Here is a 57,671-nt window from a genome sequence, read left to right as displayed (position 1 = left end):
GTTCCGGCGGATTTCATGAACTGGTGAGTCGGTGAATTGGTCAAGTTGAGCCGTTGTATCTCCCGCTTGAGACACAGCGAGCTCACTGATATCCCCTCGCCCCTTCCAGGCGCATTATCATCCGAAAGACTCAGTGACGCCGGGTTAAAGGTTCACTGCATCGCCTGGTGCTTGCATGACTTGGTGTCTGAGCGTCTTTGCGAAGCCAAAATTAGGCGCGGGGTTCGTGTGATCGTGGCGGGCGGAAGTGGTCGAAGCCGGAGACGGGGAGGGGCTGGGGGCCGGCGGGAGTGAGCAAGCGCAGTTCGCCCGGATGGTCGGCGACGATGCGGCCCACGCGGCGCAGCGGCGGCAGACCAGCCGCCCGGGTGTAGGCGTTGAGGAAGGTCGCCTCGCGGGACGGATCCACGGTGAAGAGCAGCTCGTAATCTTCGCCGCCGCCCAGCGCGTCCGCTACGGTGACGAGCGCCCCGTCGGCGCAGGCACGGACGAACACCGCATCGATTTCGGTACCCACGCCGCTCATCACGGCGATCTGGCGGAGGTCCTTGGCGATGCCGTCGCTGGTGTCGATGCAGGCGGTGACGGCGCCGGACTCGCGCAGGAACAGGCCCGCGGCCAGGCGCGGCTCCGGCCGGAGGTGTCTGGTCAGGCATCGGCGCGCCGGTGCCTGGGGCGGCACCGGCGCACCGGCGGCGTCGCGGACGCCGCCACGCGCGCCCACCCGCCAGCCTGCCTCCAGTAGCCGCAGCCCGGCGGCCGAGTAACCCGGCTCGCCGGTGATGTAGACGATGTCACCGGGCCGGGCGCCGGAGCGAAGCAGAGCGCCGCCGGCGGGCGCCTCGCCGATCACCGTGGCGCAAAACAGGAAGCGGTCGGCCGCCGACAGGTCGCCCCCCGCGAGCGGCGCCGCCGCCCACTGGAGGATCGCCCGCAGGCCGCCCATGATGGCCTTGAATTCCGCCTGACGATCCGGAGGGAAGGCTGCCGCCAGGAAGAAGGCGACCGGCCGGGCGCCCATGGCGGCGATATCGCTGAGGTTGGCGGCGCCCACCTTCCAGCCGAGGTCGGCCAGGGGGGAGGTGGTCAGGCGGAAGTGCCGGTTCTCCACCAGCAGATCGGTGGTGACCACCAGCTCGGTGCCGGGCGCCGGGCGGCAGACGGCGCAGTCGTCGCCGATGCCGCGGCGCAGGAAGGCCGGGGCGTCTTCGCCGCCGGCGGCGATCCAGTGAATGAGCTCCTCCTCAGAGAGCCGCTTCACGGGTGCTTCCCGCCGGGCTTGGTTTTGGGCGCGGCTTGCTTCGTTGCGTTCTGCAGGGCGTGCTTGAGGACGTCGCGCACCCCGTCGACGTAGATGAACTTCATCCCGGCGCGGGCGAACTCCGGCAGGTCTTCCACGTCTTTGCGGTTGGGGGCGGGGAGGATCACCTTGAAGATGTCCGCCCGCCGCGCGGCCAGGATTTTTTCCTTGACGCCGCCGATGGGGAGCACGTCGCCCCGGAGGGTGATCTCGCCGGTCATGGCCAGGTCGCGGCGCACCGGGTTGCCGGTGCAGACCGACACCAGGGCGGTGGCCATGGCCACGCCGGCAGACGGCCCGTCCTTGGGGATGGCCCCTTCGGGCACGTGAATGTGAATGTCCCGCTCCTCGAAAAAGGAATCGGCGATGCCGAACTGGCTGGCGTAGGCGCGGGCGAAGCTGTGGGCGGCCTTGGCCGACTCCTGCATCACCTCGCCCAGCATGCCGGTGAGCATCAGGGTGCCCTTCCCCTTCATGGAGATGGCCTCCACGAACAGGACATCGCCGCCGGTGGGCGTCCAGGCCAGACCGGTGACGATGCCCGTGCGGTTCTCCTTGAGAAGCTTTTCGCGCGGGATCCGCTCCGGTCCGAGGTAGGTCGCCAGCATCCGCGGCGTGATGCGCACCTCCTTCCGTTTTCCCTCGGCCACCCGCCGGGCCACCTTGCGGCAGATCCGGGCGATCTCCCGTTCCAGGTTGCGCAGGCCCGCCTCGCGGGTGTAACCGTTGATGATGGCGAGCAAGGCGCCGTCGGTGAACGCCAGATCCGTCTTGTTCAGCCCGTGCTCCTTGAGCTGTTTCGGGATGAGGAAGCGGCGGGCGATATGGAGTTTTTCCTGCTCGGAGTACCCGCTGAGATGGATAACCTCCATCCGGTCGAGGAAGGCGGGCTGGACCGTGTCCAGGATGTTGGCGGTGGTGATGAAAAGCACGTTGGACAGGTCGAACGCGACCCCTAGATAATTGTCACGAAACGAGAAGTTCTGCTCGGGGTCCAGCACTTCGAGAAGCGCCGACGACGGGTCGCCGCGGAAGTCGGCGCCGATCTTATCCACCTCGTCCATCATGAACACCGGGTTGTTGGTGCCAGCCTGGTGGATCCCTTGGATGATCCGGCCCGGCATGGCGCCGACGTAGGTGCGCCGGTGTCCGCGGATCTCGGCTTCGTCATGGACGCCGCCCAGCGACAGCCGGACGAACTGCCGGCCCAGCGCCCGGGCGATGGAGCGTCCCAGCGACGTCTTGCCCACGCCCGGCGGCCCGACGAAGCACAGGATCGGGCCGCGGTTGCTCTCGGAGATCTTCCGCACGGCCAGGTGCTCGACGATGCGCTCCTTGATCTTCTCCAGGTCGTAGTGGTCCTGGTCCAGGATCTTCTGCGCCTTGGCCAGGTTCAGGTTGTCGCGGGTGTGCTTGCTCCACGGCAGGTTGACCACCCAGTCGAGCCAGGTGCGCATGGTGGCGGCCTCAGCGGACTCGGGGTGCATCTTCTCGAGCCGGCTGATCTGGCGATCCACCTCCTCGAAGGCGTCGACGGGCATCTTGGCCGCGGCGGCCTTCTCGCGGTACTGCTTGATCTCCTGGGCGAATTCGTTCCCCTCGTTCAGCTCGTCCTGGATCGCCTTAAGCTGCTGACGAAGGAAGTACTCCTTCTGGGATTTGTCGATCTCGTCCTTGGCCTGGGAGTTGATCTGCTGCTGAACCTCCAGCAGTTCGATCTCCCGCTTGAGCAGCTCGTGCACCCGCTGCAGCCGCCGCACCGTGTGGATCTGCGACAGCACGTCCTGGGCGACCTTCACCTTCAGGTCCAGATTGGCGGCGACGATGTCGGCCAGCCGGCCCGGGTCATCCAGGTTGGAGATGATCACCATGATCTCGGCGGCGATGTTCTTGCCGAGCTGGTTGGCCTGCTCCATGGCACTCTTGATATTGCGCACCAGCGCCTCGGCCTTGATGGTGGTGGCCTGCGCCTCGGGCTCCCGCAAGGCCTGGACCGATGCGGCGATGAACGGCCCGCTGAAGTCCATGCTCTCGATCTTGGCCCGCATGACCCCCTGGACGAGGATGCGCAGCCGGCCGTCGGGGAGCTTGAGCATCCGCATGATGATGCCCACGGTCCCCATCCGGTAGATGTCGTCGGCGCCGGGATCCTCGTCTTGGGCGTTCTTCTGGGCCACGAGCAGAATCATTCGGTTCTTGGACAGGGCGTAGTCCACCGCCGCGACGGAGTTGGGCCGGCTGACATACAGCGGGACGATCATGAAAGGGAACACCACGATGTCCCGGAGCGGCAGCACCGGCAGCACCTCGGGGATCTGGATCTGGCCGTCCGCCGGCCGTTCCTCGAGGTCGACTGGGATGTCCTGGATGTCCGGATTGTCCTGGTCCATGACTCGGTGTTCTCCTTGGTGGGATGGGACCTACGCCTCGGTTCGGGCGTGGACGGGAATCTCGTACACAGTGCCCCGCTGTTCCGGGCGTTTGGCCAAGGTGATGGTCAGGACACCGCTCTCCAGCACCGCTTCGGATTGCTTCGGATCGATCACCCACTGCAACTCCACTGTTTTCTGGAACGGGCCGTAGCCACGCTCCAGGCAGAGGAAGCGGATCTTCTCCTCGTCGGTGAATTGGGGTTCCCGCTTCAGCCCGCTCACGGTAAGGATGTCATCACGGAGGGTGACGCGGAGATCGCCGGCGGCGACCCCGGCAACCTCCAGTCGCACGATGACGTGGGTGTCGGTCTCGCCCAGGTCCAGGGGCGGGAACCACTGCTCGGCGCCGAGTGCCCCCGGACAACCGGGCAAGAACAGGTCGTTCATGCTCAGGCCGGGATGCTTGCCGCGTTTTGGTTTGTTGCCCATACCCGCCTCGCTAACCCTTGGCGTCGAACAGCTCGCTGATTTCCTGTAGAAACTCCGACACATCCTTGAACTCCCGGTAGACGGAGGCGAACCGGACGTAAGCCACCTTGTCCAGCCGATGGATCTTGCGCATGAGCATCTGGCCGATCTCGGCGGTGGTGACTTCCTTCTCCGGGTTTTCCTGGACGTATGTCTCGATCTCGTCGGTGATCCGCTCCAGGTCCGTCAGCGCCACCGGGCGCTTTTGGAAGGCCTTGAGCAGGCCGGCCATGATCTTGTTCCGATCGAACTCCTCGCGCCGTCCGTCCTTCTTGACGACCAGCAGAGGGCTTTCCATGATGCGCTCGTAGGTGGTGAAGCGCTTGCCGCAGAACAGGCACTCGCGGCGGCGGCGGATGCTGGTCGCCTCCTTGCTTTCGCGCGAGTCCACCACTTTATCGCCGCTCTGGTTGCAGTAGGGACACTTCATGCCGGTGCTCTGCTCCTGTGGGGCCGGCCGGAGGCTACTGGACGCCCAGCCGGAGGACGCCGATATAGGGCAGGTTGCGGTATCGCTCCGCGTAGTCCAGCCCATAGCCGATCACGAACTCGTCGGGGATGTCGAAGCCCAGGTAATCGACGGTCACGTCAATGAGCCGCCGGGCCGGCTTGCTGAGCAGCGCGCAGATCCGGATGTCGGCCGGTTCCCGGTTGGCCAGCATGTTCTTCAGGTAGTTGAGGGTGAGGCCGGTGTCCACGATGTCTTCGACAATGACCACGTGTTGGCCCGTCACCGACTTGTCGAGGTCCTTGATCAGCTTGACCTCGCCGGTGGACTTGGTGGAGTCGCCGTAACTGGCCACTGCGATGAAGTCCACTGCCAGCGGGATGTCCATGCGCCGGATCAAATCGGAGTGGAAGGGTGTGGCGCCCTTGAGGATGCAGACCAGCAGCGGGTTCTTTCCGGCGTAGTCGCGGCTGAGCTGGGCGGCCAGTTCGGCGATCCGCTTCTGAATGGCGTCCGCATCGAGCAGAATCTCCGCCAGGTATTCGCCGGGGTAGTCGGGGTAGATGGAATTCACGGGACCCTCCGGAGGCATATCGAATCGATTCATTGTATCAGAGCGCACCGGGCGTTGAATAGTCCGACCGGTTCAGTCGGCCGGCGCGGTGAAACCGTCGCGGAAGCGGCGCATTTCGGCCAACAGGGCGTCCGCCGGTGCGGGCAGGACCCGGCCCGGCGGCAGACTCGCCAGGAAGATCCGGCCATAGGGCTTGGTCAGCAGGCGGCGGTCGCACACCACCACCAGTCCCCAGTCCGCGTGCGACCGGATCAGCCGGCCGAACCCCTGCTTCAGCTTGATGACGGCCTGAGGGACGGTGTAGTCGAGAAAGGGCTGGCCGCCGGCGGCCCGGATCTGCTCGAGCCGCGCCTCGATGATGGGTTCGGTGGGAACGTGGAATGGCAGCTTGGTGATGATGACGCACTGGAGCGCCTCGCCGCGCACGTCGACGCCCTCCCAGAAACTGTCGGTGGCGAAGAGCACGGCGCGGGGCTGGGATTTGAACGCCTCCAGGAGCTGGTGCCGGTTGAGCTGGCCCTGCCGCAGGCAGGTGCAGCCGGCCTGGAGGAGGGGGAGTTCTAGCTGCTGGTGCACCCGGCGGAGCAGGGAGTAGGAGGTGAACAGCACGAACGCGCGTCCGCCCGTCAGCGTCACGGTCTCCCGGACCAGCCAGGCCAGCCGATCGGCGAAGGCGCCGGCCGCCGGGTCGGGCAGGTCCATGGGGATGCCCATGAGCACGCGGCGGGCGAAATCGAACGGCGAGTCGAGCACGGCGTCGATCAGCCGTTCGGGCGCCACGCCGTCCAGGCCGGTGCGCCGCTTGATGAAGTCGAAAGTGCGGTCAATCGACAGCGTGGCCGAAGTCAGCAGCACGGAGTCGTAGGTGTCGAACACCAGCTCCTTGAGCCGGGAGGCGACGTCGAGGGGCGCCTGACAGAAGGCGACCAGGCAGTGGTCGCGCCGGCGCCGGAGCTCCAGCCAGCGGCAGGTGTCCGGCTGGCCCTCACAGAAGGCGGCCAGGACCAGCTGCAGCTCCTTGAGGCGCAGCAGCAGCGCCTCAATGTCGAGCAGCGGGCTCTGGATCTTGTCCAGTGTGTCGGCGTCCAGGGCGTAGATTCGCTTGAGCAGTTCCTGGGCGGCTTCCTGGAACTGCTCGCCGGCCGCCAGCATCTCGGCCACCGCCGGCAGAACGACCTCCTGCCAGAGCGGCGAAGCCTCCACCGCGGGGGCGATCCGCTTCTTGAACTCCTCGCCCGGCGCCAAGGACAGCGCCTCGCTGGAGGTGATGTTGTGGGCCATCGTCTCGAATGCCGCGGCCAGCCGTTCGCGGTACGCCCGCCGGGCGTCGGTGAACGGTCCCGCAATCTGGGCATGGACGCGCGCCACCGGCTGCTGGTTCTCCGGGTTCATGAGCGCGTAGAGCCGGCGGCTGATGGACGGGACCAGGCCCCGGTCATCGGCCCGGTGGCTCTGCAGCCGGCCGAGGCTGCGGTAGAACGAGAACGGCGTCACGGTGGCGCCGAGGTAGGCAGTGGCCACGTTCTCCAGGTGGTGCGCTTCGTCCACGATGAGCTTGTGGAACACGGGCAGCACGCCGTTTCGGCCGCCGGTGCCCTTGATGGCCAGGTCGGCCATGAGCAGGTGGTGGTTGGTGACGATGAGTTGGGCCCGAGCGGCGTCGCGGCGGGCCTGGTAGAAGAAGCAGCGTGAGAAAAACGGGCAACGGGCGCGGTTACAGCTGTCCGCCTCGCACTGGACGCTCTCCCAGACCTCCTCCGAAGGTTCGAACGCGAGATCGCTGAGCGAGCCGTCGGCCGTCCGCTCCATCCACTCGAGGAGGAGCCGGAGTTCGGCGGCGGTGTCCTCACGGGCCAGTACGGCCGGCTCGCGCCGGGCATCCTCGGCCCGCCGCCGGCACAGGTAGTTGCCCCGTCCCTTCATGAGCACCGCGGCGAACTCCAAGCCCAGCCCGGTCTGGAGGAACGGAATGTCTTTGTGAATGAGTTGCTCCTGGAGGTTGATCGTGTTCGTGGACACCACGATCCGCTGGTGGTTGGCCAGGGCCCAGTGGACCGCCGGAATTAGGTAGGCCAGCGACTTGCCCACGCCCGTTCCCGCCTCGATGAGTCCGATCTTGTTCTCGTTGAGGACGCGGATCACCTCGCGCACCATCCGCACCTGCTGCGGCCGCACCTCGAAGCCGGGGAGCCGTCCGGCCAGCCGTCCCGCCGCCCCGAACTGGTCCAGCAACGGGTCGGCCTCGATGGCGTGAACCTCGCGGGCGGCCATGGGCTCCACGAGCACGTGGAGGCGGCCGACGGCGTTGTCGACGATGTAGGAAGCGACGCCCGCAGCGCCCAGGTCGCCGGCCAGGGTGATGTCGTTGGCCGACGGCGTCAGGTCGCCGGACGGATGATTGTGGATCGCCACCATCCCGGGCGCCGCCGCCTCGAGGACCGCCGGGACGCTGTTGGCGTTGCCCCGGGCCACCACGCGCAGCGTGGCCACCCGGTTGGCGCCGTCGAGCGTGGCGACACAGAAAATCTCGTGGCCGCCGTTCTCCTGGATCATCCGGCGGAGCGTGGCGGCGCTGTCAGGGGTGAAGTACGGCTCGATCGGCTGCATGGGTCGAATTCCTCGCGGCGGCCGGTCCGCCGGGGGCGCTGGTGCCAGGCGGTTCCGCGCTATTGTATCACCGCTGAGGCGGCGGTGGCAGGTGTGTCGGGCTGAATGCGGGGCGGGGGATCGTTGACAAGCGCAGACATTCGGGTATACTCAACCCCAAGCCCGCCCGCGGGCCATCTTCCCGCCAGTCCGACGAGTGAACGCATGGGCGCCGCCGATTGTCAGCCCCGCGACTATGTGCCCCGCCATCATCAGGCGTTGATGACCGACCTGTACCAGCTCACCATGGCCGCCGGCTACTTTGTCCACGGTCTCAACCGGCCGGCCAGCTTCGAACTCTTTGCCCGGCGGCTGGCGCCGTGCCGGTCGTACCTGCTGTGTGCCGGCGCCGCCCAGGCGCTGGCGTATCTCGAGACGCTGCGCTTCTCGGGCGCGGAGCTCGATTACCTGCGGCGCCACCCGTCGTTTGCCCACGTACCGGCGGCGTTCTTCGAGTACCTCCGTGCGGTCCGCTTCACCGGCGACGTGTGGGCCGTGCCGGAGGGGACTCCGGTTTTCGCCGACGAGCCCATCCTCCAGGTGACCGCCCCGCTCATCGAGGCCCAGCTCGTGGAGACCTACCTGCTGGCCATGATCAATTTCCAGACCCTGGTCGCCACCAAGGCGTCGCGGGTCGCGCAGGCCGCCCGCGGCCGCGCGGTGATCGACTTCGGCACCCGGCGCGCGCACGGGCCCGAAGCGGGTGTGCTGGCGGCGCGGGCCGCCTTCATCGGCGGCTGTGTCGGCACGTCGAACACGGCCGCCGGGCTCCATGCGGACATCCCCACCTACGGCACGCAGGCGCATTCCTGGATCATGGCGTTTGCCGATGAGGCCGAGAGTTATCGTCGCTACGCCGAGGTGTTTCCCGAATCGGCGGTGCTGCTGATCGACACCTACGATGTGACGGCCGGCGCGGTCCGCGCGGCCGAACTGGGGCCGTCTGTCCGCGGCGTGCGCATCGACAGCGGCGACCTGTACGCCGAGAGCGTCCGGGTCCGACACATCCTGGACGAGCGGGGTCTGGCCGCCACGCAGATCCTGGCCAGCTCCGACCTCAACGAATACATCATCGACGACCTGCTCCGCCGGGGCGCGCCCATTGACGCGTTCGGTGTGGGCACCGAGCTGGTGCTGTCTCCGGACGCGCCGTCCATCGGCGGCGTGTACAAGCTGGTGGCGATGACCGGCGCCGACGGCCGGCTTCTGCCCAAAGCCAAGTCCAGCGCCAGCAAGGAAACCCTGCCCGGCCGGAAGCAGGTTTACCGGCACGGGGCGGACGGGAGCTGGACCCACGACGTCATCGGCCTGCGGGACGCCGACGACGCCGCCTTTCCGGGGAGCGAGCGCCTGCTGGTTCCGGTCATGGCGGATGGCCGCCGGCTGTCGGCGCCGGAGTCGCTACCGGCGATCCAGGCCCGCGCCCGGATCAATTTGGCGCGGCTACCCGAGTTGTGCCGGGAGCTGCGCCAAGCGGCCAGCTTCCCGGTCACGCTCAGTCCCGCCCTGGAGCGCCTTCGCCAGGAGGTGAGATCTGAACACGCGGCCGGATCATCCAATGAGGCAGGAGGTGCCGCGCCATGATCGCTCCCGCCTTCTTTGTGGATGTGGACACCCAGCGCGACTTCATGGACGCGGACGGCGCCTTGTACGTGCCGGGCGCGGTGGAGATCGTCGAGACGCTGGAGACGCTCACCCATTTCGCGGTGGCCCGGGGCATCCCCGTCGTGGCCACCATGGATGCCCACGCGCCGGACGATCCGGAATTCACGCGCTACCCGGCGCACTGCGTCCGCGGAACCCGGGGTGGCCAGAAAATTCCCCAGACCCTGCTGCCGCGGCACATTGTCTTGCCGAACGAGCCGGGAGGCGCCCGCCAAGAGGACGCCGACCAGATCATCCTGGAGAAGCAGACGTTCAGCATGTTCGACAATGTGCACGCCGAGGACTTGGTGCGCCGTCTGGGGATCCGGCGCTGCGTCGTGTACGGTGTGGCCACCGAGTGCTGCGTGCGCGCCGACGTGCTGGACCTGCTGGCCCGGAACTACGCAGTGACCTTGGTGACCGACGCCATCCGGCCCCTGGACCCCGCGGTCGGAGCCGCCGCCCTGGCCGAGATGCAGGCCCGCGGAGCGGTGCTGCGTTCGGCCGTCGAGGTGATGCGGCAGCTCGGGGCGGACTGAACTCGAACAGAGAGGACGCATGAAAGTTGCGCTGGCCCAGATCAACACGGTGGTGGGCGACTTCGAGCAGAACCTGCACATCGTCCAGGACTGGCTGGGACGGGCGCGGGCCGCCGGCGCCGACCTGGTCGTGTTCCCCGAGCTGACCTTCGCGGGCTACCCGCCCAAGGACCTGCTGGAGAAACGCAGCTTCGTGGACAAGAATCTCGAAATTCTCCAGCGGTTCAGGCGCGACGTCCGCGGCATCGCCGCCGTGGTGGGGTACATCAGCCGCAATGAGAGCGGCTCCGGGAAGCCGCTGTTCAACTCGGCCGCGCTGGTGGCCGACGGCCAGATCCTGCACTCCACGCACAAGTGCCTGCTTCCCACCTATGACGTGTTCGACGAGGCCCGCCACTTTGAGCCGTGCAGCCGGGCGCTCGGCCTGGTGACGTACCGGGGCCGGCGGATCGCGCTGACCATCTGCGAGGATTTCTGGAACGACGCGCAACTCTTTCCACGGCGGCTGTACCGGTACGATCCTGTGGAGGATCTGGCCGGCCAGGGGGCCGGTCTCTTCATCAACATCAACGCCTCCCCTTTCACGCTGGGCAAACCCGAGCTGCGCCGCCGGATCGTCACCCACGCGGCGGGCAAGTACGGCGTACCGGTTCTCCTGGTCAACCAGGTGGGCGGGTACGACGAAATCGTCTTCGACGGCGGCTCCATGATCGCCGCGGCCGGGGGTGAGCTGATGGCCCAAGGGCGCGCCTTTGAGGAAGACCTCGTGGTGGCGGACCTGACGCTGCCGCCGGCGGCCCTGCCCGAGGCGGCCGCGGAACCGGCCGAGCAAATCTATCGGGCGCTGGTGCTGGGGACCCGCGACTACACGCGCAAGTGTGGGTTCCGCCAGGTGGTGATCGGCCTGAGCGGCGGCGTGGATTCGGCGTTGGTGGCCTGCCTCGCGGCGGCGGCGCTGGGGCCGGAAAACGTCACCGGCATAGCCATGCCGTCGATGTTCAGCGCGCCTGCGTCGCTGGCCGACGCCGAGGCGCTGGCGCGCAACCTGGGCATCCGGCTGGAGATCATCCCCATCACCGCCGTGTACGACAGCTACCTGCAGCAGCTCCGGACACTGTTCGCCGGCCGCTCCTTCGACACCACCGAGGAAAACCTGCAGGCCCGCATCCGCGGCAACCTGCTGATGGCGTTTTCAAACAAGTTCGGGGCGATGGTGCTGAGCACCGGCAACAAGTCGGAGCTGGCGGTGGGTTACTCCACCCTGTACGGCGACATGTGCGGCGGGCTGGCCGTCATCTCCGACCTGCTCAAGACGCAGGTGTATGAGGTCTGCCGCTGGATCAACCGGACCCGTCCCGTCATCCCCGAATCCACGCTCACCAAGGCGCCGTCGGCCGAGCTGCGGCCGAATCAGACCGACCAGGACGAGTTGCCGCCGTACGACATCCTGGACGCGGTGCTCCGGCTGTACATCGAGGAGCAGCAGTCCCGCCGCGAGATCATCGAACGGGGTTTCGACCCTGCAATGGTTGACCGGATCGTGGGGATGGTGGACCGGAACGAGTACAAACGCCGCCAGGCACCGCCCGGCCTGAAGGTCACCGGCAAGGCTTTCGGGTTCGGACGCCGGCTGCCCATTGTGCACCGCTTCACGTACTGATCAGGCCGCCGGCCCGACTGGATTTTTCAGTATATTTCATCACAACACGGGTTTATCCTTACCCCATTCCAACCCTGGGGAGGGGCACGCGAATGAGTCGTCGAACCGTTGTGGGTATCGGTCTCATGATGGCCGCCGTCCTGGCGGCGGTTTTACCGGTCCGGGCCGAGGATCCGAAACCGGCCAAGGCCAACTCCGAGCCGGTCTATGCGCAACTGCGTGCGCTGGAGCTGTCCGGCGAATCGGTCCGGGTGGAGAACCTGACCTTGCAGCGGGATGTCGCCACGATCACGTTCGTCACCGGCCGCTGCCACTTGGCCCAGAACGTGGACGGGCGGATTACCGGCATCGTGTTCCTCGGTGACGGCCGGCTTGAGGTGAAGCCGCACCTGGCGGTGGAGCAGCGGCACCTGGGCTGGCTCGCAAACTCCCGCGCCTTCAGCGACACGTTCACCCGGATGGTGATCCGGTTCACCGACGGCACGCTCGATGACATCACCCGGTTCGACCAGCCCCAGCCCGGCTCTGTGGACGGACATGCGGCCGACGCCTGGAAATCAGCCCGGAAGCTTTTTCGCGAGGGGCGCCGGTATATCAATCCCAACCTGGCTGCGGCCTTCCTCGAGTACAACCTCGAACTGCGGCTGCTGACCGATCTCCTCTGGCCCGGCCACGGCGGTTATTTCCACGCCTACTGCGAGGGCAAGGAGTACGGCGACCTGCTCTTCCTCGTAGACCCCCTCGGCGCTCCGTACGTGAAACCGGAAGAAGTGGTGCTCGCCGCGCTCACGGAGGGGAACCTCGGCATCTGGGTGTCAGAGCAGCTGCAGGACCGCTACACGGCCCGGACTCCGGCTAAAGTAAATCTGCGGCTCGTGGACATGGAGCACTACCAGATCGACGCCACGGCGCGGGACAAGAACCTCCGGGCGAAAGTCACCGCCCGCTTCCGGGCGCTCGCGGACGGGGCGCGCGTCCTGCCGCTGGACCTCTTCCCCAAGCTGCGGGTGATCCGGGTGGCCGACACCCGGGGCCGCGAGCTCCAGTTTGTCCAGGAGGACAAAGACAAGGACGCCAATTTCGGCGTGATCCTGCCGGAAAGCCTCAAGCGAGGCGAGATCTATCACCTCACGTTCGAGTACGCCGGCGATGACGCCGTGCAGGACCTGGGCGGCGGCAACTTCACGCTGGTGGCGCGGGAGAACTGGTACCCCGGCAACGGCTTCGGCGACCGGGCCACCTTTGAGATGACGCTGCGGAATCCCAAGGAACTGGTCATGGTTGCCACCGGCCAGCCGCTGGGGGAAGTCCGCGAGGGGGACGAGCTGGTCACCCGCTGGAAATCGGACATCCCGCTGGCGGTGGCCGGCTTCAACTACGGCCGCTTCAAGAAGAACGTGGTCAAGGACGACAAGATCGATTACACGATCGAGACATATGCAAACAAATTCCTGCCCGACGACATCCGGGGAATGATCAAAAATATCCAGGAGTTCGAGCGACAGACTGGAGAGTCCACCGGAACCACCCTGGGCAACATGGACACCACCAAGCTCATGGACAAGGCGCGGGCGGAAGCCCAGCTCTCCATGCAACTGTACACCGACATGTTCGGACCGCTTCCCTACGGCCGTCTAGCCATGACCCAGCAGCCGTATCCCTCCTTCGGACAAGCCTGGCCCATGCTGGTCTATATGCCCATCACCGCGTTCCTCGACAGCACCTACCGCGCCCAGCTCGGCATGGCGGGGGCCTCTTCCTTTTTCAAATACGTGGCCGCCCACGAGGTGTCGCACCAGTGGTGGGGCCACGCCGTCGGCTGGGACTCATACCGCGACCAATGGCTGAGCGAAGGAATCGCGGTGCTGTCCGCCTCGCTGTTCGCCCAGGTCGCCTACAAGAACGAGAAGTTCGTCGAGTACTGGGAGGACATCCGCAAGGACATCACCCAGAAGAACGACAAGGGCCGTCGACCGCTGGAGCTGGGAAGCGTGACCATGGGGTACCGGCTCAACACGGCCAAGACCGGATCGGCCACCTACCAGATCATCTACTCCAAGGGGGCGGCCGTCCTGCACATGCTGCGCATGATGATGTGGGATCCCAAGACCGGCGACCAGCGCTTCTCGGCGATGATGCGCGACTTCGTCCGGACGCACATCCACCAGAACGTCTCCACCGACGACTTCAAGCGGGCGGTGGAGAAGCACATGATTCCGGAGTTGAACCTGGCGGGCAACGGGCGCATGGACTGGTTCTTCGACCAGTGGGTCTACGGAACCGCCCTGCCGGACTACAAGTTGGATTATCGCCTGGAGCCGGCCGACGGAGGCAGAACCCGGCTGCTCTGCAAGGTGACACAGAGCCAGGTCGCCGGCGATTTTGTCATGCGCGTGCCCATCTACATCGATTTTGATGGCAATCTGCGGCGTCTGGGCACGGTGGTGCTCAACGGCAACAGCACCAGCCCGGAGATCGATGTGATGTTGCCCAAGAAGCCGAAACGGGTGCTGCTGTGTGGCTTCGAGGACGTGCTCTGCACCATGGACGCGCGCTGAAGGCGGTACCCGTCCGCGGCGGTCACTGGCCGGCAGGCCCGGCGGTGATCCGGCCGCGACTGTAGTCGTACTGGGTGCCCCAGACGCTATGGGGGATGAGATAAACGGCCAGTGTGACCGCCACCGCCAGGGCGGTGGCCAGGAGGCCGCGGCCCTCGCGACGGGTCAGCGCGAAGGCGGCCGCCCAGGCGATGAACGCGAAAAGCGTCTTGTTGTCGGTCAGGTCCCAGCCGAAGGGGATGCCGGTCCAAAAGGCGCCGAACGCGTACTGCTGGACGATGGGGCCCAGGATCAGGCCGCCGATCAACATGAACCAGAACGACACGCCCACCATCTTGGCGACAGGCTCCCGGAAGATCATGGCCAGACCGATCCGGACCGCCAGCAGCAGGGCCGTGAACATGCAGATCACGTGCGGGTACAGCCAGTACACGGGCACGGCACCCTTGAACCGCGTGGTCACAGGCTGGGCGGGCAGCTTGACCGTCTGTCCGTCGAGCCGGAGTTCCACGTAATAGTTCAGTTTGCCGGCGGGTGGTTGATGAGGGAGAAAACCGGTGAGGTTGTCCTGGATCCGGGACATGGGGGCGGCCGACCACCCCTCGCCGGTGTTCGCCCGGCGCCACAGGATGCGACCGGACACCTCGCGGGCTCCGGTCACGTGGATTGTGACCTCCTGGTCACCCGGGTCGTCGCAGGTCCGGTCGAACCGGTAGGTGATCTCAGCGCCGCCCGTGTTCAGGGCACCTTTCAATGGATAGGTGGGTCCGGTCATCCGCTGGTACACGGCCATGGATATCGTGACGATGAATGCGGCCACCCACAGCACAGTTTTCTGCATTCGGTTCCCTCCGTGTGAAATCGCACTATTGTGCCATCTGCCCGAAGCCTGGTCAAAGGCGGAATCACTTCCTGCTAAGGCTTGTGCCTGACAAAAATTTGTGATATTTTTCAACCACACGACCGCCGCATCTCAGGGGAGAAAGGGAGCACCGATGGTTGACTTTCCCGGACTGGAAAGTTTTTTTCGCGAAAGCATCCACCACCGGTGGTGGCTCTGGTCCAGCCGGCTGGTCTGGTTTGTGTGCTTCATGCTGTTTCTCCGGCTCCATGCCAGGGTGTCCATCGGCGACATCATCCTGGTGGGTTTCTTCCAATTGGTACTCGGCGTGATCTTCCTGTTGCCCGACAGCTACGCCAAGGCCAACATCCGCTTGGTGGTCATGGCGGTGGGCGATTACATCTTTTTCGTTTTGGGGCTATCGCTGGCCACGGTTCGCCACGACCTCGACCTGGTCATCCTGTTCGGCACGGTGTTCTATGTGGGCTGCTTCTTCGCCCGGAGCTTTAAACTGCTGGCTGGCACGACCCTGTTTGTTCTGGTGCTCATGATCGGTCTGGCGGTGCAGCGGCTGATGCCCCTCGAGCCCTGGTTGCCCCGCGATAATCCAATGCTCCTCGGGCTCACCGTTGTGTTCTTCCTGTCCATGGCGGTCTACCTGGGGATGCTCGGCCTCCCGGTCAACCCGTTCATCACCCTCCATGACAAGACCAAGGCCATTCTGCACAACCGGCGTCGGCTCCAGGACGTCATCGAGCGGCTGGCGACGGCGCGGACGCTGCGAGCCATCCTTATGGAAACGCGCACCGGCCTGCTGGAAGGCCTGCCGGGGGCGCAAGTGGATATGCTCCGGGTACAGGGCGATCGGGCCGGTTTCTGCAACCCGGGAGCACCCGATCAGATCAAGGAGGAGTTTGCCACTGACAGCCTCTACGGCCTGAAACAGTGCTTGAACGGCCGGGACCTGCAGGTGGCCGCCGTGTCCGCGCATTCGTACCGGACCACGACCGGCGAGTTATCCGTGCCGGTTTCAGGCAACCCCCACGAGATGTACGCACCCCTCTTCCACGAGGACGGGTTCGACGTGTCGTACTGCGCCCGGGTGTTCCTCCAGCGGGAGCTTCTGGAGGACGAGCGGGAATTCATCCAGACGCTGCGGCAGGCGGCGGCCGGAGCCATCTGGAGTGTCCTGAAATTGGAGGAGGTCCAAGCGGAGAAGAAGGAACTCGCCGCCCGCATCCAGAACCAGCAGCGGGACGGCCAGGTGGGCCGCACCACCGTGGACCTGCTGGCCCGGCTCAACACGGCCATGGATCTGGACGCCGCCATGAACGCCATCCAGGCGGCGGTGCGCCAGGTGGTGGGTAACGACTGCCTGCTGCTGTTCCGCACGTCCACGGCCGGCTCCCTGCTCGAGCTGGTCGACCTCCGCTCCCTGGATCCGATGACCATCAACCGCGGCTTGATGATCCCCAGCGCGAACACCCTGTTGGGACGGGCGATGGGCCGACGCAGCATCATCATGAAGAGCACGCTCAAGGAACAGGAGGATTCAGGCGAAACCCTGGCCGACATCCCGTATTACCTGCAGAACAATCTGCGCTCGCTGCTGGTGCTGCCGCTGGCGGAGGCCGACAACATGCCGCCGTTCGGCGCGCTGGTGCTGGGCAGCAAGAAACCGGGCCATTTCGGCGCCGAGCAGATGGCCAGCCTGAACGCGGTGCAGGCCGCCCTCGGATTCACTGTTCACCGGTGTGCCGTGCAGACGGCGGCGGTGCGCAAACTCGCCGAATGGGAAGCCTTCGCCGGCATCGGCGAGGTCAGTGGACAATCCGCCGGCCGCGAGGACATGCTCATCGACATCGGTCAGGGGTTGGTGGAGAGGTTTTATTATGATCTCTGCCGAATCTACCTGCACAATCCTGAAACGCAGGATCTGGTTGCGTATGAGCGGGACTCGGACACCGGCCAGCGGTCGGTGATGCGGGTTTCGCTGAATACCCAGACAGTGGTGGCGCACGCGTGCGAGATCAAGTCCGGTTATCTGGCGACCAATACCATGCGGGATCCTTACTGTACCGAGACCGGCTCGCTGCCCGCCAGCCGGCTGGCGGTGCCGGTGGTGGTGAACGACGAACTGCTGGGTGCCGTCGAGGTTGAGAAAACAGGTGAAAACTCGCTGTCCAGCCAGGATCTCCAGTTTCTGTCCAATCTGGCGCCTCTGATCGGTCTGGCGCTGACCAACCTGCGCCTGCGGGACCAGCTCGACCAGTCAGTCGTGACGGATCCGGAGACACGGCTCTTCAGCCGCCGACTGATGGTCGAGCGGCTGGAACAGGAGTTGGCGGGGCACATCCGCGCCCGGGAACCCATGGCGTTTCTGCTGGCCGACATGAACGGCCTCGCCTGTCTCAACGACACCCAGGGCTTCGCCACCGGCGACCATGCCGTCAAGATTGTGGCGGAATTGATCCGGACTCTGGCGCGGACCAGTGACACTCCGGCGCGCTGGGTGGGCGACACCTTCGCCCTGCTGATGCCGCGCACGACACTGACCGACGCGCTGGCCGCCGGCCGGCGCCTCAGCGAAGCGTTCCGGCGACACCCCAAGCTGCAGGAGTACGGCCTGTCGCTCAACGTGGCCGTCGCCGCCTTTCCGCAGCACGGACAGTCGGCGCGGCAGTTGGTGGCGGCCTGCCAGCAAACGCTGGTGCAGTCCCGGGACAGCGGCGCGGCCATCCAGATGCCGGCCGAAGAAACTCTGAGTGTTTCCGGCAAGACGGTGGAAGTCGATCTCGCCGCGTTATACCGCGAGATCACCGGCGCCTCCGGCGAGTCAGGACCGCACACGGTGGCGGCCCTGAACACCGTCATCAGCCGGCTGACGGAAATGGGTTGCAATGACTTGTCTTTGGGGAATGTGCTGGCTCGGCTGCTGCTGCGCCTGGACTACCCCGGCGATCCGCCCGCCCTGGCTGTGGCCGTGCCCGATCTGGCGCGGCAGATGGCCGAGGCGCTCGAGATGAACGGTCAGAAGCAGCGGGCGCTGCTGCTGGCGGCGAAAGTTTACGATCTCGGGAAGTTTGCGATACCCCAGTCCATCCTGCATGCGCCCCGCGAACTGACCCCTGCGGAGAAACAGGTCGTCATGGGCCATGTCAATACGGCAGTCCAGGATATCCTCCGGGCCCACAAGATCTTTGTGCCCATTCTCTCGTTTGTCAAGTTCCACCATGAGCGGTGGGATGGCAGCGGCTATCCTTGGCACCTGAAGAAAGACGAAATCCCAGTTGAAGCCATGATCCTGGGCATCCTCGATGTCTACCGTGCGCTGGCCACCGATCGACCGTACCGGCCAAGACTGGCGGCGGAGCAGGCGCGCACCGAGATCCAGGCCGGACGCGGCCGGCTGTTCGACGCCGAGCTGGCGGATGCTTTCTTCAGGATGCTGGACAAGGCCCAGTTCGACTAGCGGCCGCTCGGGCAGCGACGCACGAAGATATCCGCCGCCAGGCACGACTCCAGCGCCACCTGGGTTTCTTCGACCTTGAGCACATAGGCCGGCGATCGCTGGAGCAGTTCCACCGTCACGCCCGGCACGATGCCGAAGGCGTAGAGTTTCTTGATCCGGGGAAAATTTGTGGAGTTCAAGTAAGCGACGGTGGCCGTCTCGCCGACGCGCAGAGCTGACAGCGCGGTGACCAACGCCGCCACCGAGTCGAGTTCCCGCCGGCAGCATTCACCGTCGGGGATCGGTTGCTGATGGGGGCAGAATCGGGGGTGACCCAGCAAGGTGCAGATCGAATCCACGATGCCGGGTGTGAGATTGTGCTCGAAGGTGCAGGCTTCCTCCTCGATCCGGCGGTCGTCCATGCCGAGGACGTCCACCAGGAGGCGCTCCGCAAGACGGTGGCTGCGGACAATCTCACGCGCCTTGGTCCGGCCCATCGACGTCAGGCGCACCTGACCGGGCGACAGATCCACGAGCCCCAGCTCCCGCAGGACCTGCAGGTTTTCTTCGGTTAAGAAATGCGGATGCCGGGCCAGCAAGGCGTCGGGACTCAGCGGGCCCGCCTCCGCCAGTACCCAGATGCGTTCGAGGCATTCGTCGATCAGTTCCTGACGCATGGCGTGAACCTCACAGTGTGATGTGCAGCAGGCGCAGGAGCCCGTGCACCACCCCCCCCGACACGATCGCAACTGCGATTACAAAGGTGATGATGGCCGCCGCCCGCTTCCATCCCTGTTCCTTGAAGATGACAAAGATATTCGCCACGCAGGGGACGAAAAGCGTGAGCACGACCAGTGCGACGGCCAACTGGTTGGCGGTCAGCGCGCCGTGTTGCACCATGTCGAACAAGCCGACGGCGCCGTAATCGCGCCGGATCAGACCCATGACAAAAACCTGGGCCGCGGCGGGAGGCAGGCCGAGAAAATGCCGCACGACCGGCTGGACGGCAGTGATGAGCCCCTGCAACCAGTCCAGGCGGTCCATCATGAAAAGGAGCAACGTGCCGAGCAGGAACAGGGGGACCGCCTCCTGCAGGAACCAGATGACGCGCAGACGGGTCTTGGTGCGGATGTTCTTCCAGACCGGATAGCGGATGGGCGGCAATTCCAGCACGAAATCGCTGCGCTCTCCTGGCAGAATCCGGCTGGCCATGAAGCCCACCAGCAACATCTGCCCGACGACGACGGCGACCAGCACCAGCGGCACCAGCAGGGAGACGCCGGCGACGACGCCCAGTATCACGCCGAGCTGGGCCGAGCAGGGTATGCCTAGAGCCAGCAAAAGGGTGGCGATCAGGCGCTCCTTGGGGGAATTGAGGATGCGGGCGGTCATCGTGGCCATGGTGCCGCAGCCCAGTCCCAACACCATGGGCAGGACTGCCTTGCCGTTGAGTCCGATGCGCCGGAAGACCTGATTGACCAGTATGGCCAGCCGCGGCAGGTACCCGCTGTCTTCCAGGAACCCGAACGCCAAAAAGAAAGCGCCGACGATTGGCAGCACGATGGCGATCGCGTAGGTCAAGCCCATGGACCAGAGTCCATAGGACCCGGTGATCAGATCCTGCACGAAGGCGGACGGGATCCAGCCGATCCAGCGGGCCATCACCGGATTGAGCACATCGCCAAACAGACGGTCTTCCAGGAAGCCCACCAGGATCTGGGCGCCGATCACACCCACGAACAGGTAAACCACACTCAGGCAGGCGGCCAGAATGCCCAGTCCGACGATCGGACGGCGTGACTGCCGGTCCAGATCCATGGCGAATTGAGGATGCTGCTTCAGCAGGTAAAACAGTGGCAGAACGACCGGCAGCAATTGGAACAGTGTGACGGTCAGCAGCGGGTGCAGCAGGCCGAATTCGCCGACGAGGAGTCCCGGGCCGTCGGTCGCCGTGAACAGTCGGTTGGTCCAGCCGGTGGACGCGGCGTCGGCCGGGACGAGTGCCACCAGGATCCGGCCGACTCGCTGGATCGGCGACGACAGCCCGAAGAGCGGCAGAAACCAGTGGGACAGGTGCACCGCCGCCCCAACGCCCAGGAGCATCAGACTGGTCCGATAGCCCAGCGTCGCCGGCCGGCCGCCGGCGGTTGCGGCGTGCTGTGTCTTGAGTCGGGGGATCCAGGCGTCCAGCAGCCGGTTCCGCACGATGTCGAAATGAGTGCGTGGGTTGATCGCTGCATGCTGACTCAGATCGTCGGCCAATGCCTTCAGGCGGGCCATCTGGTCCGGGGTGACCAGGGCGCGCAGGGCGTTGAGGTCGGCCGCCTCGGCGTTGACCAGCCACTCTACGCCCAGCGCGGACGGGACCATCGGGGGCAGCAGTGCCCGGACCGGGTCGGTGAGACGCGGATCGAACCCGCCGGGGTGCCGGGGTGCGGCGGCCTTTGGGATGAGACGGAGCAATTGGTGGATGCCCACGCCCATGGTGGCGATGGATGTGTTGACCGGAATGCCGAGCCACGCCGCGAGACCGGCTGTGTCGATCTCGATGCCGCGCGCCCGGCAATCGTCGATCATGTTCAGGTTGAGAATCATGGGGATGCCGAACTCGGCCAGCTGCAAGGTCAGAAACAGGGTGCGCCGCAGATTCTTGGCATCACCGATCTGGACGATCGCATCCGGCCGAGCGGCCAGGATCACGTCCCGGGTGACTTTCTCGTCCTCGGACTGGGGCACCAGGCTGTTCACGCCTGGTGTGTCGATGATCTCGTAGGGCTGGCCGTCGATCCGCAGCTGGCAGCGCGAGACTTCCACCGTGGTGCCGGGGTAGTTGGAGACGATCGCATACTTGCCGGTGATCTGGCTGAAGATCACCGATTTGCCGACATTGGGGTTGCCGACAAGGATGATCGTGCGGGTGTTCCGGCTGGATGCGGGCATCTGGTTCTGGTCTCCGAGGCGTGAAACGTGCGATTATAGGTGTCCGGAGCAGCAAACTCAACCGATTGTTCCTCACGGCTCCGGCTGGATCCGGTAATGCCCCGCGTCATCCACCCGGATAGCGGGTGGACGCCGGTGGATTTCGAAGTATGCGAAGGCAGGCCGGATCTCCCGCCAAAACTCCAGCAGGTCGGGGCGGTGGACGAACCGAGCGGCCAGCCGGTCGAACCCATCCGCGTCCAGTCGGGCGGGATAGATGTGCACCGGAATGGCCCGCTGCCCGGCTTCGACAGCTTCAACGGCGGCAAGGTAAATCTCTTCGATTCCGCTGTCAGTCAGCGGGATGCAGCCTATGGTGGTGCAGCCACCGTGGATGAAGATATCACCCCCCAGACAACCGGGTACGCCGAGACGGCGGTCGCTCAAATTGGGGTAGTCCAACCCCAGCGACAGGTGGAACCGGCTGGCGGGATTGAATCGATCGATGACGTAGAATCCCTCGGGAATCTGGCCGTCACCCTGCCGCCGTTTTGGACCCGGCCCGCCGGACGTGGCGCAAAACGGGTAGTCCGCCACATGCGCGAACGGGGCGCGGGCGCCAGTGCCGGCCCACAGCTCCAGAAGTTGCTCTTCTTTGAATGCCCGGAGGTATACCGCGTGCGGCGGATAGGCGACACCACGACTGCAAAAGCGCTGTTCAAGCAAGGCCGCCCGGGTTGCTGCCGCCGCCCGCACGCGGGGGTATCGGAGTTGGCGGGTGCGAAATCCCTCCTCCTGGCCCAGGGCAGCCAGTGCGGTGATCCCGGCAGCGACATACACCCATGCTCGGCGCATCCACGTCGAACCCGGTGAAAGTCCGGTTGGGCGGGTTGATGCGGTCACTCTAAACCTCCGTGGCGCATCCGGTTGTCAATCCGCCGGCTTCGGACCGCGCCTGCCTGCTCGAGGGGTGCGGCAACTGATTGTAACCGGCTCGCCGCTGACGGTCAAACGAACCGTGAACAGCCGGACCGCAGCCGTGATGGCGCATTGTCATCCAAGCGGCGATGCAGTATGATAAAAAGGTCCATCATCCATCGTTCGGACCCAGGGACGGATTTCGATCCGCAGCTAACGAATCTGAGGAGCCGGCGTCGAGTGACTCGCAGACGGATCATCGTCGGACTGGCTGCCGCCGCGGGACTGGCCGTGGCCGGGTGGCTGTTTTGGAAGTCGCACCACTCGCCGGCTGATCCGCCGGCCGATCGGCCCGTCCGGGTGGCCGTCGAAGGGCGGCTGATGACATTCGATCCGCATGCGCACGACGAGAGTGCCACCTGGGCGATACTGTGCAATATTTATGAGGGGTTGGTTCGTTTCGACCGCCTGCTGCGGCTTCAACCCGGTTTGGCGGAATCGTGGTCCAACCCCGATCCTCTGCACTGGATCTTCCGAATCCGCCGCGGGGTGCGCTTCCATGACGGCCGCTCACTCCAGGCTGCAGACGTGGCCTATTCGCTGCGGCGGGCTGTCTTCCACGAAGATTCGCTGGTCAGCGGGTATTTCGCCAGCGTGAAATCGGTTGCCACCGCCGGATCGGAGTCGGTGGTGGTGGAGACGGCCGAGCCGGATCCTATCCTGCTCAACAAGCTGGCGTTTGCCTTCATCGTCCCGCAGGCCGAATCCATGGAGCAGCCGTCGCTGGCCACCCGGCCGGTGGGAACCGGTCCATACCGGCTGGACGGCTGGACTGCCGACAATCGGTTCGTGCTCCGGCGATTCACCGACTACTGGGGGCCCGCGCCGGCAGTCGGGGAGATCGAAATAGTGGGGATACCTGACGAGAAAAAACGCGCGGAAGCCCTGAGTGCCCGCGATGTGGACCTGGCGCGCACCCTGAACTGGTCGGATGTCGCAGTCCTGGCGGGTCGATCCGACACCGCGGTTCTGGCCGAGAACAGCCTGACCGTCATGATGCTCAGTCTGTACACGGGCGAGTTCATGCCCGACGCCCGCTGGCCGAAGCGCAATCCGCTGTTCCTGCGGGAGGTCCGACAGGCCGTCCAACTGGCGTTGGACCGCCCGGCGATCGCGGTCCGGTTTCAGGACGGCCGGGCTCAGCCGGCCTATCAGTACGCGCCGCCCGAGGTGTTCGGTTACGACGAGCGAATGGCGGTCCCGTCGCGCGATGTAGCCGCCGCCCGACGCCTGCTGCAGACGGCGGGCTACCCCGATGGCTTCGCCATGGAACTGTACGTGTATTCCTCGATCCAGAGCCTGGGCGAGGGGATCCGGGACAACCTGGCCGAGGTGGGCATCCGAGTCCGTTTCCGTTACCTGACCTGGGAGGATCTCTACCAGCGCATGTTCTCGTCTAACCCGCCCCAGGCGGTGATCTTCGGTTGGTCATGCACAAGCGGAGACCTGAGCGATTTCTTTGAATCGTGTTTGTACACGCGCGATGTCCAGGGGCGGGAAAAACTGGGTGCATTCAACACCAGCCGTTTCAGTCACGCTCGGCTCGACAGATGGATCAGTGAGAGCCGAACCCTCATGGACCCGGCCGTCCGACTGGAGATGCTCACGGCCATCCAGCGGCTGGCACTGGAGGAATGCCCAGTGATTCCCCTGACAATCAACCCCGATATCTATGGGTATGACGCGGCGTTGAGGTGGGAACCTCGTCGGGACAGCCGGCTGGACTTCAGTCGGTTTTCTTGGCGACCCCTCGCGGCGAACCCGTGAGCCAAGTGGCAAGCTGTTGAACCGCCGGCGTGCGGAGCGGTCCGGCGGCGGTCAAGATCCGAGGAGGTCAGTATGCCGAAAGTGGGCGTGGTGTTGTCCGGTTGCGGCGTGTTCGACGGTTCGGAAATCCACGAAGCGGTGCTCACGCTGCTGGCCCTGGACCGGCGGGGTGCCGAGGTGGTCTGCATGGCGCCGGCGTCCGATCAGGCGCACGTCGTCGATCACGCGCGGGGTGATGTGAGCGCCGGTGAACGGCGGAATGTGCTGGTGGAATCGGCCCGGATCGCCCGCGGCGTCATCCGCGACATCAGCGGAGTCCGGGCGGTCGAACTCGACGCGCTGGTCCTGCCCGGTGGTTACGGCGCAGCCAAGAACCTGAGCGATTTCGCGTCCAAGGGGGCGGACTGCGCGGTGCATCCTGAGGTGGCTCGGCTGATCCTGGAGATGCATGCCGCCGGCAAGCCTATCGGCGCCATCTGCATCGCGCCGGCCGTGCTGGCCCGTGTGCTTGGACAGAAGCGGATCGCCGCCCGGCTGACCATCGGCACGGACGCGGGCACCGCCGGCGCGATCGTCGCCATGGGCGGCATCCATGTCACATGTCCGGTGCGTGAGTGCGTGGTTGATCGCGAGCACAAAATAGTGTCCACGCCGGCTTACATGCTGGCCCAGCGCATCGCCGAAGTGGCGGACGGCATCGACGGAGCGGTGGCGGCCCTGCTGGCACTCATTGGTTGAGCCATGGCGATCCGCCGGGTGACGGTGTTCGGCAGCTCACGAGTCCGGTCCGGCTCGGCGGCTTACGCGACCGCCCACGCCGTGGGCGCCTGTGTGGCGCGCCACGGGTGCGAGCTGGTCAACGGGGGTTACAGCGGAACCATGGAAGCGGCCGCCCGGGGTGCCCGCGAAGCGGGGGGGGAGGTGGTCGGCATCACTGTTAGGAACTTTGACTATGCGCCACCCAATCAATTTCTGAGTCGCCGAATTGAGACGGCGGACCTGTTTGATCGCCTGGCCCGCCTGGTGGGCCTGGGTGACCTGTACGTGGTCCTGCCCGGCGGTACGGGCACACTGCTGGAATTCAGCCTGGTGTGGGAGCTGCAGAACAAGGGGATCTCCCCCAAGCCTATTCTAGCCGACAGCATGTGGGCCTGCCTGTTGACCGCTTTCCCGCCGGGTGAGCGGCCCACCACCGACGGACCGGCTGCAGGCCCAATCTTCACCCGGGATCTGCCGGGCGAACTGGAACGACTGTTCTGTCGCTTGGGTGTTGGCTAGATCGTAGAGTCTATTTGGTTTTCTTGCTGAACGTGCGTTTGCAGAGCGCGCCGTACTTCCGCAAATTGAAACGGTCCAACCGTGGCAGGACGTCGAAGTCCCATTCGACCCGATGGCCGAATGTCAAAATCTTCTCCCACTTTTTCCAGGTGACATATTCCTTGAGGGCCTTCTTGATGGCTTCGGAATAGTCGTCCCCCTGGCAGACCGCCAGCAACTCCTGCAGAAGGGTTTCATCGATACTCACGGTGGCGCGCATGGCTGCAACCTCTGATCCAATTTGGATCGATCTTATTCGATGCCGGCAGGGTTGTCAAAGGTTTAAATATTCATATCGGGCGGGGCGGGAAAGACCAGGCGGAGGGCGTTGGGCAGGCAATCGATTTCCGCCGGCAAGGGACCCGCCGCCTCACCGTCGAGCTGGAGCGGAACGGGACCGGCCGCGGTGAGCCGGACCCGACGGACTTTGCGATAGATCACGTCCGGCAAGGCGGTGTGGGTGCCTCGCCCCAGGTGGTAGAAGTAGCGCAGGTAGGAACGGAAGCCTCGGGAGCAGAACAGGCAGAGGTCGAGAGTCGGCTCATCCAGTGAGGCGTGGGGCGCCATGATGTAGCCGCCGCCGTAACAGCGGCTGTTGGACACCACGCCGAACGGTGCATCCCACTCCCCTGCGTCCGTGCTGAAGCGGATCGGCGCGAACGCGTAACGGCGCAGCTGTCGAACCGTCTCCAGGACATAGGCCAGCCGGCCCAGCCGGCCCTTGAGGCGGGAGGAAACACATTCAACAATCCGAGCATCGAAACCGGCGCCAGCCATGGCCAGGAAAGGGCGGTCGTTGGCGCGCCCGACGTTGACCGTGCGGAGGCAACCACCCGTCAGACAATTCACCGCCCGGTCGAGCCGGAGGGGCAGTTGCAGCTCGTGCGCCAGCGCGTTGGCCGTGCCGCCGGGCATGATGGCCACAAAGAGCGGGGTGCCCACCACCGCCGGCAAGACCTCGTTGAGGGTGCCGTCCCCTCCGAGGACGATGACTCCGTCTATGTCCGCGCTGTATTCCCGGACCACATCGGCCGCCGTGCGCGGACCGCGGGTGGGGTGTGGAATGACCGGCCAGCCCCGGTTGGCAAAGAGCCGGCAGATTGCCGACAGCTGGTTCATGCGGATGCGGTTTCCGGCGGTGGGGTTGTAGATGAGCAGACGGGTGCCGGCGGCGGCGGGCCGGGACACGGCGGACGCGGCGGCCGCATCAGGTCGGTGGTATTCGGTGGTCAGGGACTCGATCATGGTTTCCTGCCCGGGTCGGGGCGCAGGCGGCGAGTTCAGCGGGCGCCGCGCTTGCGGGCGATGAGAGTCTTGTACAGGTTCTGGAAGACTTCTTCGTCAGCGAATTTTTCCAGAGCCGCCTCAACGGTTCGAATGGCCGTTTCGAGCTGGCCGTCCTTGAGCAGGGCAGACACCCTGGCGCAGGTGTCCCGGATGAAGGTCTTCCGGGCGGACTGCTCTTTCCGCTCCAGCGTATGCTGGTAAAACTTGAGGAGCGCCTTCTCCTCCGGGTAGACGCGCAGGGCCTGTTCCAGTGTTTTGAGAGCCTGATCGTAATTCTCGGCTTCCAGAAACACCTTGGCTTTGGAAATGGTGCCGCGGATGAACTGGATCTTCTCTCCGCGGCGCTTGGCGTCGATAATGATACTCCGGGTGTGGAGGATCTCGTCCTGCCCGCTGTATTCCTGCTCCAATTGGTTCAGCATCAATTCAGCCTGAGTGACCTGCCCGTCCCGGGCCAGCGCCTGGATGTTGTCGAGGTGCTTCTGGACCGAGGTCCGGTTCAACGCGAGACGGATGGCACCCTGCAGACTGTCCAGTCTGGTGTTGAGGAGCAAGTCGGTGTCGCCCCACTGTCGGCGAAGGTCGTCGAGGCGCAGCTGGGCCTGATCGATCCGGCCTTCCTGCAGGAGCCGTTGGATGTCGTTCACGGAGTCCTGCCACAGAAGGCCGGAACGCTCGGCGGTGGCCGTGACCGCTTCCTGGAGTGAAAACTCCCGGCCGAGGCTGGCCTGCAGACGCTCCATGTCGCGGGCCATCTGGCCCAAATCGGCATATCGCTGATCCCGGTCTTTCATGAGGCAACGCTGGAGAATCGCTTCGAGTGCCGGCGGACAGTGCGGATATTTCTGGCGGATGGGGGCCGGCGCCTCGTTCATGATCTTGAAAAATATCTCCGGAATGCTGTTGCCGTGGAACGGCTTGGTGCCGGTGAGCATTTCATACACGATGATGCCCATGGAGAACTGGTCGGACCGCCCATCCAGGTTGCGGCCTTGCACCTGCTCGGGGGACATGTAGCTCACCGTCCCCATGACCATGCCGGTCCGGGTCATGGTGGACGAGGCCATCTGAGCGATGCCGAAATCGACGATCTTGACGGTGCCGTCCTCGAGCAGAAAAATGTTGGCTGGCTTCACGTCACGGTGGACGATGCCGCGTCCGTGGGCGTAGTGCAGCGCCTCGCAACTCTGACGGGCAATGCGCAGCACCTGGTTAAGGCTCCGGATCTTCTGCTTCTGAATCGCATTCTGGAGATCAGAGCCCTCCAGGAATTCCATGGCGATGAACGGGGTATTGTTTTCCTCACCGAGATCGTAGATAGTGACGATGTTGAAGTGCCGGAGGCCGCCCGCCGCCTCCGCCTCGCGGTAGAAGCGCTTGAGCAGCTCGGGATTTTGGCCGAAATCGCCCGAGAGGGTCTTCAGCGCGACCGGGCGTTTGAGAATGGGGTCATACGCGCGGTAGACGATCCCCATTGCGCCCTGGCCGAGTACAGCTTGAATTTCATATTTGCCCAGCTTGTTGAGCATGCACCTAGCGGAGCGAACCGCTGAGCCCTGAGTATTTTGCCTTGCGCTCCAGGTTGTACACGTAGAAGCCAAGATCGATCGGCAAGATGTAGTCGACCTCAACGACCAGCTCGTTGCGAGTCCTCATAACCTTGATATTGTCTTTGGTGACCGGTTGGTTGTACTTGGCGGCAACTTCAAGATAGGCCTCGTGGATCTTTTTTTCTGACCAGCCGTACACGGCGGCCCGGGTGGTCATGGCCCCGGTCTCATCGATGAACTGGACAGAGTTGTAATATGGCGGCACGAACCGGATGGCGCAGTAAACGGTGATCACCAGCAGCAGCACGGCCACCAGGCAGCCGAGTTTGGATTCACCCCTGGAGTTCAACTTCATGAATCCCTCCACGGACAACGGATTGTGTTCATTGTAATGTCGGGTCCGATAAATTGAAACTATTTTCTTGACGGGACAGGTGAGCCTTGTCATCGCCTGGGGCTTTGAGTACAATGCCACCATTTTGAATGCGGGAGGAGCCCATGTCCCTCGGTTACAAGAACGGAAAAAAGGTGGGCGTCCTGTTTTCCGGCGGGCCTGCTTCGGCGGCCAACACCGTCATCTCATCCGCCGTGCTGGCGTTCTTGAACAAGAACATCCCGGTCATCGGCGTATACAACGGCTTCGAGTACCTGGAAAAATTTGAAAAGTACAATCCCTATTCGCTGGTCGAGAAGGTTCACTATTTTCATTTCGACACGTCCGTGACCAGGATTCGCAACATTCGCGGCGTCTTCCTGCGCACCTCCCGGGCCAATCCGGGTCGGGAGATCCAGTCGGTGGAGGATCTCAAAGATCCCAAGAAAATCCGCAGCCTGCAGAACATCCTGGATGCTTTCGAGCACCTGGGCGTCGGCTACCTGATCACCATCGGCGGCGACGACACCCTGAAGGTGGCCAATTATCTCCATCGGCTGGGCATGCCCGTGATCCATGTCCCCAAGACGATCGACAACGACTACTACGGCATTCCCTGGACGTTCGGGTACTGGACCGGTGTCGAGGTGACGAAAAACGCGATTTTGAACCTGAAAGCGGACGCCGAATCGACCGACAGCTATTTTGTGGTGGAGCTGATGGGGCGGAAATCAGGCTGGCTCACGTATGCCGCCGGTATCGCCGGCGAGGCGGTGAAGATGATCGCCAGCGAAGACATCGAGCTTGAATTCGACGTCGAAGCTGTCGCAGAGGAATGTGTGGACCTGATCATCTTGCGCGAGCGCGAGGGCAAGGCGGCGGGGGTGATCTGCGTGGCTGAAGGCCTCGTGGACAAGCTGCCCGACCGGTATCGTCCTCACGAGACGGACAAGCACGGCAACGTGATTTTCGGCAAGGCCGAGATTGCCAAGGTGTTGGCCGACAAGATCGGCCAGTTCTACAAAAAGCGCACCGGTAAACTGAAAAAGGTGATTGGTAAGCAGATCGGCTACGAAATCCGCTCGGCGCCGCCGGTGAGCTTCGACGTGGTGATGGGCAGCATGCTGGGATTCGGCACCTACATTTTGTTCGACCGCAAACAGTTTGGCCACATGGTGAGCGTCACCGACAATTTCGACATCAAAGCCATTGCGTTTGAGGATCTGGTGGACGATCAGACGCTGGTGACGCGCCTGCGCTGCGTCCCGAAGGGGAGCGATTTCTACAACCTCAAGGAGGCGCTGTCCTATCGGTTTCTGGAATGACCGGATAGACCGGATAGCTGCGCAAAGGGCCGGCCGCTGTGGCCGGTCCACGTGTTTTCAGGGGGACGCGGGACGTCACAGGAAGAAAACCACGTCCACAAGAATAAAGACGGGAATCAGGATCGAGACGGACCAAGCCATGTAGCCGAAGAAGCTCGGCATCCGAATCTGCTCCTGCTCAGCAATCGCCTTGACCATGAAGTTGGGGCCGTTGCCGATGTACGTGTTGGCCCCCATGAACACGGCCCCCACGGAAATGGCCTTCAGGAAGAGCGTGCCCTGGGGGGATTGCAGCAACTGGGTGACGGTCATGCCCAGCATACCGCAGGCGGTTTCCAGGAAGCTCATGTAGGTCGGGGTGTTGTCCAGGAAGCTGGACAGGATACCGGTGGCCCAGAAAAATTTCGAGGCCGAATCAATTCCCAGTTCGGCGCCGCGCGCGTTCAGGACCATCAGTGCCGGGATCATGGTGGTGAAGATCCCGACGAAGAGCAGGGCCACTTCGATGATGGGGGCGTAGTTGAAATTGTTTTCCGCGCGCAGCACGCGGGGGGTCAGGGCCAGCGAGGCTCCGGCCAGCGCCAGCATCACCGCGTCACGGACAACGTTTTGGATCTCCAGGGCGCCCAACCCGAGGTGGATCTCGCCCATCTTGACCAGGCCGCTGAAGAGGACCGAACCGACGACGCCCGCCAGCAGGGCGATGTTCACCAGACCTTCAATGCGGATGCCCTTTTGCTCCATGTCGGGCGGGACGCCCGTCTCCTTCTGCATCAGGTGGCGGTCCAGCAGGTAGAAAACGGCCAACAGCAAACCGCTGGTCAGTGCCCAAGCCTGCATCAGGGCAAAGGTCCACTCGAAGGGGACGCCGCGCAGGAACCCGATAAACAGGGGGGGGTCGCCGATGGGGGTCAGACTGCCGCCGATATTACAGACCAGAAAAATGAAAAAAATGACGATATGCCGTTGCCGCTGCCGCCAGCGAATCGATTTGATGAGCGGGCGGATGAGCAACATGGCCGCACCGGTGGTTCCGATGAAGCTGGCCAGAACAGTGCCGATCCCCAGGATCGCCAGGTTGGTGACGGGCCGGCCGCTCAGCGAGCCGCGGATGACGATGCCGCCGGTGATCACGAACAGCGAGCCCAGCAGGATGATGAACGATACGTACTCTTCGTATGTATGAAAAATGGGGCCACCAAACAGGTCGGCGAACGGGACGCCGGCGGGACGTGCCAGAAGCATGATGACAAACGTGGTGCTGAGCCAGAACACGCTGACCTTGCCGTAATTGTGTTCCCACCAGCGCGCGTTGATCAGTGGGAACACGGCGATGGAGATCAGGATCCCGAGAAACGGCGCCACCACCCACAGCGGAAAATGCCGGGCGTGGGCCGCGGTGTCGGCGGCTGAGGCGTGGGCCGCGCCTGTCAGCGCGAGCAGCCAGATGGGAATGAAAAACCGGACATTTCGGGGGGGGGCATGCAGGCTCCTGTTCCCGGTGGACGTCCACGGGGGTTCAATGTACAATGGAGCGGTTTCAATGTCAATCCAAACGGCCGACAGATCTTGGAGTTAAGGGGTTGCCGGCATGAAGAAAAGGTCCAGTCGCCGCCGCTCACTGCACTCCCGGATCTTCTTGGGTCTGGTGATCGGGGCGGCGGCCGGCGTGACGTGCAACTTGGTGGGCGCCCAGCACGCGGTTGTCCAAGAGCGGGTGGAATGGGTGATTCACTACATCACCGGTCCGCTGGGACGGATTTTCCTGAACATGCTCTTTATGACAGTGGTGCCCATCGTGTTCAGCACGCTGACAACCGGGGTCGCTCATCTGGGCGACCTGAAGCGGCTGAGTCGTCTGGGTGGTTGGACATTTCTATGTTTCTGCGTGTTGATGATGCTGGCAGCCACGCTGGGTCTGTCTCTCGTACATGTCGTCCGACCCGGGGCCGGGTTCGATCCAGCCGTCCAGGCACGGCTTCTGGAAACCTACCAGGGCGAGGTCCAGCAGAAAACCGGGGCCGGGTCCGCGTTCGGCATCGAGAACCTGATCGCAGTCGTGCCCAGGAATCCCTTGCAGGCCATGGTCAACATGGACATGCTGGCGGTGATCTTCTTCGCCTTCATCGTCGGCATGGCGCTGACCCGCATTCAGGCCCCGCGGGCGCAGGGGCTCATCAGCCTGCTGGAGGGGGTGGCCGACGTCATGATGGTGATCGTCGGTTTCGCCATGCAGCTTGCACCGTATGCGGTTCTGGCCCTGATCTTCAACGTCACGGCCCGCTTCGGCCTTGACTTGCTGATGAAACTGTTGATGTACGTCGTGGTGGTTCTCGGGGGATACCTGATCTTCCTGTTCGGCGTCTATCCGATCCTGCTGTGGCTCATCGCCCGGCGCAACCCGGTGGACTTCATGCGGAAGGTCCTGCCGGTGATGATCACCGGCTTCTCCACCAGCTCCAGCAACGCCACCCTTCCCACGACGATCAAGGTGAGCATCGAGGACCTGGGGATCCCCAGCGATATCGCCGGTTTCGTCCTGCCGCTCGGCGCCACCATGAACATGAACGGCACCGCTCTGTTCGAAGGGGTGACGGTGTTATTCCTGGCTCAAGTGCTCGGTGTGGAACTGACCCTGGTCCAGCAGGTGCTGGTGGTGCTGCTGGCGGTACTCATGGCCGTCGGCACGGCGGGGATCCCCGGCGGCTCCATCCCCATGATCATGATCGTGTTGGCCACGGTGAACATCCGCCCCGACGCTATCGCCATCATCCTGGGCGTGGACCGGGTGTTGGACATGGGCCGGACGGTGCTCAACGTGACGGGCGACATCGTTACTGCGACCTTTGTCAGCCGCTTGGATCACAGGTCCGGCCCGGCGTCCCTCAACGGGGCGGAAGGCTAGCCGCCCAGGGATCTTCCGGCTTACCTCACTTCACGCAGCGGCAGGTACTAAATGAAAAACTCGCCGGTGAACCGGCGAGTTTCGGTGAGGATCGTCAATCGGGTGGACAGCGGGTCTCAGGCTTTTCCCTTGGATGCGTTCATCGGAACGCGCAGTGTCCAGCCGAACACGTCTTCTTTCTCGCCATACTGGATCGCCTGCAGCTCGCCGTAGAGCTTCCGGGCCACGGGCCCCACCTCGTTCTTGCCGATGGTGTGGAGGGTGTCGCGATAGCAAATGCCGCCCACCGGCGCGATGCTGGCGGCCGTGCCGACGCCGAAAGCTTCAGACACCCGCCCGCTCTGGATCCCGTCGACGATCTCGTCAATGGCGATCTTGCGCTCCGAGACGGTGTAGCCCAGGTGGCTGGACAGCTGCAGCACCGATTTGCGGGTGATGCCGTGGAGAATCGCCCCGCTCAGCAACGGCGTGGTGACCACGCCATCGATGACGAAGCAGATGTTCATGGCGCCCACTTCCTCGATATAGCGGTGCTCCTTGGCGTCAAGCCAGAGCACTTCGCTGTAGCCTTTCTCCTGAGCCTCCTGGCGGGCCAGCAGGCTGGCGGCATAGTTGCCGCCGGTCTTGGCCTCGCCCACGCCGCCCTCGACGGCCCGGACGTAGTTGTGCGACACGTACAGGTTCACGGGGCGGAAGCCCTGTTTGAAATAGGGGCCCACGGGGGACAGGATGATGAAGAACAGGTATTCCTTCGCGGACCGCACGCCCAAACCCACTTCCGTGGCGATCATGGCGGGGCGGATGTACAGAGCGGCATCGCGCTGACGGGGGATCCAGCGGGACTCCAGCGTCACCAGTTTCACGATGGCGTCGAGTGCATCCTGCTCGTTGAGCTCGGGCATGGACAGCCGCCGAGCGGACCGGTTGAAGCGCCGGACATTCTCCATGGGCCGGAAGAAGATGATCTGATCGTCCGGGCCGGCGAACGCCTTCATACCTTCGAAGATCTCCTGGCCGTAGTGAAGCACCAGCGTCGCCGGGTCCAGATCCAGCGGGCCGTATTTCAGAATCCGGGGATTGTGCCAGCCCTTGTCGGCGGCGTAATTCAGGAGAAACATGCGATCCGTGAACACACGACCGAATCCCAGGTCCTGCACGTTGGTGAACAGGGGTTTCAGATCCCCATCCGTCAGCGAGGCGATGGCGATATCCATAAAAAACTCCTGCAGACGAAGATGATCGAATGAGGAGTTATTTTAGCATGTGGTTGGAATTTTCCAAATAAATTGACTAGGTGCAGTCCTTCCGGGCCAGATCGTGGAGGAAGTTCTGAAACACGTCCTTGAGAATTGGATCCTCCTGGATGAAGCCCTGGAACGTGTCCAGCAGATCGTCGGCATCCAGGCTCTGGATCAGGCTGTCGCCGAACAGATTGGTCAGGATCTCATGCAGAACCTGGCGACCGGTCTCTTTGTATACGAGCGGGTCGGACAGATCCTTCCCGCGGACCAGCTCGGAAAGCGCCGCCTCTAGGGGATCGGTCACCGACAGGGTGGCCCTGACAGTCTCGGCGTCCACGGCCGGGGACGCCGCCATCCCCGGTCCCAAGGGATCGCACCCGTTCCCGAAATCCACGCTCTCCGTATCGAGAGACGGGTGTTCAAGGTTCTGCTTGGGATTGATTTCCATCGGCCGAATCCATCGCGACGCCGGTTACGACTTCATGTTCCGGATTGCCGCCATGGACGCTTCGTGCCGGTCCTTGGAAATGTTGGTCATGAGGTTGAACATCTGCGTTTCCTGCTGGATCTGGTACTGCATCTGCAGGAGCTGCATCTGGTTGCTTTCGCCCGTGATCGAGCCGGACCCGCCGCCGAGACCTCCGAGCAGGCCGCTGACAATGCCGGCACCGGGGATGAACGAGGATGCCGCACCGGCAATACCGCCCAGGATGGACGTGAATTTGCTCCAGCCGCTGGGCTTGGGCTGGGTGATGTTGGCAATGTCCTGCATGGAGAAGGTCTGGCTGACATTGTTGATATTCTGGACCGTCATGGCGTCGCCTCCTTGTGCGAATCTGACACTATTATCGGGCTCCGGCAGGAAAAGTTGCCACCTTTTTTCGGCTGAAAACCGATTTGACAAAGACAGGGCTCACTTTTATAGTGGCACAATGCGCCGTCAAAGGTCAACGCCATCCCCAAGCCCAACAGTCAACCCATGAAGGCAATCGCCACGCGTATCCGCGATCGGCTGTCCGCCCGAGGGCTGCTCTTGGTGGTTCTCATCGTGGCAGGGTGTTTGCCGGGCGCGTCGGTGGGCGCGCAGGAGCCGGCGCCCCAGACTCCGGCACCCGCGGAAGAGCCGACGTTCGTTGAAACCGTCATTCCGGTGGAGGGCGAACCCGTCGTCATCCGGTCGCGAGCGCAGACATCGGAGCGCGGTGTGTTCCGGGCCAGCGGCGACGTGTCCGTCCGATACCGGGATATCGAGGTGCGGGGTGAGGAAGTTGCCTATGACAGCAACACCCGCACGATTTCGGCGCACGGCGGCCTCGTCTTCCGGCGGGGCCTGCAGGAGTTGACCTGCGAGTCGTTTGAGTACAACGTGGCGGAGCGGAAGGGCCGCTTCGTCAAGACGCGCGGCGTGGCGGACAACTTTGTGCGCCTGGTCTGCGCCGAGGCCGAGCAGACCGGGCCCGACGAATTCGTCTTCCACCAGGGCGTCGTGACCACCTGTCAGTTCGACCACCCCCACTGGAGCTTGAGCAGCCGGGAGACCCGGGTGGTCAAGGACAAGTCAGCCACGGTCACGCGCGGCATATTCCGGCTGTTCGGTGTGCCGACGTTTTACGTGCCCTGGATCCGGCTTCCCCTGCCGAAGAAGGAGCGCAAATCGGGCTTCATGATTCCCTCGTACGGTTATTCCGACGACAAGGGCCACAAGCTGTCCGACGCCTTCTACCTCACACTGGGTCGAAGCATGGACCTGATCCTGCAGGGGGATTACTACACCGAGCGCGGATTCGGCCTCGGCACAACCTTCCGGGGGCGTTTTTCGGAACTTTCCTATGTTAATTTCTCCAGCTATTCCGTTGACGATCGGAAAGACCAGGGGGGCAGCGTCATCAACGTGGACGGCTATTTTCTTTTCTCGCGGGGGTTTCACGGTGCCATCTCCGCCAACGTGGTCTCCAATATCGTGTTCCGCCAGGTGTACGAATCGGACTTTATTGGCGCCGTCCGTCCGGACGAAGCGCTGCGCGGATTCATCAGCCGCAGTTGGTCGGATTACTCCGTCAGCCTGGAATTCAACCGAGCCCAGTACTACTTCGACGACTTCCAGGTGCTGGAGCGGGCTCTGCCGGAGGCCTCGTTCCGCGTAATCGGCCGCTCTCTGGGTTCCTGGCCCGCCTACCTGTTTATGGACAGTTCGGCGGCGTTCATGTTCAAGAAGGTCAACTGGAATGAGACCGATCCCAGCGGCGGCGGCACCGTGGACATGCAGTTCAACACGCCGCAGGGAGTGAGCCGGCTGGACGTGTACCCGCGGCTCCTGGTGCCGCTGCGGCTCGGCGCATTCCGCTTGTCGCTGGAACCCGCCCTCCGCGCGACGTACTACTCGCGCAGTTTCCCGACCGACGCCCCGGCGGACGCAGCGTCCGTTGACGCGGACCGATCAGGAGTGGGGCGATACCTTGCGGCTGTGGAAGCCCGCCTGGACGCCCCCCGTCTGTTCCGCGTCTTCCACCCCTTCGGGGTGCCGGTCAAACACGTCATCGAAACAGGGGTGACCTGGCGGTGGGTGTCGGATGTCGACGAGTTTGCACGCATTATCCAGTTTGACTGGCAGGACGCGGTCGTGGGCACCAATGAGCTGGACTACTGGTTGGTGCAGCGGTTCTTCAGCCGCCGAGGAGACCGGCCGTGGGAATGGGCCACGGTGGCGCTCCGCCAGAAGTACTTTTTCGATCCCGATTTTCATGGCAGCCTTGAGACCGGCTTCAACAACCAGATCGCGCCGTACTACACGTTCAGCCCCTACGCGGCGGCGCGGGAACCACGGGATTTTTCGCCCATCCAGGCACTCGTCCAGGTCCATCCGGCGCCGACCATCAGCGGACAACTTCGTTTGGAGTACGATCCGATCCGCGGGGAATTGCGCGATTGGTCCGCCGCCGGAACGTACAACTACGACTGGCTGTTCGCGTCGCTGGCCTTCCTGCGCCTCTATACCGAGGGCGACCAGCTGGTGGACAACGACTACCTGCAAACCTCGGTGGGATTGGGCAAACCGTACCAGGGTTTCAGCATCGAGGCCAATGTCTCGTATAACCTGGAAAACAGCAACCTGGACAATTTTTACATTCGCACCAACTACTACTTTGACTGCATCGGCTTTTCGGTGGAATACACCAAGTTCGACATCGCCAACCGCCGGGATTCAGGCGACATTCGTTTCGCCATGTATCTGCGCGGCATCGGCGATTTCGGGACACTCCAGAAACTGGGCCGGAGATTCTTTTGAAGACAGTCTGGGTGGGGCTTGGCGCCAACTTGGGCGATCGCGCCGCCGGTCTGGCGGCGGGGTTGGCCCATCTGGCCGCCGGCGGGGTGACGGTGACCGCCGTTTCTTCGCTCTACCGGACCGAACCCGTGGGCGGACCGCCACAGCCGCCCTATCTCAATGCCGCAGCCGGCCTCCGGACCCGCCTGAAACCGCGGGAGCTGCTGGCGCTGATCCAGTCGGCGGAAGCCGCCGCAGGACGGCGGCCGGCTGAACGCAACGCGCCCCGGCCGCTCGACATCGACATCCTCCTGTTCGGCCGGGATGTCGTCGCCGAGCCCGACCTGATCATTCCCCACCCCGGCATGGCTCAGCGGCGGTTCGTGCTGGTGCCGCTGGTGGAAATCGCTCCCGCCGCACGGCATCCCGTGCTCGGTCGGACCGTCACCCAACTGCTGGCCGCCTGCGGCGACCGGCATGCCGTGGAATGGTATTGCAAATGGCCCGGCCTTCCTTTATAATCCGGCCTGTGGCTAAACCCTAACATTTTCGAGTGTTATGCATTTCAAGTACCTCGTCATCGAAGGGCCCATCGGCGTGGGGAAAACCACCCTGGCCAAGCGATTGGCGGATGAATTCCAGGGCCGGGCGGTGCTGGACCAACCGTGGGAAAACCCCCACATCACCGCTTTCTATGAGGGCCTGCCGGGTGCCGCGTTCAAGGCCCAGCTCTTTTTTCTGGCCCAGCGCTGGACGCTGATGCGGGAACTGACGCGGCAGTCCCCCAGCCCCGCCCCGGTCATCTCGGATTTCCTGCTGGAGAAGGACAAGCTGTTCGCCTGCCTGAACCTCAACGATGAGGAACTGGTCATCTACAACAAATTGTACGAGGCCATGTCGGACTACCTCATCCAGCCCGACATGGTCATCTACCTCAAGGCGGATGTCGATACCCTGCTGGAGCGGATCGAGCGGCGCAATGTTCCGATGGAGGGACGAATTCCGCCGTCCTACCTGAAGGATCTCATTCAGGCCTACGAACACTTCTTTTTCCAGTACCAACAGCGGACGCGCGTCCCGGTCCTGGTGCTGGAAACCGAGCAGATCGATTTCACCGTGACCGGCGCCAAAACCGATGATTTCATCAAGTTTCTGCGGTTCAAGAACGTGACGGGTCTGCAGTACTATGCGCCACCCGCGCGGGGATGAGCCATGAAAATCCTGGAATCACCCGATCAAATCCTGGAAATGACCGCTCGTTTCCAGTCCGGTGAAACCAAACTGGGTTTCGTCTCCGCCATGGGCCTGTTGCACGAGGGGCATCTGGCCCTGATCCGGAAGGCGCGCGAGATGGCCGATTCCGTGCTGGTGATGGTCTACGCCAACCCCGCCCTTGTCCAGGACGACGAGACGCTGCTCCGCCTCAAGGAACAACGCCCGGCGGATATCGAGCTGCTCGCGTCGGAAGGCGTGGATTACGCCTGTTTTCCCGGCCGCAAGGAGTTGCACCCGAAGGATCACCGCACCCATGTGCGCCTCGACAAACTGGATCAGCGCTTCCGGGGCATCGAAACCGACCAGTACCTGACCGGTCTGGCCACCGTCTATCTTCAGGCCATGAACCTCTTCCGCCCCAATTTTGTGTTCGTAGCGCAGAAAAACTACCTGGATTTCCTCATCCTGAAACGGCTGATCAGAGACCTTGACGTGAGGACCGAGCCCGTGCTGAGTCCCACCGTGCGCGACGAGAACGGCTTGCCGTACTCCTCGTTCCATGGGTTGTTCGGCGACGCCGAAAAAGGCGTCGCACTGAAGGTCTGCCAGGCTCTGGGCGCCGCGCGGGAGGAGCTCATGGCCGGCGAGAAGTCGGCCGTCCGGATCATTCAGCGGATGCAGGAGTTGATGGGCCGCGAGCCCCTGTTGCACGTCCGGTTTGTCGGCATCCTGGACCCGGGCAACCTGGAACCGCTGGAGCGCGTGACTCGGGACGCCTTGGTCTATGTGGTGGCCCACGTGGGCCGGTTCCGCTTCACGGACAATTTCATCTTCCATGTTCAGCAGGATTGAGATGGGGGCCGGGACGCGTCCGACTGTGGCTCGCCGGAGGCTCCGCCTGCTCCTGGCGCTACTGCTGGCGAGTCTGGCGCCGGCCGCCGCAGGGGCTCCCGCCGCCGGCCACCTGTCGGAGGCCCAGGTCGCCAGACAGATCAAGAAAGTGCTCGACCGGCCCGGCCATCCACCTGGATTTTGGGGCGTGTCTGTCATCGATGTCCAGAAAGGCACTTCGCTCTATGCGTGGAACGAGCGCCGCCTGTTCGTGCCAGCGTCCATCCAAAAACTCCTCACCGGCTACGCGGCCTGGCGGACATTCGGTCCCGACCACCGCTTCCGAACCGAGATCGCCACCACCGGCCGGCTGGACCAGGACGGCATCCTGCGCGGACCGCTGATCATCCGGGGTGGCGGCGACCCGTCGTGGTCGTTCCGTTTCTTCGAAGACGATCCGGTGCTTCCGGTGCAGTCATTTGTTCTGGAATTGCTTCGGCGGACAGGAATCCGGAAGGTCGAGGGCGACGTCATCGGTGACGCCACCGCCCAGCTCGACGAACCGTACGGCCCTGACTGGAGCTGGGAGGAGTTTCAATGGGCGTATGGCGCCAAGGTCAGCGCGCTGGCCCTGAATGACGGTGTTATGGAAATGCGGATCACCCCCGGCGAGCCCGGCCATCCGCCCCAGATCGCGGCGGTGCCCGCCTTCCTGCAGTCCCAGGTGCGGAATCTCGCCATGACCGCCCGGGGCGCCGGAGCGGACGATCTGATTGTCTACAAGCCGTTCGACACCGATGAATTCATCGTGAGCGGCCGATTTCCAAGCGGCGCGTCCAGACGAGTGCTCCGCGTGGCCGTCAGCGATCCCGCGCTGACCGCTGCCCGCTGGATTCGGGAGGAACTGCTGCGGCTGGGTGTGCCGGTGAGCGGCGGAACCGGGGTCCGCTACCGCCGGCCCTACCTGCCCGATGCCCCGCCGCCGGAGGCGGGGACGCGGCTGGCCGTGATCGAGGGCCGGCCCTTGGAGCAGATTCTGGTGCCGGTGATGGAGCGCAGCATCAACAATTATGCGGAAGTCCTGCTGCGCAATCTGGCTCGTGGCCAGGTGCCGCCCGAAAGCACCGACCGCGAGGCCGGCATTCAGGCGGTCTACGGCTTGTGGCCGCAACTCATGGAGCCGCGGCAGAACATCGCCATGGCAGACGGCTCCGGCCTGAGCCGGCGCAACCTGGTGACGCCGCGGTTGATGACCGACTGGCTGTGCCTGGTCGCCAAGGCGCCCGATTTTGAGCGATTCTCCGCACTGCTTCCCGAAGCTGGCCGGGAGGGGACGCTCAAGTACCGACTGAACGGACGCACCGCCGGCAACGTGCTGGCGAAGACGGGGCGGCTGTCCACGGTGGTCTCCATGGCCGGTTATGTTCGCACCGCGTCCCGCCGGCTGGTAGCTTTCTGCATCATCGTCAACAACATCCCGCCGGGGAATGACGCGCCCAAAGCCGTCATCGACGAAATCGTCAAGATTCTGTATCGGTATTGACTGGCCGACGCGTCGTCGGCGCAGGCGTAAAAAAAAGACCGGATCCCCAAGAGGATCCGGATCTTGGTGGGCCGTGCCGTCACGTCCTCACAATAGGTGATATGCCTGGCGGGCGGTCATTTGTTCGAGGATGCGCTGCAACTCGCGGCGGCCGTAAAAGAGCCGGCTCTTGACGGTGCCAATGGGCGTTCGAAGCAACCGGGCAATGTCTTCCAGGGTGTGCTGTTGAATGTCGTGCAAGTAGACGACCTGGCGGTGGATGGCCCGGAGCTGGCCCAGGGCCTGGTTTAGAAACTGGCGGAGCTCCCGGCGCCGGGTGGCGGTGAAGGGATCGGCACCGGCGTCGGGCAGTTGATCCGTGAGGGGAGTTTCCCCGGCGTCCAGGGCCACTTCTACCTTGAGGCGAACCTTGTGCTTGCGGATGTACCCCAGCGAGACATTGACGACGATGCGGGTCATCCAGGTCTCCATCCGGCTTTCCCCGCGGAATTCTTTCAGGTGCAGGAAAATGTTCTTGAACGCTTCCTGAACGGCGTCCTCGGCCAGGTGGCGGTCGCGCAGGATCCGCAAAGCCGCGTGAAAGAGCCGGGAATAGTGCTGCCGATAAAAATCCTCCGGGTCAAAGATGAGTATCTGGCCGCTGGCATCCCCGGGACAGGCGGGTGACGGGGTGCGCTGGTTGCCGTTCAAACCGTGGACGGTGATTACATTGGTCTGGCTCATGGAACTTCTCCTATCACAACACTCACCGCTCTAACTGCATCTTGCTTGCCAATTGAACTGTTGGAAACGAAATAATATTAAATTGTTGATTAAATTGTACTTAAATAGTTTCAACACTTAGGTGAGGCATTCGAGTGTAAACTATTCTGTCGTTGATTATCTAGTTGGTGTAAAAAATATTGACGCTTACGAGTTGCCTCGGCTGCACCGTTGCGGATTGGACGGAATCTAAGATTGCCTGATCGAGACAAGCTGTTTACAATGGAACCACTCGAGCTCATGGACACACGAATCACCCAACTGTTCGGTATCCGTCATCCCATCATCCAGGGGGGGATGGTCTGGTGCGCGGGCTGGCAGCTGGCGGCCGCTGTTTCGAAAGCCGGCGGTCTCGGCGTGATCGGCGCCGGTTCCCTACGCCCGGACCGGCTGCGGGAGCACATCCGATGCGCGCGGCAGGCCACGGATCGTCCGTTCGGCGTGAACATCCCGCTGATCTACAAGTATGCGTCGGAGTCTGTCGCCGTCTGCCTGGAAGAGCGTGTGGGCATCGTGATCACGTCGGCCGGCAGTCCGAAGAAGTTCACCGCCGACCTGAAGGCGGGCGGAGCCGTGGTGGCCCACGTGGTCCCCAACGTCGCCCTGGCGTGCAAGTGCGAGGCGGCGGGCGTGGATGCGGTGGTGGCGGAAGGATTTGAGGCGGGGGGCCACAACGGCGTCGATGAGTTGACCACGCTGGTCCTCGTGCCCCAAGTGGTAGACGCGGTCCGCGTGCCCGTGGTTGCAGCCGGCGGCATCGGCGACGGGCGTGCCTTGGCCGCCGCCTTGGCGCTCGGGGCCGAAGGGGTGCAAGTGGGCACCCGGTTCGTTGCGAGCCTGGAATCATCCGCCCACCCGGCCTTCAAGGCGGCGGTGGTGGGCGCCGCCGATACCGACACGGTGCTCACCCTGAAGCGGGTGGCCCCGGTCCGGCTGCTGAAAAACGCGTTTGCCCGTACGGCGCTGGAACGCGAAGCGGCCGGCGCCGGCCGGGACGAGCTGGCCGCGCTGCTGGGCACGGGGCGGGCGCGGCGGGGTATGGCCGAAGGCGATCTGGAGGACGGGGAACTCGAAATCGGACAGGTGGCCGGACTGGTGCGGGAGATTCTGCCCGCCGGCGAAATCATCCGCCGATTCCTGGCGGAATACGAGGCGGCCCGTGGCCGCCTGCCGGCGGGGGCCGGCTGAGACGGGGCGTGAGCGACGGCGGAACAGCCGGATCATGCGGATACAAGGAGCAGCCATGAATTTGACAGACAAATGCGCGCTGATCACAGGCGCCTCACGGGGTATCGGCCGCGCCATTGCCATGAAGCTGGCCGCGGAGGGCGTCCATGTGGCCATCAACTATCTGCGCAGCCAGACTCCGGCGCTGGAGACGGCTCGGGCCATCGAACGGTTCGGCGTCCGGGCGGTGCCCATCAAGGGCAACGTGGCGGATCGCGGCCAGCTGGCGTGCATCTTCGAGAAGATCCGCGCGGAGTTCGGACGCCTGGATATCGTGGTGAGTAACGCCGCGTCGGGCGTCCTCAAGCCGGCGGTGGAGCTCTCGGAACGGCACTGGCATTGGACCATGGACATCAACGCCGGAGCCCTGCTCGGCCTGGTCCAGCACGCCATGCCGCTCATAGGTGACCGCGGCGGGCGGGTGATTGCCGTGAGCAGCCTGGGGGCGGTGCGCGCCATCCCCGATTACGCGGCGGTGGGGGCGTCGAAGGCGGCCCTGGAATCGCTGGTCCGCCACCTGGCCGTGGAACTGGCGCCGCGTGGGATCAATGTGAATGCCGTTTCGGCCGGCGTGGTGGAAACCGACGCGCTCAAACACTTCCCCCGCCGGGAAGAGATTCTGGACAACTCCCGCCGGCGCACGCCGGCCGGTCGTCTCACGACGCCCGAAGATGTCGCCAACGTGGTGTATTTCCTTTGCACCCCGCTGGCCGACATGATTCACGGCCAAACCCTCGTGGTGGACGGCGGCTACTCCATCGTGGCCTGACCGGGTGCACGCGGTCGCTGCAGTTCGGGACCACCGCCGTTCAATCGGAGAAAATGCCGAATCGACCCGTCAAACTGTCCAGTGTGCGTTCGGCGGGACAATGACCAGTTGCCGACCAAAATCGACACATCATCGAGGAGGATAACTCAATGTTTTTTTTGGGCCTGTTGATCGCGATCGTGGCTGTCGTGGCGCTTCGCGTGGTGGGCCGCCAGGGCGGCGTGCCCCGTCTTGCCGCCATCGGGGCGCTGGTGCTCGGTGTGCTGCTCATGCTGCTCCAGGCTGTGACCGTGGTGCCCGCCGGCCACGTGGGGGTGGTGGACTTTTTCGGCTCGGTGTCGCCGACGCCGCTGCGCGCCGGCATCAACCTGGTCAATCCCCTGGCCAACGTGCTGGTTTTCAGCGTCAAGACCCAAGAGATGAAGGAGGTCTTGGACGTGCCGTCCAAGGAGGGGCTTACTGTCCAGTTGGAAGTGAGCGTCCTGTATCATCTGAATACGGAAAAGGTACCCGAAGTGTATCGGACAGTCGGTCCCGATTACCTTCGGGTGCTGCTGGAGCCGCAAGTTCGGTCTGTGGCGCGCGGCGTGACCGCCGGCTACGACGCACGGGCCTTGTACACCTCCGAGCGGGAAGCCCTGTCGCGGCTCATTGCCGCAGAGATCAGCCGCAGCGTGGGACCCCGCGGCGTCGTCATCGAGTCGGCGCCGTTGCGCCGGGTGGGTTTACCGCCCGGGCTCACCCAGGCCATCGAGGAGAAGCTGCGCGCCGAGCAGGAGAGCCAGCGGATGAAATTCGTCCTGGAGAAGGAGAAGCTCGAGGCGGAGCGCAAGCGCATCGAGGCGCAGGGCATCTCCGACTTTCAGAACATCGTCTCCAAGGGGATCAGCGAGCAGCTGCTCCAGTGGAAAGGGATCGAGGCCACCGAGAAGCTGGCCCAGTCGGCCAACAGCAAGGTGGTGGTGATCGGCGCCGGGAAGAACGGCCTGCCGCTCATCCTGAACGCCGACTGAAGCCGAGGCGGGCCGCCTAGGCCCGCTTGAATCCCTTCTCCAGGTCCCGGATGTGCAGCCGCAGCACCACCGGGCGGCCGTGGGGGCAGGTGGTGGGCTCCTCGGCGGACAGCAGGCGGTCCACGAGGTTCTGCATCGCCTCCGGCTCGAGGGGGGTGTGGATCTTGACCGCCGCGTGGCACGCCAGTGCCGCGGCCACCCGCCGCTGGACCTCGTCGATGGAAAACGAAGCGCCTATATCGCCGAGCCGATCGAGAATGTCGCGCACGAGCAACTCCACCTCAACCCGGTTGGCCATGGCCGGTACCGCTTTTATAACCACGGTGCCGCCGCTGCCGAACGGTTCGATCTCGAATCCCGCCGCCGCGAACTGGTTGGCGACGCGGTCCATCTCCTCGCGATGAGCCGGGGACAGTTCCAGCGTCTCCGGCACCAGCAGGCGCTGCCGGGGCACCGCCCGCTCACCGAGCTGGCGGCGGAACGCCTCGTACAGCACGCGCTCGTGGGCCACATGCTGGTCCACCACCAGCAGTTCATCGGGGCTGACCGCCACGATGAAACTCTCGCGCCACTGGCCCAGCACCTGCCACCTGCCGGTGTCCTTCACCGCGGCGCCGGACACCGGCGGCGGCGCCGCGGTTTCGGGGTGGCGATCAATCGACAGCGTGAGGGCGTCCGGCGCGCCGGTCCGGACGGAGGTGAACGCGAAACGACGCTCCATCGGCGACGTCGGCTGGGTTGAAAAATCCGCCAGCGCTTCACGGACCCGTTGCCGGACGGCGTCGGCGGCCGAGCCCGGATCTCCGGTCACAGCTTCGCCGGCCGGGGTGTCTGGCTGCTCCGCCGGTGCGGTCCAGTCCGCCAGGCTGGCGAAGGGCCGGTGGGTCCGGATGGCCGTTTCCAGCGTTCGGCGGATGAACGTTTGCACCTGCCACGACTGGCGGAAGCGGATTTCCGTTTTGGCCGGATGGACGTTGACGTCGATTTCGGCGGAGGGAATCTCCACGAACAGGATCGCCGCCGGGTAGGTGCCGCCGGGGATGATCCCGCGGTAGACCTGCGACAACGCCGTGGCCAGCAGGCGGTCGCGGACCATCCGGCCGTTGACGAAGAAATACTGCGCCTCGGTGGATGCCCGGCGCTGGTGCGGGCCGGAAATGAAGCCAGACAACCGCACGCCCTCCTCCTGCGTGTTTAGCGGGATCATGTCCGCGAGGAACTCGTCGCCGAACAGCTGGTGAATCCGTTCGTCCAGCGACCGGACCGGCGGGACGTCGATCACCCGCCGCGTGCCGCTGAGCAGGGTGAAATGGACCGCCGGCCACGCCAGAGCGTAATGGGTGACGGTGCGGGCGATGTGGGCGGACTCGGTGGTGTCAGCGCGCAGGAATTTCTTGCGGGCCGGGACGTTGAAAAACAGATCCCGCACCACGAGCTCGGTCCCGCCGGCCCAGGCGATGGGCCGGACGTCGCGGATCACGCCGCCGTGGATCTCCACGAGCGTGCCGCCCGCGGCGCCGCCGGCGGTTCGTTCCGCCGTGCGCAGCGCGAGGCGGGACACCGCGGCGACCGACGGCAGCGCTTCGCCGCGGAAGCCCAGCGAGGCGATCCGCTCGAGATCCTCAGCCACCCGCAGCTTGCTCGTGGCGTGATGCTCGAAGGCGAGCAGGGCGTCCTCGTGGCTCATTCCCTCGCCGTCGTCCCGGATGGTGATGCGCTCCCGCCCGCCCCGCGCCACCTCGATGTCGATCCGGGTGGCGCCGGCGTCGAGCGCGTTCTCCACGAGCTCCTTGACGACGGATGCCGGCCGCTCCACGATTTCGCCTGCAGCGATCTGGTTGATCAATTGGTCCGACAGCACCCGAATTTTTCCCATTGTTTCGGCTCCGGGACCGGTTGATACCGGTCCGAATGATTGCAACACGTCGCAGGGCCCGCGTCCGGCCGCCGGCTCACGTGACCGGTTCGGGACGTTCGGGGAACCACTCGGCGATCCGGTCGGGCCGGTCCAGCACGTACCGCCAGATGCCCCAGGCCAGCCCGTCGGCTTCGCAGTCCGGCAGCACCGCCGTCGGGAAGGCGGTGCGAAGGTCGGGATCGGCGTTGCCCATGACCATGGGCAGAGCGGCGGCCGCCAGCATGTCGCGGTCGTTGAAATTGTCTCCGGCCGCGGCCACCTGATCCATGGGGATGCCCAGCGTGCGGGCCACCCGCCGCAGGGCAGCCCCCTTGTTCACGTCGGGATGCATCACATCCAGCAGCGTCAGGTCACGATCGGGGTATTCGGTGAGCAGCACCCGGATGTCGTCGCCGAAGCGGGTCCGAAAGCAGGCGGCCAGGCGCCGCATGTCCGCCACCGAACCGCTGAACATCGCCTGAAGGACATCCAGGCCGGCGAGCCGCTCGAGATCGCGCACCACGGTCACGGCGGTCCGGCTCAGCTCCAGGAACCGGAGCATGCGCTCCTGGCCCACGGCGCGCTCCTCCAGGTACAGCCGGCCCGTGCCGTGCGGATCGCCGAACAGCACCGGCGAACAGCCGGCGGCGCGGCCCGCCGCGGCGACGACGGGGACCAACGCCGGCGGCAGCGTCTGGAAGTGCAGAGGCAGGCGGCTGACCAGTTCCTTGGTCACCGCGCCGTTCTGGAAGATCATCAGGCCGTCCAACCCCAGCGCGAAGGCGTAGCCGGCGCTCACGCGGTACTGGCGGCCCGTGGCTGGCACCAGTTGGATTCCGGCTGTACGCAGGTCGCGGACCGCCTGATAATTGGCTGGGGAGATGGCGTACCGGCGGTCTAGGAGCGTGCCGTCCAGGTCGGTGGCGAGCAGGCGGATCGGCGGTGCCGGCCCGGCAACCGTCGGCCGGCCGTCGGCCGGCGAGCGGGGATTGGCGGGGTGACGGGGGCGCCGGCGGGCCATGGACCGGCTCATGCCGCGGGCGCGCCGTCGACGGCGCCGGTCTTGGCGCGGCGGCGCATGAAGATCCAGCTCACGCCGATGCTCAGGACGTAGAGCACCAGCATCGGTCCGGCAAAGATCACCAGGTTGAGGGCGTCGGTGGTGGGCGAAATGACCGCCGCCACGATGAAGATGATCACCACCGCGTGGCGGAATTTCTGGATGAGAAACCGTGGCGTGACCATGCCCATCATGGCCAGGAAAGCGATCACGACGGGGAGCTGGAAGACCGCGCCCATCCCCAGGATGATGAACAATACCAGGTCGAAGAAGAAGTCGATGTCGATGTTCGGCGTGTAGCCCTTGCCCATGACGATGAAGAACTGGAAGGCCGACGGCAGGGCGATGAAGTAGGCGAAACCGCAGCCGGCGAGGAAGAGGGCCGATGCGAACACGATGAACGGCAGGGCGTAGCGTTTTTCATGTCGGTAAAGGCCCGGCGAGATGAACAGCCAGAGCTGCCACAGGAGGAAAGGCGCGGCGAGGAAGATGCCCGCAAACAGCGCCACCTTGAGGAACAGCATGAACGGTTCCTGGAGCTTCAGGTAGACCAGGCGCCCGCCCTCGGGCAGGTATCGGGTCAGTGGCAGGGCCAGCCACTGAAAAATCTCCTCGTGGTAGGCGTAGGACACCGCAAAGCCGACGGCGACCGCCATCAGGCAGCGCATCAGGCGGCGCCGGAGTTCGTCGAGGTGTTCCAACAGGGTCATGGGTTTCAGGGATTCGCCGGTTGCCGGGCCGCGGGCGGCGCCTTCTGCGGGCGGTGATTCACGCATGGTCAGCCCTTCAGATCGTCGCCCGGTCCGGGCGGCGGGATTTCGACGGCGGCGCGCTCCGCGACGGCTTCTTCCAGCAGGCGGTCATGGGCGTTGGGGGATTCGGCGGCCGCAGGCTCGATGGCCGCGGGCCCGGCGGAATCGGACGGAGTGGTGGCGCTGCCGGAGGACGCCAGGGGTGTGTATGGATCCACCGCGCTGCGGATGTCGGACAGTTCGTTGCGCGCTTCGGCGATCTGTTGCTTGAACTTGATTAAATCCGGTCGCAGGTCGCCTGCCTCCAGGTTGACCTCGCGCTCGATGGTGGTCTTCAGTTCGTCGCTGGCCCGGCGGAATTCGTGCATGAACTTGCCCACGGTCCGGCCGATCTCTGGCAGCTTGCGCGGCCCGAACAGCAGCAGCGCCAAGAGGAAAATGATGGCCAGTTCCGGCAGGCCGATGTTCATGATCTCACTCCGGGCAATAGCCGACGATGGGTATTATAGCAAGCTTTCGGGAGGCGACGCCGTGCGTTTTATCGGGAGTCCTCCCGTGGCGGTCCCAGCGGTCAGGCCAACCACTGCTCCTGCGGCAAGGGATGCGCTGAAAAGGGAACCGCCCACTTCCGCAGAGCGGGAATGGGCGGTTCCGAAACGTTCGGTCCGACGGCGGCCGCCGGCCGGGATCAGCAGCAGTCGGCGCTGGCGCCGTGCTTCTTCCGATATTCACTCTTCGGCACGGAGAACTGCTTCTCGATCTTGTCGCGGAATACCAGGCCGGAGTTGTACGTGCAGAACGGGTAAAGCCGGCCGTCGGGGGTGGCGTAGTGGATGACGCACCGCTTGACGCGGTCGATGTCATAATTGTAGCTGTCCATGAAGTGCATCCCGGCCACGAGCAGCGTCTTGTAGGTGTAGGTGCCGTCCAGCTCGCCGCGGCCGGCCTTCTTGTCCAGCATCCCCTCGAGGGTCTGCAGGAAGCGGGTGAAGGACAGCCCCTCGGGCGCCTGATCGGCGATGAAGTGTTTTTTCATGTTGACCAGGGCGCCGGCGCCGGTGAAGAACTTATAGGCGCCGCGGAGCCACTTGGAGGCCTCGAGGCCCTGGGCCTGCTTCTGCATGTCGTCCAGCAGCGCCTTGACGTTGACGAAGCGGGTGATGGGCGTGGGCTTCTTGTTCTGGTCCACGAAGAAGTAAGTGCCGATGCCGCAGGTGGGGTGACAGGTGATGTGGCAGGTGGGATTGCCGCGCATGGCGGAGATGAGCTGCGAGATGGGCGATGTGCACGACAGCGGGAACCAGTCCGCCTTGGTGGTGTAACCGGTCTCATTGATGCGCAGCGCCAGGTCGGACAGGGTGAAGCGCAGCTTCTCCCGCTCCTTGTCATCGATGCGGCCGGTCAGGGCCACGGGCTGGAAGCTGATGCCCGAGCTGACGTCGATGTTGTCGAGGGCGAACTGGAGGATGGGGACCACCTGGTCGTCATTGACGCCGCCCACGATGGTGGGCACGTACACGATCTTCATCCCGGCTTTGCGGACGTTCTCAATGGCCTTGAACTTGATGTCCAGCAGTTTTTCCGAGCCGCGGATCTCCTTGTAGAGCTTCGGATCGAGGCCGTCGAATTGCAGATAGAGAGTGTGCAGGCCGGCTTCCTTCGACTTCATGGCGAAGTCCAGGTCGGCGAATTTGATGCCGTTGGTGGCGCATTGGACGTGGGCGAAATCCATCTCGTTGGCCAGCGTCAGGATCCGGAACCAATCGGGGTGCAGGGTCGGTTCGCCGCCGGCGAACTGGACCACCCGGCCGTGCACCGGCCGTTCATCGCGGAGCGTCTGCAACATGCCCTTGACCTCTTCGAACGAGGGCTCGTAAATGTAGTCCTGCACATTGGCGTTGGCGAAGCAGATGGGACAGGTGAGATTGCAGCGGTTGGTCAGGTCCACATTGGCCAGCACGGTGTGGCTGACATGAAGGTCGCACATGCCGCAATCGTCGGGACAGGAGGCGGCTTTGGCCACCGCCGGATTGGAGACGCCCTCACCGATGTCGTAGTGCCACGACAAGGCCTGCCGGTAGATATCCACGTCGGAGAAGATCAGGTCGCGGCAGTAGCCGTGGTCGGGACACGTTTTTTCCATGTACACCTTGCCGTTCTCCTCGAACAGCCGGGCGTCGATCTTGCGGCTGCACTCCGGGCACAACGAAACGGTCGCGTACGGCAGGTCCCGGGGCAGAGGTGTGATATCAGCGCCGCACAGGGTCTGGCGGGCGGCAGAGGCCTTTTCTTTGGCGGTCTTGGTTTTCATGACGGACGCTCCATGCTGAAGTGAGAATGCGCCGCCGGTTCTCCGGCGACGACGGTGATTATAGGTCCCACGCTCCACCCAGTCAAAACCAAACTGTTCCTCACGGCGGAACAGTAGCTATTTTTTTCTGAAACTGTTCCATCGGTTTGGAGCTTGTGCCGGTCCGCCGGATTCACTATAATATGGCTGTTTTTTCACCTGAGGGTTATGAACAAGGGCAAGGAAGCCACAGGACCGTTGGATGAGACCACCCAGATCCTCCGGACCGAGGAGCTGGAGGCCAAACTCCGTGCGGGTCAGAAGATTCCCGCCCTGATCGTGATCGACGGCAACGATACCGGCCAGATTTTCAAATTGACCGCCGCGGCCATGTCACTGGGCCGCGGCTCCACCGCCAGCATCCGCGTCAACGACAAGACGGTCAGCCGGAAGCACTGCCTGCTGGAGACCACCCCGGCCTACGTCACGGTGATCGACCTGCAGAGCGCCAACGGCACGTCGGTCAACGGCGACCGGATCCAGAAGCGGCGGCTGGTGAACGGCGACAAGATCCGGGTGGGCAGCACGGTGCTGAAATTCGAGCTTGCCGACGCCGACGAGAGTGAGTTCCACGAGAAGCTCTACCACCTCATCACGTTCGACGACCTGACCAGCCTCTATAATCGAAAGTATCTGATGAACCACCTGGAGTTCCTGTTCCGGGGCCGGCAGCCGTCGCAACCGGTGACCCTGCTCTTCCTGGACCTGGATCACTTCAAACTGGTCAACGACACGTACGACCACCTGACCGGCAGCGAGGTGCTGTCGGAACTGGGCCGGCTGCTCCTGTCCAACCTGCGGGCCACCGACATCGCCTGCCGGTACGGCGGCGAGGAGTTTATCATCATCCTGGCGGAGACTTCCGGCATGCAGGCGATCTACGTGGCGGAGAAGCTGCGCAAACTCATCGAAGCGCACACCTTTACCAGCAAGGACGGTCACGAAATCCGCATCACGGTGAGCATCGGCATCGCCGAGAAGTCCGCCACCATGACCACACCTGAGCAGCTGATCGCTCGGAGCGACGAATGCATGTACCGGGCCAAGGAACTCGGCCGCAATCGCACCGTGCTGTACAAGGAAGGCGCCGCTGATCCCTTCGTCCTGGTCACACCCGGCGGACTCGACGAAGACACCTCGCATAGCACCACGTATTGACAGATCTCCGACCCGCCATCAGACAGCAGGTGCCGGCTGCAGACGGTCACACGGCATCCGTCAGGGTGTGTGGGGTTTTCCCTTGCTAGCCGCCTCAGCCCGGGCCAGGTTCTGCCGGTAGATGTTCAGGTTGGCATCCAGGTTCTTCTCCGCCCGGCTCACCGCCTCCCGGTAGGCCCGGACTGCTTCTTCCAACTGCCCCGTTTGCTCCAGAGCCTCACCCAGCGAATCGTACACGTTGGCCGAGTTGGGGAACAGTTCCACGTTCCGCCGGAACACGGTGATCGCCGCATGGCTGTCCTTGCGCTGTTGCAGGTACAGGTACCCCAACTGGTTGAGCATGGCCTCGGGTACCTCGATGGTATACCCGTATTTCTGGCTGAGCTGGCGGTAGTGGTCCTCCAGCCCCTTGAGCCCCAGGGTGAGGAGGTCACCGGAAGGCTGCCAGCCGGCGTAGATGGCCACCAGTCCGCGGTGGATGCTTTCCAGCAGGACACTATCGTGGTTTTCGTTTTCCAGCGGGACAAAGTGGCAGGTCGTGCTCTTCGGGGCCTTTCCCTTCATCAGCTTCAGGAACCGGTCCAGGGCGGGTTTGTAGTCAGGTTCGTTCCCGAGGGTGATGTAGAGACTGCGGCGCGTGGCCGGGATGGCGGATAGCCGCTCCGCCGCCAGGCGCACTACGTAATCGTTGTCCCACATGACATAGGGGCTGACGGCGACCAGGCCCTGGAACAGATCGGGCTCGGTGAGCATCGTCCAGATCGCGAACATGCCGCACAGTGAGTGACCGACGAGAATCCGGTACGGCTCCGTCCGGTAATTTTGCTCCACCCAGGGGACCAGCTCGGCCTTGAAAAACTCCATGAATCTGGCGCCGCCGCCGGAACCGGGACGGTCTGCCGCCGCGGTGGGCGTGAAATCACGGGTCCGGTTCGTGTTGGTGATGCTGACCACGATGGCCGGGGGCATCTGGTTGTTGCGGGCCAGGAAATTGGTCACCGCGGCGGCCAGGATGTGATTGCCCTCGCCGTCGAGGACGTACACCACGGGGTATCGCCGGGCGAAGCGGTCGTAGCCGGCGGGGGTGGTGATGAGGAGGGTGCGCTCCTCGCCGAGCGCTTTCGACCAATACTTGACCAGTCGGCCGATGGTCAGAGGCTCCCCGGGCTCGGCGGCTCGGATTCCGGTGCTGAAAACACCCAAGCCGATGAACAGCAGCATCAGCGCGACCGCCGTCAGGCGGCGCCTGATGTTCGGACAGGAATTCGGATCAGTGTGCATAATCTCCCCCGATGACTGGAATGATGATGAGTCATACGACTCAGTCGGTCGGATGTTTGGGCAAAACTGGTTGTGGAGCGGATATCCGGGAGCGGAATCAAAGCAGGAAAAACAGGACAGCCGGCCCGAAGGCCGGCTGTCCGCAATACATGGGCTGGCGGTCGGTCCAGGGATGCGGGCCGCCATCCGTCACAGCATAACCGTTTCCTGGTACAGGCCGAACACGTCGCGGAGGGTGTCGGAGATCTCGCCGATGGTGGCCTGCTTGTGCACGGCGTCCAAGATCAGGGGCATGAGGTTGTCGTGACCGCGGGCGGCCTGGGCGATCGCCTCGCGGGCCAGGCGGACGGCGTTGTTGTCCCGGCCGCGGCGCAGCTCCGCCAACCGCTGTTTCTGGTTCTTCTCGATGGCCGGGTCGATCCGCAAGATGTCGAACCGCTCCTCCTCCTGCATCTGGAAGCGGTTCACGCCGACGATGACCTGCTGGCCGGCCTCCACCGCCTTCTGGTAAGCGTAAGCGGCGTCCTGGATCTCCTTCTGGATGAAGCCGGCTTCGATGGCCCGCAGCGCGCCGCCCATGTCGTCGATGCGGCGGATGTAGTCGGCGGCCCCGTTTTCGATCTCGCTGGTCAGTCGTTCCACGTAGTAGGAACCGCCTAGGGGATCGGTGGTGCTGGTGGCGCCGCTCTCGTAGCCGATGACCTGCTGAGAGCGCAGGGCCAGCCGGGCGGACGCCTCGGTGGGCAGCGCCAGCGCCTCGTCCATGGAGTTGGTGTGCAACGACTGGGTGCCGCCGAGCACGGCGGCCAGGGCCTGGATGGTCACCCGCACCACGTTCACATTGGGCTGTTGGGCGGTGAGAGTGGAGCCGGCGGTCTGGGTATGGAAGCGGAGCAGGAGCGACTTCGGATCCTTGGCCTTGAAGCGGTCGCGCATGATCCGCGCCCACAGGCGGCGGGCGGCACGGAACTTGGCCACCTCTTCGAACAGGTCGTTGTGGGCGTTGAAGAAGAAAGACAGCCGCGGCGCGAACGCGTCCACGTCCAGGCCCTTGTCGATGGCCGCCTGGACGTAAGCGATTCCGTCGGCCAGGGTGAAGGCGACTTCCTGGACTGCGGTGGAGCCAGCCTCGCGGATGTGGTACCCGCTGATGGAAATGGTGTTCCATTTCGGCACGTGCCGGGAGCAAAACTCGAAGATGTCGGTGATGAGACGCAGCGACGGCCCCGGCGGGTAGATATACGTGCCGCGGGCGATGTACTCCTTGAGGATGTCGTTCTGCACGGTGCCCGACAGCTTGTCGGCGCTGACGCCCTGCCGCTCGCCCACGGCGATGTACATGGCCAGAAGCACCCCGGCGGTGGCGTTGATGGTCATGGAGGTGGACACCTTGTCCAGGGGAATCTGGTGGAACAGCGAGGCCATGTCCTCCACCGAGTCGATGGCGACGCCCACCTTCCCCACTTCGCCTTCGGCCAGCGCGTGGTCGGAGTCCAGACCGATCTGGGTGGGCAGGTCGAACGCGACGCTGAGACCCGTCTGGCCCTGCTCCAGGAGGTAGCGGTACCGCTTGTTGCTCTCCTCGGCGGTGGCGTAGCCGGCATACTGGCGCATGGTCCAAAGGCGCTGCCGGTACATCCCGGGGTAGATCCCGCGAGTGTAAGGGTAGCTGCCCGCATCGTTGAGTTGCGTCGTGTAGTCGAAGCCGGGCAGATCGTCCGGGCGATACGTCTCCTGAATGTCGATTCCGGAAGTCGTCCGCTTGGGTGTGTCGGCCATGGATCACTCCTCCGTGCGAGATGGCAAAAGGAAATTATAATGCAGGTCGTGTAATCCTGGAAGAATATTTAACTATTATGGTAATTGCGCCCCGCCGTCATTACCGGCGCATTCAGATGCAGGCGGGCGCCAGACTGAACACGGCCGCGGCCGCCAGCACGCAGCCCAGGGCGAACCACAGACAGAGCGGCATCAACTCGCGGCGATCCGGAATGCGCCGTGTTTCGAGCACGGTCTTCTCCATCCGGTCGATCTCGCGGTAGACTTGGTCCAGGCCGGACGTGTCGGAGGCAAGGAAGGACTGGCCGCCGGTGGTGCGAGCGATCTCGGTCAGCACCTGGGGGTCGAAATCCACCCGCGTCCGGATCCAGGTGGGCGAGCCGTCGGGGGCACGTGCCATCACGCGGGTCTCGGCGCCCGTGCCGATTCCGGCCGTGTACACGCGGACATTGAACCGCTTGCAGAACTCCGCTGCCTGGAGCGGCGACACTTCGCCGCGGTTGTTGGCGCCGTCGGTGAGAAGGACAGCCAGGCGGCTCCGCGCCGGGGAATCCCGCAGCCGGTTGACTGCCGAGGCCAGCGCCATGCCGATGGCGGTGCCGTCGGCGTCGAAGGGGATCAGTTCCACCGAATCCAGCAGGGCCTCCAGAGAGTAATGGTCGGCGGTCAGGGGACAGACCACGTAGGCGTCTGCGGCGAACGTGATCAGGGCCAGCCGGTCGTGGGTCCGGCGGCGGATGAAATCCCGGATGACTGCCTTGGCCGAAGCCAGACGATTGTCCGGCTCGAAATCCTCCGCGGACATGGAGGTGGAAATGTCCAGGACGAGAACGATGTCCACGCCTTCGGCGGCTGTCTCCTCGCGGAACGTTTCCGTGTAGGGCCGGCCCAGGGCCAGGAACAGCGCCAGCGCGGCCAGCACGATCAGGCCGCTGGCCAGGCGGGGCAGCAGGCGAGCGTGGCCGGTGTGCGCCGCCAGCCAGTCCACGCCCGGGAAATAGATGCCGGGGCGGCGCTGGCGGAAGACCAGCAGGCGCACCACCACCAGCACGGCCAGCGCCGCGAGGGCCCAGAGCCACCCCTCAGGCTGAGCGAACTTGAGTGTCGACGGCAGGTTTAGCATCGCGCGATCCCAGTCGTTCCATGATCTCGACAAACGCGGCCACGAGGGCGTCGACGTCGGCGGCGGTGAAGGAAAAACGCGACTCGTCAGCGGCAGCCAGGACGGTCCGGATCGGCGCGATGCCCTCCGGCCCGGCCGCTTCCGGACCGGCCAGCCGCAGGCAGAGCTCGGTTGTGGTCAGGGCGTGCAGGTCGGTGCGGAACCGCCAGGCCAGGAAGTCCCGAAAGACATCCACCAGCCGGCCTGAGAGCTCCTGGGGGGAACGGGCGGCGGCGCGCTGGCCCCATACCCGGTTCAGTCGCTCCCGGAAGTAAGCCAGATTGACTTCCCGCGGAGAGGCGACATCGGGCGCCGGTGGTCGGCCTCGTCGCCGGAGCCACCAGCCCGTCGCGGCGGCAGCGGCCAGAACCGCACCGCCCAGAACCCACCACCAGACAGGAAAGCCTCCGGCGGGCGCCGTCAGGCCGCCCCGGGGCGGCTGGGGGGCGAAAGGTCCCGCCCCCCGCAGCAGTTCGGTCACGGTGATCTCGCCAGGCGGATACGTCAATGGAATATCGGTGCCTGCCAGGCTGCGCCAGACGACTGGCACGGCCGGCAGCGGGATCCGCCCGGTTCTGAACGCCTGCAGCTCCAGTCGGATCACGTCATATCCCGACCGGCCGGACGTTGCCACGCGAACGGCCCGCAGCGTAAAGTCGCCGTAACGCTGCGGACATTCGGGGAGCACCCACCGGCCGGCCGGTGGCGCTTGGACCCGGATCTCCACAACAAACGGCGTCCCGATCATCAGCGCTCCGGTCGCGGTCGCCACGCGCGCATCCACGGCCCGGGGCGCGCCCGGATCCTGCGACCGGAGCCACGCGACCGGGGCCGCCAGCACCACGCCGCCGGCGAGCGCGACGGCGAACAGCCGGCGGATCGTCCGCTGAGCGAGTCGTTGGAAAATGGAAAGTGCGCGCATCTCCGCCCCGCCCGGTCCCGGCGCGGCGCCGGGGCATTCGAGCGGATTGTATCATCCTTCTGCTGGGAATGGGACCGGCCTTTATCCCGGTCGAGCCGCCCGCGAGCGAAACGATGGTGTGGATCAGCGCAGATCCAGCAGGCCCTGGATGCGCTCCAGGTTCTGCCGAACCTCCTTGATCTGGTGGATGGTGTCGCGGAATGCGGCCAGTGAGGCAAAGCAGGGCGGCGGTTCCCGCCGGGAGCGCTTCAGTTCGTGCAGCCCGTCCGGCTTCATCAGGTGCACCTCGCGGTTGAAGGAACGGAACAGCAGGAACAGCGTCAGGCCGGGAGCGAGCAGGTCGGGCGGCATCAGGATCTGGATCTTGTCGAAATCGGTCTTGGAGAAGAGCTGGGCGGGGAAGCCGGTGTCCGGGATGTCGACGGTCAGACCGTCAAGCGCCTCGTCGCGGAACAACCGGTA

49 protein-coding genes (1 of these 49 running past the window's edge) are annotated in these 57,671 nt (G+C 64.4%); 20 read left to right on the top strand and 29 right to left on the bottom strand.

The genetic code is table 11. The features are described 5' to 3' along the window. Positions 1-19, top strand: partial view of a glycosyltransferase family 4 protein gene (locus GX414_08980; GenBank protein ID NLI47228.1) — the 3' portion only. It extends 1,052 nt beyond the left edge of the window; 19 of the gene's 1,071 nt are visible here — the last part of the coding sequence; its start codon lies off the left edge, out of view; its stop codon occupies positions 17-19. Positions 20-211: 192 nt separating this feature from the next. Here GX414_08980 and thiL read toward each other — a convergent pair whose 3' ends face one another. The 6 genes from thiL to GX414_08950 are packed head-to-tail and all read right to left on the bottom strand — an operon-like array spanning position 212 to position 7,829. Next, complete coding sequence (thiL, locus tag GX414_08975) at positions 212-1,261, bottom strand: thiamine-phosphate kinase (protein ID NLI47227.1); 1,050 nt, start codon at positions 1,259-1,261, stop codon at positions 212-214. Continuing rightward, positions 1,258-3,690, bottom strand: a complete 2,433-nt coding sequence (gene lon, locus GX414_08970) for an endopeptidase La (GenBank protein NLI47226.1) — start codon at positions 3,688-3,690, stop codon at positions 1,258-1,260. The genes thiL and lon overlap by 4 nt, the downstream gene beginning before the upstream one ends. Positions 3,691-3,720: 30 nt before the next feature. Continuing rightward, positions 3,721-4,161 carry an Hsp20/alpha crystallin family protein gene (locus tag GX414_08965; protein ID NLI47225.1) on the bottom strand — a complete coding sequence of 147 codons (441 nt, stop codon included), beginning with the start codon at positions 4,159-4,161 and terminating at the stop codon, positions 3,721-3,723. Between the two features lie 10 nt (positions 4,162-4,171). Next, positions 4,172-4,630, bottom strand: coding sequence for a transcriptional repressor NrdR (gene nrdR, locus GX414_08960; protein ID NLI47224.1), 459 nt, complete (start codon positions 4,628-4,630; stop codon positions 4,172-4,174). A 34-nt stretch (positions 4,631-4,664) separates the two neighbouring features. Then, entirely contained in the window at positions 4,665-5,240 is a 576-nt protein-coding gene (gene hpt / locus GX414_08955) for a hypoxanthine phosphoribosyltransferase (GenBank protein ID NLI47223.1), read from the bottom strand. A gap of 54 nt (positions 5,241-5,294) precedes the next feature. After that, positions 5,295-7,829, bottom strand: a complete 2,535-nt coding sequence (locus GX414_08950; protein NLI47222.1) for a DEAD/DEAH box helicase family protein — start codon at positions 7,827-7,829, stop codon at positions 5,295-5,297. A gap of 204 nt (positions 7,830-8,033) precedes the next feature. On the opposite strand from GX414_08950, the gene GX414_08945 reads away from it, so the two are divergent. The 4 genes from GX414_08945 to GX414_08930 all read left to right on the top strand — a co-directional run bounded on the left by GX414_08945 (position 8,034) and on the right by GX414_08930 (position 14,269). Then, positions 8,034-9,452 (top strand): nicotinate phosphoribosyltransferase, encoded by a 1,419-nt coding sequence (locus tag GX414_08945; GenBank protein NLI47221.1) that lies wholly within the window; start codon positions 8,034-8,036, stop codon positions 9,450-9,452. Continuing rightward, positions 9,449-10,051: a cysteine hydrolase gene (locus GX414_08940; protein NLI47220.1), complete on the top strand. Its 603-nt coding sequence runs from the start codon at positions 9,449-9,451 to the stop codon at positions 10,049-10,051. The genes GX414_08945 and GX414_08940 overlap by 4 nt, the downstream gene beginning before the upstream one ends. Before the next feature lie 19 nt (positions 10,052-10,070). After that, entirely contained in the window at positions 10,071-11,711 is a 1,641-nt protein-coding gene (locus GX414_08935; protein NLI47219.1) for an NAD+ synthase, read from the top strand. 92 nt (positions 11,712-11,803) lie between these two features. Next, positions 11,804-14,269, top strand: coding sequence for a M1 family metallopeptidase (locus tag GX414_08930; GenBank protein ID NLI47218.1), 2,466 nt, complete (start codon positions 11,804-11,806; stop codon positions 14,267-14,269). A 22-nt stretch (positions 14,270-14,291) separates the two neighbouring features. On the opposite strand, the gene GX414_08925 is transcribed toward GX414_08930, so the two are convergent. Continuing rightward, positions 14,292-15,110 (bottom strand): hypothetical protein, encoded by an 819-nt coding sequence (locus GX414_08925; GenBank protein ID NLI47217.1) that lies wholly within the window; start codon positions 15,108-15,110, stop codon positions 14,292-14,294. A gap of 154 nt (positions 15,111-15,264) precedes the next feature. Between GX414_08925 and GX414_08920 the strand changes: the two genes are divergently transcribed. Continuing rightward, a complete protein-coding gene (locus GX414_08920; GenBank protein NLI47216.1) occupies positions 15,265-18,582 on the top strand; it encodes a diguanylate cyclase in 3,318 nt (1,105 codons plus the stop codon). On the opposite strand, the gene GX414_08915 is transcribed toward GX414_08920, so the two are convergent. From GX414_08915 to GX414_08905, 3 genes are all read right to left on the bottom strand, one after another. Beyond that, the gene (locus GX414_08915) at positions 18,579-19,238 is read right to left on the bottom strand and encodes a metal-dependent transcriptional regulator (protein NLI47215.1); all 660 of its coding nucleotides are present in this window, start codon (positions 19,236-19,238) and stop codon (positions 18,579-18,581) included. The genes GX414_08920 and GX414_08915 overlap by 4 nt on opposite strands. A 10-nt stretch (positions 19,239-19,248) precedes the next feature. Then, on the bottom strand, positions 19,249-21,501 hold the full coding sequence (locus GX414_08910) for a ferrous iron transporter B (protein ID NLI47214.1): 2,253 nt from the start codon (positions 21,499-21,501) through the stop codon (positions 19,249-19,251). 72 nt (positions 21,502-21,573) lie between these two features. Beyond that, positions 21,574-22,335 carry a hypothetical protein gene (locus GX414_08905; protein NLI47213.1) on the bottom strand — a complete coding sequence of 254 codons (762 nt, stop codon included), beginning with the start codon at positions 22,333-22,335 and terminating at the stop codon, positions 21,574-21,576. 303 nt (positions 22,336-22,638) lie between these two features. Between GX414_08905 and GX414_08900 the strand changes: the two genes are divergently transcribed. From GX414_08900 to GX414_08890, 3 genes are all read left to right on the top strand, one after another. Next, positions 22,639-24,225 (top strand): hypothetical protein, encoded by a 1,587-nt coding sequence (locus GX414_08900; protein NLI47212.1) that lies wholly within the window; start codon positions 22,639-22,641, stop codon positions 24,223-24,225. A gap of 72 nt (positions 24,226-24,297) precedes the next feature. After that, on the top strand, positions 24,298-24,963 hold the full coding sequence (elbB, locus tag GX414_08895) for an isoprenoid biosynthesis glyoxalase ElbB (GenBank protein ID NLI47211.1): 666 nt from the start codon (positions 24,298-24,300) through the stop codon (positions 24,961-24,963). Positions 24,964-24,966: 3 nt separating this feature from the next. Then, complete coding sequence (locus GX414_08890; protein NLI47210.1) at positions 24,967-25,503, top strand: LOG family protein; 537 nt, start codon at positions 24,967-24,969, stop codon at positions 25,501-25,503. A 10-nt stretch (positions 25,504-25,513) separates the two neighbouring features. On the opposite strand, the gene GX414_08885 is transcribed toward GX414_08890, so the two are convergent. The 4 genes from GX414_08885 to GX414_08870 form a co-directional block, all read right to left on the bottom strand. Continuing rightward, the gene (locus GX414_08885) at positions 25,514-25,762 is read right to left on the bottom strand and encodes a type II toxin-antitoxin system VapB family antitoxin (GenBank protein ID NLI47209.1); all 249 of its coding nucleotides are present in this window, start codon (positions 25,760-25,762) and stop codon (positions 25,514-25,516) included. 62 nt (positions 25,763-25,824) lie between these two features. Next, complete coding sequence (locus GX414_08880) at positions 25,825-26,787, bottom strand: diacylglycerol kinase family lipid kinase (protein NLI47208.1); 963 nt, start codon at positions 26,785-26,787, stop codon at positions 25,825-25,827. 35 nt (positions 26,788-26,822) lie between these two features. After that, positions 26,823-28,358, bottom strand: a complete 1,536-nt coding sequence (locus tag GX414_08875; GenBank protein NLI47207.1) for a protein kinase — start codon at positions 28,356-28,358, stop codon at positions 26,823-26,825. 4 nt (positions 28,359-28,362) lie between these two features. After that, the gene (locus GX414_08870; protein NLI47206.1) at positions 28,363-28,734 is read right to left on the bottom strand and encodes a hypothetical protein; all 372 of its coding nucleotides are present in this window, start codon (positions 28,732-28,734) and stop codon (positions 28,363-28,365) included. 143 nt (positions 28,735-28,877) lie between these two features. On the opposite strand from GX414_08870, the gene GX414_08865 reads away from it, so the two are divergent. Then, positions 28,878-30,077, top strand: a complete 1,200-nt coding sequence (locus GX414_08865; protein NLI47205.1) for a 6-phosphofructokinase — start codon at positions 28,878-28,880, stop codon at positions 30,075-30,077. 75 nt (positions 30,078-30,152) lie between these two features. Here the strand turns inward: GX414_08865 and GX414_08860 are convergent, their stop codons facing one another. Continuing rightward, on the bottom strand, positions 30,153-31,607 hold the full coding sequence (locus GX414_08860) for a sodium:proton antiporter (protein ID NLI47204.1): 1,455 nt from the start codon (positions 31,605-31,607) through the stop codon (positions 30,153-30,155). Between the two features lie 61 nt (positions 31,608-31,668). On the opposite strand from GX414_08860, the gene GX414_08855 reads away from it, so the two are divergent. Beyond that, positions 31,669-32,982: a dicarboxylate/amino acid:cation symporter gene (locus GX414_08855; protein ID NLI47203.1), complete on the top strand. Its 1,314-nt coding sequence runs from the start codon at positions 31,669-31,671 to the stop codon at positions 32,980-32,982. Between the two features lie 116 nt (positions 32,983-33,098). Here the strand turns inward: GX414_08855 and GX414_08850 are convergent, their stop codons facing one another. The 3 genes from GX414_08850 to GX414_08840 all read right to left on the bottom strand — a co-directional run bounded on the left by GX414_08850 (position 33,099) and on the right by GX414_08840 (position 35,037). Beyond that, complete coding sequence (locus GX414_08850) at positions 33,099-34,196, bottom strand: branched-chain amino acid aminotransferase (protein NLI47202.1); 1,098 nt, start codon at positions 34,194-34,196, stop codon at positions 33,099-33,101. 76 nt (positions 34,197-34,272) lie between these two features. Further along, entirely contained in the window at positions 34,273-34,671 is a 399-nt protein-coding gene (locus tag GX414_08845) for a hypothetical protein (protein NLI47201.1), read from the bottom strand. Positions 34,672-34,695: 24 nt separating this feature from the next. Next, entirely contained in the window at positions 34,696-35,037 is a 342-nt protein-coding gene (locus GX414_08840) for a hypothetical protein (protein ID NLI47200.1), read from the bottom strand. Positions 35,038-35,202: 165 nt separating this feature from the next. Here GX414_08840 and GX414_08835 point away from each other — a divergent pair, with 165 nt between their 5' ends. Genes GX414_08835 through dacB form a run of 5 tightly spaced genes read left to right on the top strand, consistent with a single transcriptional unit; the run spans position 35,203 to position 41,077 of the window. Further along, positions 35,203-37,509: a hypothetical protein gene (locus tag GX414_08835; protein NLI47199.1), complete on the top strand. Its 2,307-nt coding sequence runs from the start codon at positions 35,203-35,205 to the stop codon at positions 37,507-37,509. Next, positions 37,506-38,009, top strand: coding sequence for a 2-amino-4-hydroxy-6-hydroxymethyldihydropteridine diphosphokinase (gene folK / locus GX414_08830; protein ID NLI47198.1), 504 nt, complete (start codon positions 37,506-37,508; stop codon positions 38,007-38,009). The genes GX414_08835 and folK overlap by 4 nt, the downstream gene beginning before the upstream one ends. A 37-nt stretch (positions 38,010-38,046) precedes the next feature. Continuing rightward, the gene (locus GX414_08825) at positions 38,047-38,697 is read left to right on the top strand and encodes a deoxynucleoside kinase (GenBank protein NLI47197.1); all 651 of its coding nucleotides are present in this window, start codon (positions 38,047-38,049) and stop codon (positions 38,695-38,697) included. A gap of 3 nt (positions 38,698-38,700) precedes the next feature. Further along, positions 38,701-39,555, top strand: coding sequence for a hypothetical protein (locus GX414_08820; GenBank protein ID NLI47196.1), 855 nt, complete (start codon positions 38,701-38,703; stop codon positions 39,553-39,555). Positions 39,556-39,580: 25 nt separating this feature from the next. Then, positions 39,581-41,077 carry a D-alanyl-D-alanine carboxypeptidase/D-alanyl-D-alanine-endopeptidase gene (gene dacB, locus GX414_08815; protein ID NLI47195.1) on the top strand — a complete coding sequence of 499 codons (1,497 nt, stop codon included), beginning with the start codon at positions 39,581-39,583 and terminating at the stop codon, positions 41,075-41,077. Between the two features lie 87 nt (positions 41,078-41,164). Here the strand turns inward: dacB and GX414_08810 are convergent, their stop codons facing one another. Continuing rightward, positions 41,165-41,800, bottom strand: a complete 636-nt coding sequence (locus GX414_08810) for an RNA polymerase sigma factor (GenBank protein ID NLI47194.1) — start codon at positions 41,798-41,800, stop codon at positions 41,165-41,167. Positions 41,801-42,079: 279 nt separating this feature from the next. Here GX414_08810 and GX414_08805 point away from each other — a divergent pair, with 279 nt between their 5' ends. The 3 genes from GX414_08805 (at position 42,080) to GX414_08795 (ending at position 44,848) form a co-directional block, all read left to right on the top strand. Continuing rightward, the gene (locus tag GX414_08805) at positions 42,080-43,027 is read left to right on the top strand and encodes a nitronate monooxygenase (GenBank protein ID NLI47193.1); all 948 of its coding nucleotides are present in this window, start codon (positions 42,080-42,082) and stop codon (positions 43,025-43,027) included. Positions 43,028-43,088: 61 nt separating this feature from the next. Next, on the top strand, positions 43,089-43,835 hold the full coding sequence (fabL, locus tag GX414_08800; GenBank protein NLI47192.1) for an enoyl-[acyl-carrier-protein] reductase FabL: 747 nt from the start codon (positions 43,089-43,091) through the stop codon (positions 43,833-43,835). A 149-nt stretch (positions 43,836-43,984) separates the two neighbouring features. Next, on the top strand, positions 43,985-44,848 hold the full coding sequence (locus GX414_08795; GenBank protein NLI47191.1) for a prohibitin family protein: 864 nt from the start codon (positions 43,985-43,987) through the stop codon (positions 44,846-44,848). 16 nt (positions 44,849-44,864) lie between these two features. Here GX414_08795 and mutL read toward each other — a convergent pair whose 3' ends face one another. The 5 genes from mutL to GX414_08770 all read right to left on the bottom strand — a co-directional run bounded on the left by mutL (position 44,865) and on the right by GX414_08770 (position 50,868). After that, entirely contained in the window at positions 44,865-46,724 is a 1,860-nt protein-coding gene (gene mutL / locus GX414_08790; protein NLI47190.1) for a DNA mismatch repair endonuclease MutL, read from the bottom strand. Positions 46,725-46,800: 76 nt separating this feature from the next. Beyond that, positions 46,801-47,766, bottom strand: a complete 966-nt coding sequence (locus tag GX414_08785; protein ID NLI47189.1) for an HAD family phosphatase — start codon at positions 47,764-47,766, stop codon at positions 46,801-46,803. A gap of 8 nt (positions 47,767-47,774) precedes the next feature. Continuing rightward, positions 47,775-48,581, bottom strand: a complete 807-nt coding sequence (tatC, locus tag GX414_08780; protein ID NLI47188.1) for a twin-arginine translocase subunit TatC — start codon at positions 48,579-48,581, stop codon at positions 47,775-47,777. Between the two features lie 2 nt (positions 48,582-48,583). Further along, entirely contained in the window at positions 48,584-49,027 is a 444-nt protein-coding gene (locus GX414_08775; GenBank protein NLI47187.1) for a twin-arginine translocase TatA/TatE family subunit, read from the bottom strand. A 218-nt stretch (positions 49,028-49,245) separates the two neighbouring features. After that, positions 49,246-50,868 (bottom strand): radical SAM protein, encoded by a 1,623-nt coding sequence (locus GX414_08770; protein ID NLI47186.1) that lies wholly within the window; start codon positions 50,866-50,868, stop codon positions 49,246-49,248. 207 nt (positions 50,869-51,075) lie between these two features. Between GX414_08770 and GX414_08765 the strand changes: the two genes are divergently transcribed. Continuing rightward, positions 51,076-52,065, top strand: coding sequence for a diguanylate cyclase (locus tag GX414_08765; protein NLI47185.1), 990 nt, complete (start codon positions 51,076-51,078; stop codon positions 52,063-52,065). Between the two features lie 60 nt (positions 52,066-52,125). On the opposite strand, the gene GX414_08760 is transcribed toward GX414_08765, so the two are convergent. The 5 genes from GX414_08760 to GX414_08740 all read right to left on the bottom strand — a co-directional run. Beyond that, complete coding sequence (locus GX414_08760; GenBank protein NLI47184.1) at positions 52,126-53,286, bottom strand: tetratricopeptide repeat protein; 1,161 nt, start codon at positions 53,284-53,286, stop codon at positions 52,126-52,128. 249 nt (positions 53,287-53,535) lie between these two features. Beyond that, positions 53,536-55,125 carry a methylmalonyl-CoA mutase family protein gene (locus GX414_08755; protein NLI47183.1) on the bottom strand — a complete coding sequence of 530 codons (1,590 nt, stop codon included), beginning with the start codon at positions 55,123-55,125 and terminating at the stop codon, positions 53,536-53,538. Positions 55,126-55,237: 112 nt separating this feature from the next. Continuing rightward, entirely contained in the window at positions 55,238-56,248 is a 1,011-nt protein-coding gene (locus GX414_08750; GenBank protein ID NLI47182.1) for a VWA domain-containing protein, read from the bottom strand. Beyond that, complete coding sequence (locus GX414_08745; GenBank protein ID NLI47181.1) at positions 56,208-57,209, bottom strand: hypothetical protein; 1,002 nt, start codon at positions 57,207-57,209, stop codon at positions 56,208-56,210. The genes GX414_08750 and GX414_08745 overlap by 41 nt, the downstream gene beginning before the upstream one ends. A gap of 123 nt (positions 57,210-57,332) precedes the next feature. Continuing rightward, positions 57,333-57,671 (bottom strand): hypothetical protein (locus GX414_08740; protein ID NLI47180.1); only part of this gene is annotated, 339 nt, incomplete at its 5' end.

The organism is Acidobacteriota bacterium (assembly GCA_012517875.1).
Classification (GTDB): Bacteria; Acidobacteriota; JAAYUB01; order JAAYUB01; family JAAYUB01; genus JAAYUB01.
This window is presented reverse-complemented; position numbering and strand designations above follow the sequence as displayed.

What these genes read in the sequence shown, in the direction of transcription:
- GX414_08760 (NLI47184.1), bottom strand. Translation starts at nt 53,286, where the DNA reads ATGCTGCTGTTCATCGGCTTGGGTGTTTTCAGCACCGGAATCCGAGCC.
- hpt (NLI47223.1), bottom strand. Translation starts at nt 5,240, where the DNA reads ATGCCTCCGGAGGGTCCCGTGAATTCCATCTACCCCGACTACCCCGGC.
- GX414_08770 (NLI47186.1), bottom strand. Translation starts at nt 50,868, where the DNA reads ATGAAAACCAAGACCGCCAAAGAAAAGGCCTCTGCCGCCCGCCAGACC.
- GX414_08905 (NLI47213.1), bottom strand. Translation starts at nt 22,335, where the DNA reads ATGCGCCGAGCATGGGTGTATGTCGCTGCCGGGATCACCGCACTGGCT.
- GX414_08785 (NLI47189.1), bottom strand. Translation starts at nt 47,766, where the DNA reads ATGGCCCGCCGGCGCCCCCGTCACCCCGCCAATCCCCGCTCGCCGGCC.
- elbB (NLI47211.1), top strand. Translation starts at nt 24,298, where the DNA reads ATGCCGAAAGTGGGCGTGGTGTTGTCCGGTTGCGGCGTGTTCGACGGT.
- GX414_08755 (NLI47183.1), bottom strand. Translation starts at nt 55,125, where the DNA reads ATGGCCGACACACCCAAGCGGACGACTTCCGGAATCGACATTCAGGAG.
- GX414_08795 (NLI47191.1), top strand. Translation starts at nt 43,985, where the DNA reads ATGTTTTTTTTGGGCCTGTTGATCGCGATCGTGGCTGTCGTGGCGCTT.
- GX414_08870 (NLI47206.1), bottom strand. Translation starts at nt 28,734, where the DNA reads ATGAAGTTGAACTCCAGGGGTGAATCCAAACTCGGCTGCCTGGTGGCC.
- GX414_08805 (NLI47193.1), top strand. Translation starts at nt 42,080, where the DNA reads ATGGACACACGAATCACCCAACTGTTCGGTATCCGTCATCCCATCATC.
- GX414_08880 (NLI47208.1), bottom strand. Translation starts at nt 26,787, where the DNA reads ATGATCGAGTCCCTGACCACCGAATACCACCGACCTGATGCGGCCGCC.
- GX414_08865 (NLI47205.1), top strand. Translation starts at nt 28,878, where the DNA reads ATGTCCCTCGGTTACAAGAACGGAAAAAAGGTGGGCGTCCTGTTTTCC.
- GX414_08890 (NLI47210.1), top strand. Translation starts at nt 24,967, where the DNA reads ATGGCGATCCGCCGGGTGACGGTGTTCGGCAGCTCACGAGTCCGGTCC.
- GX414_08775 (NLI47187.1), bottom strand. Translation starts at nt 49,027, where the DNA reads ATGAACATCGGCCTGCCGGAACTGGCCATCATTTTCCTCTTGGCGCTG.
- GX414_08840 (NLI47200.1), bottom strand. Translation starts at nt 35,037, where the DNA reads ATGACGGTCCAGAATATCAACAATGTCAGCCAGACCTTCTCCATGCAG.
- GX414_08825 (NLI47197.1), top strand. Translation starts at nt 38,047, where the DNA reads ATGCATTTCAAGTACCTCGTCATCGAAGGGCCCATCGGCGTGGGGAAA.
- GX414_08935 (NLI47219.1), top strand. Translation starts at nt 10,071, where the DNA reads ATGAAAGTTGCGCTGGCCCAGATCAACACGGTGGTGGGCGACTTCGAG.
- GX414_08845 (NLI47201.1), bottom strand. Translation starts at nt 34,671, where the DNA reads ATGGAAATCAATCCCAAGCAGAACCTTGAACACCCGTCTCTCGATACG.
- GX414_08885 (NLI47209.1), bottom strand. Translation starts at nt 25,762, where the DNA reads ATGCGCGCCACCGTGAGTATCGATGAAACCCTTCTGCAGGAGTTGCTG.
- mutL (NLI47190.1), bottom strand. Translation starts at nt 46,724, where the DNA reads ATGGGAAAAATTCGGGTGCTGTCGGACCAATTGATCAACCAGATCGCT.
- GX414_08820 (NLI47196.1), top strand. Translation starts at nt 38,701, where the DNA reads ATGAAAATCCTGGAATCACCCGATCAAATCCTGGAAATGACCGCTCGT.
- tatC (NLI47188.1), bottom strand. Translation starts at nt 48,581, where the DNA reads ATGCGTGAATCACCGCCCGCAGAAGGCGCCGCCCGCGGCCCGGCAACC.
- GX414_08940 (NLI47220.1), top strand. Translation starts at nt 9,449, where the DNA reads ATGATCGCTCCCGCCTTCTTTGTGGATGTGGACACCCAGCGCGACTTC.
- GX414_08950 (NLI47222.1), bottom strand. Translation starts at nt 7,829, where the DNA reads ATGCAGCCGATCGAGCCGTACTTCACCCCTGACAGCGCCGCCACGCTC.
- nrdR (NLI47224.1), bottom strand. Translation starts at nt 4,630, where the DNA reads ATGAAGTGTCCCTACTGCAACCAGAGCGGCGATAAAGTGGTGGACTCG.
- GX414_08920 (NLI47216.1), top strand. Translation starts at nt 15,265, where the DNA reads ATGGTTGACTTTCCCGGACTGGAAAGTTTTTTTCGCGAAAGCATCCAC.
- GX414_08965 (NLI47225.1), bottom strand. Translation starts at nt 4,161, where the DNA reads ATGGGCAACAAACCAAAACGCGGCAAGCATCCCGGCCTGAGCATGAAC.
- GX414_08835 (NLI47199.1), top strand. Translation starts at nt 35,203, where the DNA reads ATGAAGGCAATCGCCACGCGTATCCGCGATCGGCTGTCCGCCCGAGGG.
- GX414_08915 (NLI47215.1), bottom strand. Translation starts at nt 19,238, where the DNA reads ATGCGTCAGGAACTGATCGACGAATGCCTCGAACGCATCTGGGTACTG.
- GX414_08925 (NLI47217.1), bottom strand. Translation starts at nt 15,110, where the DNA reads ATGCAGAAAACTGTGCTGTGGGTGGCCGCATTCATCGTCACGATATCC.
- GX414_08810 (NLI47194.1), bottom strand. Translation starts at nt 41,800, where the DNA reads ATGAGCCAGACCAATGTAATCACCGTCCACGGTTTGAACGGCAACCAG.
- GX414_08750 (NLI47182.1), bottom strand. Translation starts at nt 56,248, where the DNA reads ATGCTAAACCTGCCGTCGACACTCAAGTTCGCTCAGCCTGAGGGGTGG.
- GX414_08945 (NLI47221.1), top strand. Translation starts at nt 8,034, where the DNA reads ATGGGCGCCGCCGATTGTCAGCCCCGCGACTATGTGCCCCGCCATCAT.
- lon (NLI47226.1), bottom strand. Translation starts at nt 3,690, where the DNA reads ATGGACCAGGACAATCCGGACATCCAGGACATCCCAGTCGACCTCGAG.
- GX414_08765 (NLI47185.1), top strand. Translation starts at nt 51,076, where the DNA reads ATGAACAAGGGCAAGGAAGCCACAGGACCGTTGGATGAGACCACCCAG.
- GX414_08910 (NLI47214.1), bottom strand. Translation starts at nt 21,501, where the DNA reads ATGCCCGCATCCAGCCGGAACACCCGCACGATCATCCTTGTCGGCAAC.
- GX414_08875 (NLI47207.1), bottom strand. Translation starts at nt 28,358, where the DNA reads ATGCTCAACAAGCTGGGCAAATATGAAATTCAAGCTGTACTCGGCCAG.
- GX414_08850 (NLI47202.1), bottom strand. Translation starts at nt 34,196, where the DNA reads ATGGATATCGCCATCGCCTCGCTGACGGATGGGGATCTGAAACCCCTG.
- GX414_08855 (NLI47203.1), top strand. Translation starts at nt 31,669, where the DNA reads ATGAAGAAAAGGTCCAGTCGCCGCCGCTCACTGCACTCCCGGATCTTC.
- GX414_08930 (NLI47218.1), top strand. Translation starts at nt 11,804, where the DNA reads ATGAGTCGTCGAACCGTTGTGGGTATCGGTCTCATGATGGCCGCCGTC.
- GX414_08745 (NLI47181.1), bottom strand. Translation starts at nt 57,209, where the DNA reads ATGCGCGCACTTTCCATTTTCCAACGACTCGCTCAGCGGACGATCCGC.